The sequence below is a fragment of the Paenibacillus sp. Paensp38 genome (assembly GCF_059491915.1).
Genome location: NZ_CP168516.1, coordinates 2,731,029 through 2,788,699 on the forward strand (window position 1 = coordinate 2,731,029; position 57,671 = coordinate 2,788,699).

General features: G+C 44.5%; 56 protein-coding genes and 1 pseudogene (1 of these 57 only partly in view). 10 read left to right on the forward strand and 47 right to left on the reverse strand.

Features of this window, described 5'->3' with window-relative positions; all coding sequences use genetic code 11:
• Positions 1-195, reverse strand: partial view of an ABC transporter permease gene (locus ACEN8J_RS11660; protein ID WP_495594520.1) — the 5' end (the start) only. It extends 768 nt beyond the left edge of the window; only the first 195 of its 963 coding nucleotides appear in the window; the start codon lies at positions 193-195; its stop codon lies beyond the left edge, outside the window.
• A gap of 253 nt (positions 196-448) precedes the next feature.
• Between ACEN8J_RS11660 and ACEN8J_RS11665 the strand changes: the two genes are divergently transcribed.
• Entirely contained in the window at positions 449-1,339 is an 891-nt protein-coding gene (locus tag ACEN8J_RS11665) for a hypothetical protein (RefSeq protein WP_029519087.1), read from the forward strand.
• 245 nt (positions 1,340-1,584) lie between these two features.
• Here ACEN8J_RS11665 and ACEN8J_RS11670 read toward each other — a convergent pair whose 3' ends face one another.
• The 4 genes from ACEN8J_RS11670 to ACEN8J_RS11685 all read right to left on the reverse strand — a co-directional run bounded on the left by ACEN8J_RS11670 (position 1,585) and on the right by ACEN8J_RS11685 (position 6,206).
• Positions 1,585-2,442, reverse strand: a complete 858-nt coding sequence (locus ACEN8J_RS11670) for a hypothetical protein (protein ID WP_029519086.1) — start codon at positions 2,440-2,442, stop codon at positions 1,585-1,587.
• Positions 2,443-2,623: 181 nt separating this feature from the next.
• On the reverse strand, positions 2,624-3,070 hold the full coding sequence (locus ACEN8J_RS11675) for an acetyltransferase (protein ID WP_029519084.1): 447 nt from the start codon (positions 3,068-3,070) through the stop codon (positions 2,624-2,626).
• A gap of 125 nt (positions 3,071-3,195) precedes the next feature.
• Entirely contained in the window at positions 3,196-4,695 is a 1,500-nt protein-coding gene (locus tag ACEN8J_RS11680) for a UxaA family hydrolase (protein WP_069010226.1), read from the reverse strand.
• Positions 4,696-4,712: 17 nt separating this feature from the next.
• A complete protein-coding gene (locus ACEN8J_RS11685) occupies positions 4,713-6,206 on the reverse strand; it encodes a tagaturonate reductase (protein ID WP_029519081.1) in 1,494 nt (497 codons plus the stop codon).
• A gap of 314 nt (positions 6,207-6,520) precedes the next feature.
• Here ACEN8J_RS11685 and poxB point away from each other — a divergent pair, with 314 nt between their 5' ends.
• Positions 6,521-8,245, forward strand: coding sequence for a ubiquinone-dependent pyruvate dehydrogenase (poxB, locus tag ACEN8J_RS11690; protein ID WP_029519080.1), 1,725 nt, complete (start codon positions 6,521-6,523; stop codon positions 8,243-8,245).
• 99 nt (positions 8,246-8,344) lie between these two features.
• Here the strand turns inward: poxB and ACEN8J_RS11695 are convergent, their stop codons facing one another.
• From ACEN8J_RS11695 to uxaC, 3 genes are all read right to left on the reverse strand, one after another.
• Positions 8,345-9,349 carry a LacI family DNA-binding transcriptional regulator gene (locus ACEN8J_RS11695; protein WP_029519078.1) on the reverse strand — a complete coding sequence of 335 codons (1,005 nt, stop codon included), beginning with the start codon at positions 9,347-9,349 and terminating at the stop codon, positions 8,345-8,347.
• Between the two features lie 87 nt (positions 9,350-9,436).
• A complete protein-coding gene (locus ACEN8J_RS11700) occupies positions 9,437-10,837 on the reverse strand; it encodes an MFS transporter (protein ID WP_029519077.1) in 1,401 nt (466 codons plus the stop codon).
• A 175-nt stretch (positions 10,838-11,012) separates the two neighbouring features.
• The gene (gene uxaC / locus ACEN8J_RS11705) at positions 11,013-12,437 is read right to left on the reverse strand and encodes a glucuronate isomerase (protein ID WP_340885156.1); all 1,425 of its coding nucleotides are present in this window, start codon (positions 12,435-12,437) and stop codon (positions 11,013-11,015) included.
• A 518-nt stretch (positions 12,438-12,955) separates the two neighbouring features.
• On the opposite strand from uxaC, the gene alsS reads away from it, so the two are divergent.
• Both alsS and budA read left to right on the forward strand, forming a co-directional pair.
• Complete coding sequence (gene alsS, locus ACEN8J_RS11710) at positions 12,956-14,665, forward strand: acetolactate synthase AlsS (RefSeq protein ID WP_029519073.1); 1,710 nt, start codon at positions 12,956-12,958, stop codon at positions 14,663-14,665.
• A 163-nt stretch (positions 14,666-14,828) separates the two neighbouring features.
• Positions 14,829-15,575, forward strand: a complete 747-nt coding sequence (gene budA / locus ACEN8J_RS11715; protein ID WP_029519072.1) for an acetolactate decarboxylase — start codon at positions 14,829-14,831, stop codon at positions 15,573-15,575.
• 251 nt (positions 15,576-15,826) lie between these two features.
• Here the strand turns inward: budA and ACEN8J_RS11720 are convergent, their stop codons facing one another.
• The 5 genes and pseudogenes from ACEN8J_RS11720 to ACEN8J_RS11740 form a co-directional block, all read right to left on the reverse strand.
• Positions 15,827-16,060: a tetratricopeptide repeat protein gene (locus ACEN8J_RS11720; RefSeq protein WP_245231564.1), complete on the reverse strand. Its 234-nt coding sequence runs from the start codon at positions 16,058-16,060 to the stop codon at positions 15,827-15,829.
• Between the two features lie 149 nt (positions 16,061-16,209).
• Positions 16,210-17,190: a S8 family peptidase gene (locus tag ACEN8J_RS11725; protein ID WP_029519069.1), complete on the reverse strand. Its 981-nt coding sequence runs from the start codon at positions 17,188-17,190 to the stop codon at positions 16,210-16,212.
• 201 nt (positions 17,191-17,391) lie between these two features.
• The gene (locus ACEN8J_RS11730) at positions 17,392-18,786 is read right to left on the reverse strand and encodes an MATE family efflux transporter (protein WP_340885154.1); all 1,395 of its coding nucleotides are present in this window, start codon (positions 18,784-18,786) and stop codon (positions 17,392-17,394) included.
• Positions 18,787-18,863: 77 nt separating this feature from the next.
• Positions 18,864-19,022: pseudogene (locus ACEN8J_RS11735) on the reverse strand (VOC family protein); the annotation flags it as partial.
• Positions 19,023-19,454: 432 nt separating this feature from the next.
• Positions 19,455-20,843, reverse strand: coding sequence for an MFS transporter (locus tag ACEN8J_RS11740; RefSeq protein ID WP_039273459.1), 1,389 nt, complete (start codon positions 20,841-20,843; stop codon positions 19,455-19,457).
• Positions 20,844-21,149: 306 nt separating this feature from the next.
• On the opposite strand from ACEN8J_RS11740, the gene ACEN8J_RS11745 reads away from it, so the two are divergent.
• Positions 21,150-22,163 carry a LacI family DNA-binding transcriptional regulator gene (locus ACEN8J_RS11745; protein WP_165147398.1) on the forward strand — a complete coding sequence of 338 codons (1,014 nt, stop codon included), beginning with the start codon at positions 21,150-21,152 and terminating at the stop codon, positions 22,161-22,163.
• 427 nt (positions 22,164-22,590) lie between these two features.
• Here the strand turns inward: ACEN8J_RS11745 and ACEN8J_RS11750 are convergent, their stop codons facing one another.
• Both ACEN8J_RS11750 and murI read right to left on the reverse strand, forming a co-directional pair.
• Positions 22,591-23,454, reverse strand: coding sequence for an aminoglycoside phosphotransferase family protein (locus ACEN8J_RS11750; protein WP_165147401.1), 864 nt, complete (start codon positions 23,452-23,454; stop codon positions 22,591-22,593).
• A gap of 98 nt (positions 23,455-23,552) precedes the next feature.
• Entirely contained in the window at positions 23,553-24,356 is an 804-nt protein-coding gene (murI, locus tag ACEN8J_RS11755) for a glutamate racemase (protein ID WP_029519057.1), read from the reverse strand.
• A gap of 291 nt (positions 24,357-24,647) precedes the next feature.
• Between murI and ACEN8J_RS11760 the strand changes: the two genes are divergently transcribed.
• The gene (locus ACEN8J_RS11760) at positions 24,648-25,274 is read left to right on the forward strand and encodes an FMN-dependent NADH-azoreductase (RefSeq protein ID WP_029519056.1); all 627 of its coding nucleotides are present in this window, start codon (positions 24,648-24,650) and stop codon (positions 25,272-25,274) included.
• Positions 25,275-25,421: 147 nt separating this feature from the next.
• Here the strand turns inward: ACEN8J_RS11760 and ACEN8J_RS11765 are convergent, their stop codons facing one another.
• The 8 genes from ACEN8J_RS11765 to zwf form a co-directional block, all read right to left on the reverse strand.
• Positions 25,422-25,931: a hypothetical protein gene (locus tag ACEN8J_RS11765; protein WP_029519055.1), complete on the reverse strand. Its 510-nt coding sequence runs from the start codon at positions 25,929-25,931 to the stop codon at positions 25,422-25,424.
• Between the two features lie 173 nt (positions 25,932-26,104).
• Entirely contained in the window at positions 26,105-26,260 is a 156-nt protein-coding gene (locus ACEN8J_RS11770; protein WP_023988309.1) for a hypothetical protein, read from the reverse strand.
• A gap of 489 nt (positions 26,261-26,749) precedes the next feature.
• The gene (locus ACEN8J_RS11775; protein WP_039273468.1) at positions 26,750-27,835 is read right to left on the reverse strand and encodes a lactonase family protein; all 1,086 of its coding nucleotides are present in this window, start codon (positions 27,833-27,835) and stop codon (positions 26,750-26,752) included.
• 69 nt (positions 27,836-27,904) lie between these two features.
• Positions 27,905-28,351 carry an OsmC family protein gene (locus ACEN8J_RS11780; RefSeq protein ID WP_028542408.1) on the reverse strand — a complete coding sequence of 149 codons (447 nt, stop codon included), beginning with the start codon at positions 28,349-28,351 and terminating at the stop codon, positions 27,905-27,907.
• 55 nt (positions 28,352-28,406) lie between these two features.
• Entirely contained in the window at positions 28,407-29,615 is a 1,209-nt protein-coding gene (locus ACEN8J_RS11785; protein ID WP_039273470.1) for an MFS transporter, read from the reverse strand.
• Between the two features lie 380 nt (positions 29,616-29,995).
• Positions 29,996-30,670, reverse strand: coding sequence for an SOS response-associated peptidase (locus ACEN8J_RS11790; RefSeq protein WP_318626607.1), 675 nt, complete (start codon positions 30,668-30,670; stop codon positions 29,996-29,998).
• A gap of 156 nt (positions 30,671-30,826) precedes the next feature.
• Complete coding sequence (gene gnd / locus ACEN8J_RS11795; protein ID WP_029519049.1) at positions 30,827-31,720, reverse strand: phosphogluconate dehydrogenase (NAD(+)-dependent, decarboxylating); 894 nt, start codon at positions 31,718-31,720, stop codon at positions 30,827-30,829.
• A 54-nt stretch (positions 31,721-31,774) separates the two neighbouring features.
• A complete protein-coding gene (zwf, locus tag ACEN8J_RS11800) occupies positions 31,775-33,277 on the reverse strand; it encodes a glucose-6-phosphate dehydrogenase (RefSeq protein WP_318626609.1) in 1,503 nt (500 codons plus the stop codon).
• Positions 33,278-33,567: 290 nt separating this feature from the next.
• Between zwf and ACEN8J_RS11805 the strand changes: the two genes are divergently transcribed.
• Together ACEN8J_RS11805 and ACEN8J_RS11810 are read left to right on the forward strand one after the other, a co-directional pair.
• Entirely contained in the window at positions 33,568-33,888 is a 321-nt protein-coding gene (locus tag ACEN8J_RS11805) for a winged helix-turn-helix transcriptional regulator (protein WP_007430161.1), read from the forward strand.
• A 142-nt stretch (positions 33,889-34,030) separates the two neighbouring features.
• Positions 34,031-34,360 (forward strand): hypothetical protein, encoded by a 330-nt coding sequence (locus tag ACEN8J_RS11810; protein ID WP_069010239.1) that lies wholly within the window; start codon positions 34,031-34,033, stop codon positions 34,358-34,360.
• Positions 34,361-34,370: 10 nt separating this feature from the next.
• Here the strand turns inward: ACEN8J_RS11810 and ACEN8J_RS11815 are convergent, their stop codons facing one another.
• The 7 genes from ACEN8J_RS11815 to ACEN8J_RS11845 all read right to left on the reverse strand — a co-directional run bounded on the left by ACEN8J_RS11815 (position 34,371) and on the right by ACEN8J_RS11845 (position 38,444).
• Positions 34,371-35,294, reverse strand: a complete 924-nt coding sequence (locus tag ACEN8J_RS11815; protein ID WP_340955279.1) for an NAD(P)/FAD-dependent oxidoreductase — start codon at positions 35,292-35,294, stop codon at positions 34,371-34,373.
• A 235-nt stretch (positions 35,295-35,529) separates the two neighbouring features.
• Positions 35,530-36,132 (reverse strand): nitroreductase family protein, encoded by a 603-nt coding sequence (locus ACEN8J_RS11820; RefSeq protein WP_029519044.1) that lies wholly within the window; start codon positions 36,130-36,132, stop codon positions 35,530-35,532.
• A gap of 106 nt (positions 36,133-36,238) precedes the next feature.
• The gene (locus tag ACEN8J_RS11825; protein ID WP_340932016.1) at positions 36,239-36,517 is read right to left on the reverse strand and encodes a YczO family protein; all 279 of its coding nucleotides are present in this window, start codon (positions 36,515-36,517) and stop codon (positions 36,239-36,241) included.
• Between the two features lie 130 nt (positions 36,518-36,647).
• On the reverse strand, positions 36,648-36,974 hold the full coding sequence (locus tag ACEN8J_RS11830) for a (2Fe-2S) ferredoxin domain-containing protein (protein WP_029519041.1): 327 nt from the start codon (positions 36,972-36,974) through the stop codon (positions 36,648-36,650).
• A 35-nt stretch (positions 36,975-37,009) separates the two neighbouring features.
• Positions 37,010-37,510 (reverse strand): metallophosphoesterase family protein, encoded by a 501-nt coding sequence (locus ACEN8J_RS11835; protein ID WP_495594521.1) that lies wholly within the window; start codon positions 37,508-37,510, stop codon positions 37,010-37,012.
• A 24-nt stretch (positions 37,511-37,534) separates the two neighbouring features.
• Positions 37,535-37,969: an Rrf2 family transcriptional regulator gene (locus tag ACEN8J_RS11840; RefSeq protein WP_029519039.1), complete on the reverse strand. Its 435-nt coding sequence runs from the start codon at positions 37,967-37,969 to the stop codon at positions 37,535-37,537.
• Between the two features lie 97 nt (positions 37,970-38,066).
• Entirely contained in the window at positions 38,067-38,444 is a 378-nt protein-coding gene (locus tag ACEN8J_RS11845; protein WP_023988297.1) for a DivIVA domain-containing protein, read from the reverse strand.
• Between the two features lie 144 nt (positions 38,445-38,588).
• Here ACEN8J_RS11845 and ACEN8J_RS11850 point away from each other — a divergent pair, with 144 nt between their 5' ends.
• Entirely contained in the window at positions 38,589-39,158 is a 570-nt protein-coding gene (locus tag ACEN8J_RS11850; protein WP_029519038.1) for a TraR/DksA C4-type zinc finger protein, read from the forward strand.
• A 114-nt stretch (positions 39,159-39,272) separates the two neighbouring features.
• Here the strand turns inward: ACEN8J_RS11850 and ACEN8J_RS11855 are convergent, their stop codons facing one another.
• From ACEN8J_RS11855 to hrpB, 5 genes are all read right to left on the reverse strand, one after another.
• On the reverse strand, positions 39,273-40,277 hold the full coding sequence (locus ACEN8J_RS11855; protein WP_029519037.1) for a Gfo/Idh/MocA family protein: 1,005 nt from the start codon (positions 40,275-40,277) through the stop codon (positions 39,273-39,275).
• 19 nt (positions 40,278-40,296) lie between these two features.
• Positions 40,297-40,659 (reverse strand): replication termination protein, encoded by a 363-nt coding sequence (locus tag ACEN8J_RS11860; protein ID WP_013310011.1) that lies wholly within the window; start codon positions 40,657-40,659, stop codon positions 40,297-40,299.
• A gap of 315 nt (positions 40,660-40,974) precedes the next feature.
• Entirely contained in the window at positions 40,975-42,147 is a 1,173-nt protein-coding gene (locus ACEN8J_RS11865) for an acyltransferase (RefSeq protein ID WP_029519036.1), read from the reverse strand.
• 270 nt (positions 42,148-42,417) lie between these two features.
• Complete coding sequence (locus tag ACEN8J_RS11870; RefSeq protein ID WP_495594522.1) at positions 42,418-43,005, reverse strand: general stress protein; 588 nt, start codon at positions 43,003-43,005, stop codon at positions 42,418-42,420.
• A 118-nt stretch (positions 43,006-43,123) separates the two neighbouring features.
• Positions 43,124-45,652, reverse strand: a complete 2,529-nt coding sequence (gene hrpB / locus ACEN8J_RS11875; RefSeq protein ID WP_495594523.1) for an ATP-dependent helicase HrpB — start codon at positions 45,650-45,652, stop codon at positions 43,124-43,126.
• Between the two features lie 314 nt (positions 45,653-45,966).
• Here hrpB and gluQRS point away from each other — a divergent pair, with 314 nt between their 5' ends.
• Positions 45,967-46,962: a tRNA glutamyl-Q(34) synthetase GluQRS gene (gene gluQRS, locus ACEN8J_RS11880; RefSeq protein ID WP_495594524.1), complete on the forward strand. Its 996-nt coding sequence runs from the start codon at positions 45,967-45,969 to the stop codon at positions 46,960-46,962.
• A 64-nt stretch (positions 46,963-47,026) separates the two neighbouring features.
• Here the strand turns inward: gluQRS and ACEN8J_RS11885 are convergent, their stop codons facing one another.
• The 12 genes from ACEN8J_RS11885 to ACEN8J_RS11940 all read right to left on the reverse strand — a co-directional run bounded on the left by ACEN8J_RS11885 (position 47,027) and on the right by ACEN8J_RS11940 (position 57,654).
• The gene (locus ACEN8J_RS11885; RefSeq protein ID WP_076264218.1) at positions 47,027-47,401 is read right to left on the reverse strand and encodes a DnaJ family domain-containing protein; all 375 of its coding nucleotides are present in this window, start codon (positions 47,399-47,401) and stop codon (positions 47,027-47,029) included.
• Between the two features lie 124 nt (positions 47,402-47,525).
• On the reverse strand, positions 47,526-47,720 hold the full coding sequence (locus ACEN8J_RS11890; RefSeq protein ID WP_341039274.1) for an XRE family transcriptional regulator: 195 nt from the start codon (positions 47,718-47,720) through the stop codon (positions 47,526-47,528).
• 116 nt (positions 47,721-47,836) lie between these two features.
• A complete protein-coding gene (locus ACEN8J_RS11895; protein WP_340885134.1) occupies positions 47,837-48,004 on the reverse strand; it encodes an aspartyl-phosphate phosphatase Spo0E family protein in 168 nt (55 codons plus the stop codon).
• Positions 48,005-48,307: 303 nt separating this feature from the next.
• The gene (locus ACEN8J_RS11900) at positions 48,308-49,726 is read right to left on the reverse strand and encodes a helix-turn-helix domain-containing protein (RefSeq protein ID WP_208332492.1); all 1,419 of its coding nucleotides are present in this window, start codon (positions 49,724-49,726) and stop codon (positions 48,308-48,310) included.
• 332 nt (positions 49,727-50,058) lie between these two features.
• Positions 50,059-50,241 (reverse strand): hypothetical protein, encoded by a 183-nt coding sequence (locus tag ACEN8J_RS11905; RefSeq protein WP_318626624.1) that lies wholly within the window; start codon positions 50,239-50,241, stop codon positions 50,059-50,061.
• Positions 50,242-50,580: 339 nt separating this feature from the next.
• Complete coding sequence (locus tag ACEN8J_RS11910; RefSeq protein WP_341039273.1) at positions 50,581-51,465, reverse strand: protein tolB; 885 nt, start codon at positions 51,463-51,465, stop codon at positions 50,581-50,583.
• A gap of 46 nt (positions 51,466-51,511) precedes the next feature.
• On the reverse strand, positions 51,512-52,417 hold the full coding sequence (locus ACEN8J_RS11915) for a copper amine oxidase N-terminal domain-containing protein (protein WP_341039272.1): 906 nt from the start codon (positions 52,415-52,417) through the stop codon (positions 51,512-51,514).
• An 86-nt stretch (positions 52,418-52,503) separates the two neighbouring features.
• Complete coding sequence (locus ACEN8J_RS11920) at positions 52,504-53,394, reverse strand: copper amine oxidase N-terminal domain-containing protein (protein ID WP_341039271.1); 891 nt, start codon at positions 53,392-53,394, stop codon at positions 52,504-52,506.
• Between the two features lie 972 nt (positions 53,395-54,366).
• Positions 54,367-55,248 carry a copper amine oxidase N-terminal domain-containing protein gene (locus ACEN8J_RS11925; RefSeq protein ID WP_341039270.1) on the reverse strand — a complete coding sequence of 294 codons (882 nt, stop codon included), beginning with the start codon at positions 55,246-55,248 and terminating at the stop codon, positions 54,367-54,369.
• A 122-nt stretch (positions 55,249-55,370) separates the two neighbouring features.
• Positions 55,371-56,261 (reverse strand): copper amine oxidase N-terminal domain-containing protein, encoded by an 891-nt coding sequence (locus ACEN8J_RS11930; protein ID WP_495594525.1) that lies wholly within the window; start codon positions 56,259-56,261, stop codon positions 55,371-55,373.
• Between the two features lie 474 nt (positions 56,262-56,735).
• Positions 56,736-57,020 (reverse strand): hypothetical protein, encoded by a 285-nt coding sequence (locus ACEN8J_RS11935; RefSeq protein ID WP_029517074.1) that lies wholly within the window; start codon positions 57,018-57,020, stop codon positions 56,736-56,738.
• Between the two features lie 319 nt (positions 57,021-57,339).
• Positions 57,340-57,654, reverse strand: a complete 315-nt coding sequence (locus ACEN8J_RS11940; RefSeq protein WP_495594526.1) for a hypothetical protein — start codon at positions 57,652-57,654, stop codon at positions 57,340-57,342.
• Positions 57,655-57,671: the final 17 nt, after the last annotated feature.

Here is a 57,671-nt window from a genome sequence, read left to right on the forward strand (position 1 = left end):
TCCAATGATGTCAAAATGTTTGAACGCAATTAAAATACCGTACATCGGAATGTAATGGAAAATAATCATCCATACCACCCCAAGCAGCGCCATAGTCTGCAAATGTCTTTGTTGAACCCATTTGCGCGCTAGTGATGCTCCTCTTCCCGATCGAACCGGCGGCTGTGGCTGCGGATTTTTCCCTCCTGTACTCATACGAAGACCTCCTTTCTTTGTAATGTAAGCACTTACATTTATTATTTTAAAGGCTTCTGCTTCGTATGAGTAGTACTGGATTTTTTGATTTTGGTATCTAAAGTTCAGGTGGGGATCTGACTATAGGCGAGAATTTTCTTCCATACTTTGGATTTTCATATCTATTAATTTACGAAAAAGACTATCAGATGGTACGATAAGACTATATGTGATTCCAATCATTACCTATATACCTAGATCAGGAGGATTAAGAATGGAAGAATTGGTTCGTTCGATTCAGAAACAGGTTCGAATTAAAAAGTTTGCTTGCTGGGCGGGGCTCATCATGTTTGGTCTGTGTACTTTAGTTGGCATTGCAGCTCAGGAATGGCTTATGACGCTCCTGTCACTCGGGATGACAGTCTTATCAATCTATGGGTTAACCATGATGCGTGGTATGACGAAGTTTACTAAAGAGTATCAACCGGGAAAGGGCTACGGTTATTATCGCCGTACGGTACAACAAAAGCTGCGCTATCTAACTTGGGGACAGTGGTTAGTAGGCGGCCTTATTGTCCTGATGTTCTTTATATTTAACGTCCGACTTAGTGCTTTTCTCATTGCTATCTTGGGTATCCTGACTATTCAGTTCAGTATCAAAAAACGAATTAAAAATCATCAGGAACCCGATGTCACTGAGCTGGAGGAGTTTGTACGGATGGGGATTGTTTCTCCACATGAGCAGACTATTGGTGTATATAAAGATTTTCTACACCTGAGTCATACATTTCGGGGTAACCAAATTGTTATCGTTACAGACAAACGCCTGATTTCTGTATTTGTGGAGGAACAGGGGCGTGCGGTGAAGACGGAAATGTTACTCTCGGGTATAAACAAAATACGCGCCATCGGTACGGGTTTTCAAGGTCAAGGTATATTGCTGTCCGTAAGCAACCGTGACCATAACGAGCTTCACATTCATATGGTCGGAAAAAGCATTTTCTTTTCTCCAGAGCAATTTATAGGTTCCTTGCTACGGGCACTGGATGCAGCGTTAAAAAGCAGATCATACAGTACGGAAGAACCATTCCCGGTTTACCAACAGACAAGGATTTCATTGCATCCGTCAGAACAGGGTTTGCTGCATAAACCTACGACAGCTTAAATATTGTTGGGACATGTACCGCGTTATATATACGGTATGATCGGTCTTCATCATACGCCAAATAGCAAGTAAGCCCTGACCTAAATGAGCTTACTTGCTATTGGGTGTACTTACACATCATATTTTCCAATCAACTGCCTACCTGCTAAAACAACTAATTTTCTACTGTACTTCTGCCTTCTTAATGATTGGCTCCATGATAAAACACCGTGATGAGATCATGACTTGTAACAAACACTAGCAAACTAAACAGACTGAGCGACAGAGAGCGTGAAATCAATTTTTTCATCCTTTAACACTCCTTTTAAAATAGTTATATATTGGTCTTGCTGTGTTGCTGTAGCTTGGGATCTGAAAATTTCAAATACAGCGGTACATTTCCTAAACTCATGTTCATGTTCCATACCCAGGGTATCGGACAGCATGAGAGATTGCAGGATATAGCCCAACGCAACCGTAAACTGTTGTTGCTTGATATAGTAAAGAGCCAGTTGATAGCAGAAGCGAAAATAATAAGATACATTCACAGGCTCTTCAAAATATTTAAAACCTTCAATTTGTTCGGCAAATGATTCCAGCACAGCCTCTAAAGAATAGTCGTATCTCGACGCTCCCTCAACGATGGAAAGAAGCCCCGGTAACAGCTCTTCCGGATTGTTACGAAGAAATTGGATATATTCCTGCAACACTTCGGCATGGCCTGACAAAATATCAAGGGCATACAAATTAGCTCTGGCAGCATAGCGGTAATATTCCACCTCTGCTTCCCCATATTGATCAAGACCATTAAACCAGCCCAATTCTGCATATTTTTCGATGCAATCGCGAGCGGCCTCATACTTGCCCTGTTTTTGGAAAGCCATGCCTTTCATGAGATGACTGTAGCCGTAGTAGTAGACTAGCGGCCGTTTGGTATGTATGGGTTGTATAGGTTTCTTGCGCGCTTTGTAGAGCTGCAATTCCTGATACTTTTGGTTGACATGGCTATACAGCCGGTCGCATAAAGCAATCATATTGGCACCGTCCGCAAATGAAAAAGAAAGCTTAATCATGTTGACAAGTGTGTCTAGATCTGTGATGTCGGAGTGAACAAGATCATCCACTATTCCCGCCTCCTTGTCTGACTTTTTATATTCACCAAACAAAAGCAAGCTCTAAACCCTAACTAAAAATAACTTAATTACGTATTTATTACGTAATTAAGTTATACCATGAATTCAAACATATGACAAGTGCATTATGATAATATATTCCATTTTTAAAATACCAACGAAAGTAGATCGTTCACTTGTTCAATTCCATGTGAAGCAAAGGAAATGCCCTACCTGATCCATCCAGTGCAGAACGCGCCGTTTGTACAAAGCCGTAATGTCTGTAGAAAGCATACGCTTTCTCGTTCTGCTCATTCACGTCCACTTTGAGGTGTTTCCCTTTTATTTTTTCAGCATGCTGGATGAGTCGGCTGCCTATGCCCTGCCCATGGTGTTCAGGGTCCACAAACAGCATCTCTATTTTTAATCCGTCCAGCCCGATAAAACCTGTTGGTTCTTGACTTGTATTCCATTCCATCCAAACTTCAAGTTCTCTTAAAACACCATTGCGTACGATATGATGATAAAATTGAATGTCCTCTTCCGCCAAAAATGTGTGCGTCCGGCGTACAGCCCGCTGCCAAATATCAACGAGTTGATCATGATTTTCTTCCCGATAAGCAACAATTTCATTTTGCACGGTACTTCCCCCTTATTTAAATATCGATATTGCATGTTTTGCAGTAAGTCTAACATGCCTATTTAGAAGCATACAAACACAAAAAAGGAAGCGGAGTAATTCCGCCTCCCTTAGACTACAGCCTTTTACAACGTAACACCGTTTTTAAAAATAGCGAGCTCCCTGAAATTGTTTTTCTCATTGTTCACCCATGTTCCGCTGGCTACATCGACGATGTAATCGACAAAGTTGCGGAGCGCATCTTCCATACTGACATCCTCCACCAATGAACCGGCGTTATAGTCGATCCAATGAGGTTTAGCCTTATATAACGGCGAGTTGGTTGATACCTTCATCGTCGGAACAAAGGAGCCAAACGGCGTACCGCGTCCAGTTGTGAAAATGACGAGTTGGCAGCCCGCTGCGGCGAGAGCTGAAGATGCCACTAGATCGTTGCCCGGCGCGCTGAGCAGGTTGAGTCCCTTGGTCTTGAGACGTTCCCCGTACTGAATGACATCAGTGACCGTGGAAGACCCGGATTTTTGCGTACAGCCCAGTGATTTATCCTCCAGCGTCGTAATGCCCCCTGCTTTATTGCCCGGTGACGGATTTTCGTATACTGGCTGCTTGTAATCCAGAAAATATTGTTTGAAATCGTTAATCAGATGTACGATCTTACCAAATACTTGCTCATCGGCAGCGCGCTCCATTAAAATCGTTTCCGCGCCGAACATTTCAGGTACTTCTGTCAATACCGTTGTTCCACCTTGCGCTGCCATATAATCCGACAATCGTCCGAGTAGTGGGTTGGCAGTAATACCCGATAAGCCATCAGATCCACCGCATTTCAAGCCGATGTTCAGCTCAGACAATGGTACAGGTTCCCGCCGATCTTCTTGCACGGCCGCAAAAATTTCATGAAGCAACCTTACCCCTTCCTCTACTTCATCCGACACATCTTGGGAAAGCAAAAACTTTACCCGCTCCGAATCATATTCCCCGATGGCTTCCTTAAATTCTTTCATTTCATTGTTTTCACAGCCCAAACCCAGTACAAGTACGCCACCTGCGTTCGCATGTTTCACGGCATCGATCAAAATCGTGCGCGTATGTGCATGATCGTCACCCAACTGAGAACAACCATAGTTATGCTTGAGCACAAGTGCATTTTCAAAAGGTGAAATATCTCCCACTTCCTGCTTGAAACGGTTTAAAATAAGTTCAGCGATCCCGTTCACACAGCCGACCGTCGGCACAATCCACAACTCATTGCGAATCCCCACACGACCGTCCTTTCGCCGAAACCCTTGAAACGTACGACTCTCCTGTTCATATAAATGAGGAGCTGGCTTAGGCTTATAAGTGTACTCTTCTACGCCTGTCAGGTTCGTCTTCGTATTATGCGTATGCACATGCTGACCTGCCTGAATGGGCTGAATGGCATGACCGATGGGATATCCGTATTTCAGAACATGCCCACCTACAGGTATATCCTGCAAGGCGATTTTATGCCCACGTGCTACATCCTCGGCTAGCTCCACCCGTTGTTCTTCTTGTGCTCCCCATGCCAGTGTTTCTCCCTGCTTGTAATCACGCAAGGCGACAGCCACGTTATCTTGATTATGAATTTGAATGAATTCCAGCATTCCGGTTTCCTCCTTGCTTATGCTCTGGGCACGCTGTTCCCGGTTAGAGAATCGAGCGTCTCCTTCATTCCTCTGCTTGTAATTTCATACACGTGCTGTGCCGTTTGTTCAGCCAGCCCTTCGATCTGGTTCAAATCTTGACCCCACCATGTTTGCTTGCCGAGTACCCGCTCAGTCAATTGCTTTGCCCCGGCGAGAGTACCGTCATATTTACTCCACAGTTCACCAAACGTGCTCAACACTTCAGCTTCGTCTGCCAACGCAATCGACTCGCCATTTCTATCACCCCGGTAAAATACGAGTAAGGACGCCAGTGAAAACACGATTTTGGCAGGCAGCTCCTTACGTTGTTCTACATACTGGAGCAAGGATGGCAAGTTCCGTGTCTTGAACTTTGACACCGAATTCAACGCAATACTCATAACATAATGACTTACATATGGATTACGGAACCGCTCAATAACATCGTCGGCATATACATTTAATTCCGCTTCTGGTGAGTCCAGCGTCGGAATAATTTCTTCTCGAATCAGCGACTGGATAAAACTGCCCATAATATCATGCTCAACCGCCTGCCCCACTGTGTCCAGGCCATATAAATAAGCTACAGGTGTAAGCGCCGTATGTGCTCCATTCAAAATACGCACTTTCCGTGTACGATATGGCGCCATATCGTCGACAATCAGGACATTCAATCCGGCCAAATGAGCAGGTAATTCCTCTTTAAGCCACTGTGGCCCTTCAATAACCCATAAATGATACTGTTCGCCCACAACAACCAAATCGTCCTTGTAACCCAATTCCGCTTGGATTTCATGAATTCGGTCTTTGGGATAACCAGGTACAATTCGATCCACCAAACTGTTGCAGAACGTATTTGCTTCCTCTATCCATGCAATAAACTCAGCTCCAAGCTTCCATTGGTCCGCATATTTCAGTACGATTTCCTTGAGAGCGTCTCCATTACGGTCGATGAGCTCGCATGGAATGATGACCAATCCCTTGCTCTGATCGCCCCCAAAAAATTGAAAGCGCTTATACAGAAAGGCAGCCAGTTTGCCCGGGAAGCTCTTTTGCGGACGATCTTCTAGCTGATCGTCTGGGGCATAAGCGATCCCCGCTTCCGTCGTATTCGACACAACAAAACGCAGCTCCGGCTTTTGGGATAGTGCTTCATACTCCAAAAAGTCCGAGCCGTACGGATTAATCCCACGAGAGACGCACTCCACAACGGTATGCTCCTTCATGGCCTTCCCATCCTTAATCCCTTCAAGAATAACCGTATACAGGTCATCCTGCTCGTTAAGCTTCTCCACGAGGCCTCCTGGCTGCGGTTGTACAATCACAACTCCCGTATTCCATTCTGCCAGCTTATTCATTTTGTCAAATTGCCAGTCTACAAAAGCACGCAGAAAGTTCCCTTCCCCGAATTGCATCACCCTCACAGGATGCGGGTCTGTAACGATAAAGCTTTTTCTGTTTAATTGATCTAATGCATCTACTTTTTTCATCCGGAGTATCCTCCCACTATTACCATAATGATTTCAACGTTATTTTAGCATAATGCACACGTTAACAAAATAGTTTTCTCAACATTTTTACTTTATAAAAATAATAATGACAATAATATGAACACGTTAACATAAGAGTTTTGCATAACAACCAGCAAGTATATGGACCTCTTTCTGTTGTTTCGCTGCTGAGCCAAGACGGTTAAGGCTAACTATCACCCTATCCGAGACCTTGTCCTTATATACTTTTCAGGAGAATAGACGCAAGAAAGCACGGGCAGGATAACACTACTTACTAGGCAGGAGGAACATCTATGAAGACAATTGCAGATACTATTGTACAAGTTTTGGTCAATGCAGGGGTCAAGCGGATTTATGGCATTGTTGGAGATTCTCTAAATAATATGGTGGATTCCATTCGCAGCAATGGTCAAATCGAATGGATTCATGTAAGGCACGAAGAAGTGGCTGCCTTTGCAGCCGGAGCGGATGCTGACCTTAGTGGCAGCATTGCTGTATGTGCCGGAAGCAGTGGTCCCGGAAATTTGCATCTGATTAATGGTTTATATGATTGTCACCGCAATCGTGTGCCTGTACTGGCTATTGCCGCTCACATTCCAAGCGACGAAATCGGAAGCGAATATTTTCAAGCGACGCATCCTGAACATCTTTTCGGAGAATGCAGTCACTTCTGTGAAGTTATTACGACACCGCGTCAAATTCCCAGAACGGTGACCATGGCCATTCAACAGGCAGTTTCACGTTCAGGTGTCTCCGTCATTGTTCTTCCCGGTGATGTAGCAGCATTGGGGGCGGAAAAGGTACCCGTCCCTGAACATGTCTACCATCCCACTACACCTGTAGTGCATCCGTCAGCTTCCGAAATTTCCCGACTGGCCGAATATTTGAATCAAGGCAAACGAATTACGCTACTATGCGGCGCCGGCTGTTCACAATCTCATGAATTGCTCATGCAGCTATGTGACAAGTTAAAATCCCCCATGGTATCCGCTCTGCGAGGCAAGGAATATCTGGAGTATGACAACCCTTATTATGCTGGATTAACGGGACTGATCGGGTATTCTTCCGGGTACCATGCGATGATGGATTGTGACGTCCTACTTATGCTCGGAACAGACTTCCCTTACAGACAATTTTACCCTGAAGATGCGATTGTCCTACAGGTAGATATAGAGCCAGCCCATCTTGGCAGACGTACTCCGTTAACGTATGGTTTATGTGGGGATGTAAAAGCCACGTTGGAAATGCTGCTACCGCATTTAACATCAGAGCATGATTCCAAGCATCTAGAGAAAACCGTCTCCCACTATACCAAGGTACGCCAGGAGTTGGATGACCTTGCTGTCGGTAAACCAGGTCATACGCCGATCCATCCGCAATATCTCGCCAAGGTCATCAGTGACGCCGCGCAGGAAAATGCTATTTTCACCTGTGATGTCGGTACTCCCACTGTATGGGCGGCGCGTTATTTGCAGATGAACGGTCAGCGCCGGCTTCTCGGATCGTTCAACCATGGTACGATGGCAAATGCGTTACCACAAGCGATTGGAGCACAGGCCACTGAGCCTGACCGACAAGTGATTGCCCTCTCAGGCGATGGCGGACTCACGATGCTGATGGGCGACCTGCTCACCCTGAAGCAGCATCATCTGCCTATCAAAGTCATTGTTTTCAATAATGGCGCTCTCGGTTTTGTCGAGCTGGAAATGAAAGCGGCCGGATTTCTGGAAAACGGTACTGAACTGGTGAATCCTGATTTTGGTGCTGTAGCGCAAGCCATGGGACTCAAGGGCATCCGGGTTGAAGATCCGACCATGCTGGAAGATGCCATTCAGCAAGCATTGGCTCATGATGGCCCTGTTGTGGTAGACGTGGTGGTGAACCGTCAGGAGCTATCCATGCCACCCAAAATTAATCTTAAACAAGCAGAAGGATTTACACTGTGGATGATGAAAGCGATGCTAAACGGACGTGGTGACGAGATTGTAGAACTGGCTAAAACCAATCTCTTTCGTTAAATATAGACGAAGCAGAACGCATTTCAGCCTAAAAGGGGCAGAAACCATAAGTCTCGCATGGTTTCTGCCCCTTTGGCCTACCTGTTAATCAAACGAAACTTAGTGTGGTCTGCCTGCCGTTGATTTCCGCTTCATGAGCGCGGTCTCCATAAATATAAGCTCGCCCTCATTGGACGGTGACTGAATTCGTTCCAGAATGCAGGCGGCTCCGCGCTCGCTAATCTGCTCAATCGGTCTTTTGACTGTTGTTAACGGTGGAGTCGTATACATTGAGAACCCGATATCGTCAAAACCAATGACAGAGATATCCTCTGGTACCTTCAAGCCGTTTTCGAATACCGCATTCATTGCCCCAATAGCCATATCATCGTTAGAGCAAAATACCGCTGTCGGCGGCTCCTGCAAGGAAAGCAATTGCTTCATTGCCTGGCTACCACTTTCAGTATCATAATGACCTTGCACGATATATTCATGTCGAATGGGCTTACCACTATCAATCAACGCATTCATAAAACCCTCGCGGCGTTGCTGGGTAGACTTGAAGCCTTCTACCCCTTCGATGATCGCAATGCGTTCATGCCCACTTTCAACGAGAAAGGAGACCGCTTCATAGGACCCTTCTTTATCATTAGAAATCACGTTTACAATCCCCGCCCCGGACACCTGCCGATTCAGAACAACAAGCGGAATGCCTTGACCGAGCACATGATAAATAAAAGGGTTGTCCGCCTCGCTCTGGCTCATCAGAATGATACCATCAAAACGCTTGCGGTGTATGGCCGAAAAATCAGCGTAATCGTCAATTCCTCGCACAAACAGATTGTAATCTACCCCAATGACATGATTAACACCGCGGATGGTATCGGCAAAAAAACTGGAGCTTGTGCCTTCTGAAATACTGGTGAAAAACAAGCCAATCGTATGCGAGCGCTGGAGAACTAGGCTTTTGGCATTAAAATTTGGAATGTAATTGAGTTGCTCTGCCAACTCCATAATTTTGCGTTTCGTATCTTCTTTAATCAGCGGGCTGTTATTGAGCGCCCGGGAGACGGTTGTATGGGAAACATTAGCCAATTTGGCAATGTCTTTAATGGTAGCTGCCATATACGTATCCTTTCCTTAGTGAGGCTCTAAAAAAATTATATACCCACCATACCACAGGAGCCGCCCGGAAAAGAAGACTTTCACAAATTATACGCGGTTGTCCGCATGTCGACGCTGTAATTCTTGAACCATTTCTGCATGTCTGCTGTCCGTCAGCTTGTACATTTTACCGATGACCAGCATGGCCAAAGCCAGGGCAACAGCCGGATAGAGACAAAGTAATGCTTTGATCCCAAGCAGGGTTCCAGAGGACTGAACCACATTCGGAACATACCCGATGAGCGCTAGTCCAATACCCGATAGAAAGCCAGACAAGGATTGAGCCAACTTACGTGAAAAGTTAAATAACGAGTAAGTAATCCCTTCCTTACGCTCCCCGGATGACCATTCGCCATAATCAATAATATCGGACACGAATGCCCAGGTCACCCCGTTAGGAATACTAATACCAATGAACGAAATACTGGCCAGGATTGTGAAAATGTATACATTTGAAGGCATAAAAAAGTTAATGGAGTCGGCAATGACACTAACCAGCATCCCCAGTATGGCTGTTTTTCGTTTACCGAAACGCCGTACCAGCTTGGGCAGGAACAATACACCCAGTAGCGACGAACCGATAATAATAAAATTCATATAAGCCATTAACTCTACATGCCCCAAGTTATATTCGGCAAAATAGATCAGCAGAGCGGACTTAATATTGTACGCGGATATAGTGAAAATCGTCATCAAAACGAGCACCAGCAAAGGCTTGTTATTCGTAAAAGTATGCACAATAACGCCTATAGATAGCTTCTCTTTTGGCCCGGACTGGCTAATAATACGTTCTTTCGTTCCTCGGTAACATATGATGAAAGCGATCACACCAATGAGTGACATAATCCCCATCACAACCGGATAGCCAACATGGTGGTTAGGAAATAGTAAAATAAGCGGCATGACAACGACACTGGTGACGAATAATGCGCCCAGCGATCCCGCCTGACGGAAAGATGACAATGAAGCACGCTGATGAGTATCCTGTGTAATAGCGGCACCTAGCGAGCCGTATGGAATGTTTACAATAGAGTAGCCGATCCCCCAGATCATATAGGACGCATAGGCGTAAATGAGTTTTCCTGTGGGTGAAATATTCGGCGATATAAAGGTTAGAACCGTAAGAATTGCAAGGATAACGCTTCCAACAATAAGAAAAGGTCTAAATTTTCCACGTGTACCGATATGTTTGCGATAATCAACAAAGGACCCGACAATGGGATCACAGACGGCGGCAAATAGCTTGCTGACCAAGAAAATGCCTGCGGCGGCTCCTGCAGAAACCCCTGCTACATCTGTAAAAAATTTCAGCAAATACAACTGCCCCAAATCAAACATGAATCCGTTTCCAAAGTCACCCATACCATACGAAATCTTTTCTTTCAGGCTAATATGCTCGCCTGTCTTGTTGTCAGTTTGGACGTTCTCCTGCACGATAGGCACTCCCATACCTACACACTCCTCTTTGTTTGTAATTAATTTCACAAAATTAGTTCTGGATTTTGCAAAATCCTCAGTTGATAACTATTTTATTTATAATTGCTCTTACCGGGAGTTTTGAAACAAGCTCCCGGTAAGAGCCCTTTCTTATGAAGTTAGTGAGTCCTCGCCTTAGGGCGTAGTTTCACTTACTATGAACAACCGTTGGGAAATTAAAATATTGCTCGGCGTTGTTGTAGCAAATGTTTTGTACCATGGCTCCGAGCAGCTCCAGATCCTCAGGCGCCTTACCCTCCTGAACCCACGTTCCAATTAAGTCACAGAGTATACGGCGGAAATATTCATGGCGTGTGTAGGAGAGGAAGCTGCGGGAATCCGTCAGCATACCAATAAAGCGGGACAGCACCCCGTAGTTAGCCAGCAACTTCATCTGCTCCTGCATACCTTCGATATGGTCGTTATACCACCATGCCGTGCCAAACTGGATTTTCCCCACATTTCCACCGGATTGGAAACAACCCGCGAGACTTGCCAGTACTGGATAATCAACCGAATTAAGCGAATACAAAATGGTTCTAGGTAATCCTCCTCCCAGCTCCTGTGCGTCCAGCAATGCCGCCAATGGACGAGCGATAGAGCCATCATTTACGGCATCGTAGCCTGTATCCGGTCCCAATTGACGGAACATAGTAGTGTTGTTATTACGCAGTGCGTGGATATGGTATTGCATAGCCCAGCCATGTTCTGCATACTGTTTGCCAAGGAAAACCAGAACGTACGATTTATATTTCGCCTCCTCTAAAGGAGTCACATGGCCTTCCTCCAGCGCCTTATTGAATATGGCTGCAGCTTCCTCCCGTGTCGTTTCTTCATAGACTACAGTATCCAGCGCATGATCAGATACTCGGCCTCCGGCAGCATGGAAATGGCGCACCCGGCTCGCCAGCGCATTCAAAAATCCTTCCAGGCCAGAAACATCCAGTCCGCTGACTTCACCCAACCGAGCCACCCAAGGCCGGAAAGTTTCGCGATTTATCTCCAAAGCCTTGTCGGGACGAAAGCTTGGCAACACTGCGACTGGGAAATCGGTCAGCTTGCTGATTTGTTTGTGGTATTCGAGATGGTCTGTCGGATCATCCGTGGTGCACACCACAGTTACCTTCGAGTTCACAATCAGATCACGTGCGCCAAAGCCTTTTCCCTGCAGCTTTTGGTTTACCTTTTCCCAGATCACTGGTGCGTTCTGTTCATTCAGCAGCTCAAAGACACCAAAAAAGCGTTGAAGCTCCAAATGCGTCCAATGGTACAGCGGATTGCCGATTAGTGTAGGTACGGTTTTGGCCCAAGCCATAAACTTGTCATAATCTTCGCCATCCCCCGTAATCAGGCGTTCCTCAACCCCATTGGCCCGCATAAGTCTCCACTTGTAATGGTCTCCGTACAACCAAGCTTCCGTAATATTCTTGAACGCTTTATTTTCATAAATTTCTTGTGGACTTAAATGACAATGATAGTCAATAATCGGCATATCCTTGGCGTACTGATGATACAAGATTTCAGCCGTTGGATTGCTCAACAAAAAGTTTTCGTCTAAAAACGCTTTAGTCATTACTTTCTCATCCCTTCTATAATCGTGTTTCTCAACAAATTGTTAACGTTAACAAAAATGCTTGTACTGTACTCGTTTTCAATAATAGCATTCTCCACCACATAGCAGATCTCGTGATTAGGCAAGATGATATAGCTGTAATACGATACCTGCACATCATTTCAAGCCGGATTACTTCACTTTAAATTTAATGTTTACGTTAACAACAATTACATTGTAACCGCTATCCTTTGTAGACGAAAGTGATTTTTATCATGTGAGCGAATAAAAAAAATGGCCTACTGCCATTTGGAGCAGATCTGTTCTATATTTTCCCGATAGCTGATACCAAAAGAAAATTCTACAATTTTTAATTTTCCCCGATAAATCAAACTTTGAAAACGTTTTATGTGTTTTTCTCTTTTTTTCAGAAAATTTCTTTCTTGAAAATACCAGTTATTGCATTATAATTGTAATATACATCCATTGTTTTACATTGAAAGTATTTCATTGGTTTATTTCAAAGATGAAAAGAAGAGGTGGTAGCATTGAGTACTAAAGTTCAAGCTGTTCAAACTAAAACTAAAACCAAATCCGATACAAAAGGAGCCGACCTTGTTGTCGATTGTTTGATCAAGCAAGGGGTTACGCATATTTTTGGCATTCCAGGTGCCAAGATCGATTCTGTTTTTGATGTTCTTCAAGATCGGGGTCCAGAATTGATCATATGCCGTCATGAACAAAATGCCGCCTTTATGGCAGCAGCGGTCGGTCGTTTAACAGGTAAACCGGGCGTATGCATTGTTACTTCCGGTCCAGGCGCGTCTAACTTGGCGACAGGACTTGTCACCGCTAACGCAGAGAGTGATCCTGTCGTCGCCATTGCTGGTGCAGTCCCAAGATCAGAACGCCTGAAACGCACGCATCAATCTATGGATAACGCCGGACTTTTCGAACCCATCACCAAGTACAGTGTAGAAGTAGAACATCCTGATAGTGTACCGGAAGCAATTACTAATGCATTTCGGATTGCGACCTCAGCCCAGCCTGGAGCCACATTTGTCAGTCTGCCGCAGGACGTGTTGACTTCGTCATCCGAAGTAACCGCCATTGAGAAGGTTTCCCTTCCCCAGCTTGGAACCGCACCCGCCGAGCTCATCAAACAAGTTGCAGGCCAAATCAAAAAAGCCAAGCTGCCCGTACTCCTTCTCGGTATGAAAGCCAGCACACCCGAAGCTACAGCAGCCATCCGTGCACTGATTCGAAACACGGATTTGCCTGTGGTTGAAACCTTTCAGGCCGCTGGAGCCATTTCCCGGGAGCTGGAAAGCCACTATTTTGGGAGAGTCGGTCTGTTCCATAATCAGCCGGGTGACATGCTTCTTGGAGCGGCAGATCTGGTACTGACGATTGGCTATGATCCTATTGAATATGATCCAAAAAACTGGAATATTCCTGCGAACCGAACCCTTATTCATCTGGATGATCATCAAGCAGATATTGATCATGATTATCAACCTGATCACGAGCTTATCGGGAATATAGCCCTGATTGTGAGTGGCCTTGCAGAAGAATTGCCTACCTTAAAGCTACCTAAAGCCTCCTGCGACCAATTAAATCGTCTTCGTCATGATCTAAACGAGCAAGAAGCTGTTCCTGTACACAGTCACGATTATCTGATTCATCCATTACAATTTATTCGTACACTGCGCAGCCTGATCGACGATAATGTCACTGTCACCTGTGATGTTGGTTCACACTACATTTGGATGGCACGATATTTCCGTTCGTATGAACCGCGGCGCCTTCTATTCAGCAACGGAATGCAGACGTTGGGCGTAGCACTGCCTTGGGGGATTGCTGCCACACTCGTCAACCCCGGTCAAAAAGTCGTTTCTATTTCTGGAGACGGAGGATTTCTGTTTTCATCCATGGAGCTCGAAACCGCTGTACGTCTTAACTCTCCGCTAGTGCATATCGTATGGAGAGATGGTACCTATGACATGGTCGCATTTCAACAACAGATTAAATATGGCAGAACTTCCGGTGTAAAATTTGGAGATGTTGATGTAGTGAAATATGCTGAAAGCTTCGGGGCCACCGGATTACGCGTGCACTCTCCTGAAGAACTGGAAAGTGTATTGCAGCAGGCACTTCATACGGATGGTCCTGTGGTTGTTGATATCCCGATTAATTATCAAGATAATATCCAGTTGGGACGTAAACTGCTGCCAAATCAATTAAACTAACCTTTACCAAGACTTACTCGTGACGTTTTCGTGACAATTATGGAGCAAAACGTTATTTTTTATGATTTTTTTGAGTTATTCTCGTTATTTACTGAAAATTTACGTTTATTATTGAAAAAGAAAGAAAATAAATGCATACAATTACAAAAGGAAGTGTATTACCATGACCGTTGCAGGACTGGAAACCAAGCAAGAAACTGACCATGATATTTACCAAACGTCCACTATGCTCGCTCTATTAGATGGTCTTTATGACGGAGTTGTTGCCTTTGAGGAGTTGCAAAAGCACGGGGATTTTGGGATTGGTACCTTTGATCAACTGAATGGCGAGATGATCGCGTTCGATGGTGAATTCTATCACTTGCTTCCAGACGGTACGGCCCATCGCGTAAAACCGGAAGAAACCACACCTTTTTCCACCGTCACCTTTTTCCATGAAGATTTCACATATACTATTGACCGCCCCATGCATCGTGAAGAGCTGGAAGCTCTGCTGTTAAAGTTGTTTCCAAGCCGTAATCTGTTCTATGCCTTCCGTATGGATGGCACTTTTCGTGAAGTAAAGACACGTACCGTCCCTCACCAGGTGAAGCCTTACAAACCTTTTATCGAAGCGACCAAATCTCAGCCTACGTTCTCTTTTAACGACGCTTCTGGGGTGATTACAGGTTTTTGGACACCTGCCTATGCTCAAGGTATTGGGGTAGCCGGATTTCATCTGCATTTTATTAACGATGAACGCACTGGGGGTGGGCATGTCTTTGATTTTATCGTCGAAAAGTGCACCATCCGCATTTGTCAAAAATCCAATCTGCACCTGGTCCTGCCCGATACCCCGGATTACTTGAAGGCCAACCTGTCCAGAGAAAACCTGGAGAAGGAAATCGCCGTTACTGAAGGTGCGCAGTAATCGCAGCTATTTAACTCATCAATTTACAGACCCTATAGCCAAACAATAAACAGCAAAAGATCACAGTCAGGAAAGAGAATTACTGCTCTCTGACTGTGATCTTTTTATGTACGAGCGTATATATACGTTACTGCTTATGCTCTCACTCCGGTCCACCTATGTCTCGATCTGATCCAGTTTATCTGCATAATATTGAATGGCACGTGAGTACTCCTGTGTAGATAAATCCGAGGTCGTCTCAGCCACCTCCATTAGCAGCTCCTGCATGGCTTTCCCGAATTCCCCCAGATTATATAATACCATCGCGTAAAATACCCGAAACGGTCTGTAATCCGGAAATTCGTCCATTCCTGTGTCCAAGCGGTCTGATACCACAATTCTGCATCATTTTGCTGCTGTTCTAATGCCTTCAAAAGAAGCTTTCGTGCTTCCTCTGCTTGCCCTGTTCGTCTAAGCTCGCCAGCTTGCGCCATGATATCGTTCATATTAATCCTCCACTTCTGACTCATGCCTATCTTTGAGATATATGTTACCCGACATTTGAATGCAATGTAAATGGAGTTTTTCCTAAGATTTAAAATCCAAAAAAACGACTCTCCTTACAGGAGAGCCGCTATATATCCGAAGTTACGGTTTATTTAACCTTCAATGATCCTGCAGTTAGTATTCCTGCTACACGCTGTGCGTCGAAAATACGCGAGAGCTCCTCTACTGCCGTCAAGTACAATAGACCGTTGCCTTCCAGCTTAGGAGAATTGCCAAGTGGAATCGTGCGTTTGATGAGTTGTGCATATAATTCCGGTTCGGTGAGATCACGCTCAAAGCTCGCACTTACCAGCTGCTTAATCAACGCCAATGCACCTGCTACGTGCGGAGTAGCCATCGAAGTTCCGCTAAAAGTCGCATATTTGCCGCCCGGAACGGTGGACAAAATATCTTCTCCGGGTGCAACCAAATCCACCTCATTATTAGAATTACTGAATTCTGAGGCGTGCCTGTCAAAATTGATAGCGCCTACGCTAATCACTTCATTATAGCAGCCGGGGTAGCCGAGCTCGTCCGTTCTGTCGTCACCGTCTCCCTCATTTCCAGCTGCACAGATGACCAAGATTTGGCTAGCTACAGCCTTTTTTACTGCTTCATGCAGCTCTGGCACATCTTCAGGACCGCCAAGTGACATCGATATGATATCTGCCTTTTGCTCAATCGCATAATAGATGCCTTGAATAATCCAGTCATATTGACCGGAGCCCTGCTTGTTTAGCACTTTGATGATGAGCAGGTCTGCCTCTGGAGCAACACCCACGACACCATCCGCATTTTCTGCTGCCGCAATGGTTCCTGCCACATGCGTGCCATGACCGTTATAATCCTTGAAAATTTCCGGATCACCTTGATCATCATCCGTGAAATTCCGTCCGCCAATAATGCGCGCCTTCAAATCAGGATGGTCCGAATCACAGCCCGTGTCCAGCACCGCCACCTTCACGCCTTGGCCTCGAGTCTGGTTCCATACCGCAGGAGCCTGAATCAGCTCTACACCTCGCGGTATTTCATTCACTTGTTGCTCCTGCTTGATCACTTGGTAAGGAATGATATGCACTTTACGTTCCATCCTATTCCCTCCTTCATGGATTCAATCGGAAACCACCCGTCTTTGAAACTATGAAACTTTGAAAACCTCTACTACATTCGAGGTTACTATATTCTAGCAATTTTTGAAAACTTTGAACATCCCCATTTTGCTTATTTTTGTAAAAAAACAGACATCCCCCAATTCGCTTGGAGAATGTCTGTTGTAGGTTCTCTATCAGCCTTAGACGGATTCCGCCTGAAGTTCAGCCTTGGATAACAGCGATTTGTGCTGCCATTTCCGGCCCTTCCAGCGTAAATAGTGGAAAATGCCTCGTACCCACTCATCGCAGGCATGTGCAATCCACACACCCAGCACTCCATATCCCATATGAATGCCCAGCACATATGCTAACGGGATTTTAATCCCCCACATTGAAATTATGGCCATCATTAACGGGAACTGAACATCTCCCGCTGCTCGCAAGGAGTTAATGACAACATGATTAAACACTCGGCCCGGCTCCAGCAATATACAGAAAAGCAAAATCGCTGCCCCTAATTGAATGATCGCCGGCTCATCTGTAAAGATCGCCATCACTTCATATCGGAAAAAGGATACTACCACGATTACAGCAATCGTAATGATCAAAGACCATTTCAGGCTCCGTAAAAGTTGATGATAGGCCTTTTCCTTGTCTCCTGCTCCAATCAGGCGGGCAACAATAATTTCCGTCCCCTCCCCTACAGCCATTCCAAATACCATAAAAAAGTACACAATTGTATTCGAATAAAAATGGGTTGCGATTGCCGTTGTACCCATAAAGCTGACAAACCGGGTCACCATCATTTGGCTAAGCTGATAAGACAACCATTCCAGCCCGGCAGGAATACCAATCTTCAGAATGGCTACCAGCTTACTCCATTGTAGCTGTACATAATACCGGATGCGAATCGGCGCACTTACACGCTTGTACAGCAGTAGAAAAATCCAGACACATGCTACAACACGGCTAATAACCGTTGAAATCGCTGCTCCCGCCACTCCCATCTGCGGCAGACCAAACCAGCCATAAATGAGCAATGCATTTCCTGCAATATGTAAAATATTCATACCAATGCCCACGATCATCGTATCTTTAGTAAAACCATGCGATCGAATAACCGGACCTGCGGTTAGCATGAGCGCTTCCAGAAACAGCGAACCCCCTGCCAGCATCATATAAATCTCTGCATTTTCCTTAATCGTCGGAGTAATATGGTAAAAGGATAGCAAAAAATCCCGACTGACAATAAACATCAAGCTCAATGCCAGACCAAACACCAGATTAAAGGTTAGTGCCGAAGCCGTAACACGGCTTGCATCCACATGCTTTTGCGCCCCCAATAGCTGAGCAATGATCACACCTACACCAAGACCAAGCAGATTGAAAAGTATAATCGTAAATTCAATCAACTGTCTGGACACACCCACAGCCGATACAACCTCATCAGAAACATGGCTTAGCATGAACGTATCCACGCTACCCATCAAAATGTGAAACAACATCTCTATAAAGATCGGCCAAGTGATTGCAAAAACCGTCATCGTTTTAACGACTTGCGCTTGCTTGGAAGCGTTTTCCTGAGACAGTGACATCCTTTCGTATTCCTCCTAAATGCGAACCCAATCATTACTTACTTATTACTTATATCATTTATATCGATAACAATTACTCATTCAAAAAAAGTCATATGCTTTTTCATTTTATAATATTCCAGGTGGTCCCGCAATTGTCCTGTGTGGACTTCATACTTATGTCCGTCTGGATCTGTAAAATAGACTGGCCTTTTGTCCTGTTCATTCCGTTCTCGTCCGGACAAAATGATGACATTAAAAGTTCTCAGCTTGATAAGCGTGGTATTCAACATGATTCGATTGTCCATTGCAGAACGTCCTTCTTGTGGTTTTCGTTCAGGTAGACCTCGTTAAAATAATAATTTCTTATCAAAAAAAGACTATAACATCATCAAGATTGATGTTATAGTCCTTTTTTTAAAACTGGTCAAGAAAAAAACATCTTGGTTTTCATAGTTAAATTCTAGACTACCGCTCTTTAATTCAGCTAACGTTTCCTAAGCCTAAAGTATGGGCTTCTCAGACAATGAGCTTCATAAACTTAGTTGACCTACCTTGTAGTTCTGATAAATATGAGATTCAAAGAATAGAAACTGAAAAGGAAGCAAAGAATTCAGGAAAAATTTTAGTGGATAATGGTTTGAATACGGCTTCTTTCCACCATTTCTTCTCCATTTGCTTTCCTCTCCTTATTTAGCGTTTTTTAAGAATTCAAGCTCTTTGACAATACCGGGAAATAATTTATCTAGGTTGTAAAATGCCAGCAATACAATTTGCAGGGCAGCCAAGATAATTGGAACGTAGATAAACATGAAATGAATAGACGCTAGCGCTGTGGCACTGATTGTAGCTTGTCCACCAGCATATCCCCCCAATGCCAGTCCCCAACCGATGAGTGCCGCTCCGAAACCGCCTCCCGCTTTTGTGCCGAAACTACCCGCACTGTACACCAGTCCTTCGGTGCGCATCCCTGTCTTCCATTCGCCATACTCAATGGTATCTGACAACATGGCAAAGAAGGTTCCGAGAATAGCGGCATGTCCAAGCGCTTTAATAACGAGTCCCAGGCAGACCGCCATAAGACTTGCGGGACTGACGGCAATAACAAGCGATCCCACAATCAGGAGGATACTTCCGATAATGGATGAATTTCGTTTCCCGATCCGCTTGACGACGGGTGGCAATAACAGATAACCAAGCAGGGAAGGAAGGAGTAAGGATATGCCGAGCACCCCAATCAGATTGGCGTCTTTTAACACATAACGTGCGTAGTAAATATTCATACCTGTGCCCAGTGAGTTATTTATGAAATAGACCACAGCAAACCCAAGAATCAATTTCCAATACTTATTACGCATCAGCGCTCCAAAAGCACGTCCAAACGGAATTGGCTTCTGTACAACAGATGGAGTAACCCTTTCTTTGGTACTGAAAAAGGTAACGAGAAATAAGAAGGTTCCGAGCAAACCAAACAGAATAAAGGTGAAAATCCACCCCTTTTGACCGCCGCCGAACGACTTCACTAACGGAAGGGTGAAATAATTAATTAACAAGGCACCAATATTCGCCAGAGACATACGAAAAATATTAAGAAGAGAGCGCTGGTAAGAATCCTGCGTTATCATGGAATTAAGCACACCATAAGGGACATTAATGCTGGAATAGATAATGTTCATCAGCAGATAGGTAACGTAAATGTATAGAATAGTGATCGTCATATTTCCACTTGGAACCGTGAACAAGAGAATTCCAGACAACGCAAATGGCCCGGACATCCACAGTAACCAAGGACGGGCTTTCCCGTGTCTGCTCTTCGTTTTATCGATCAAAGCCCCAATCGCGACATCAATAAACGCATCCAGTACACGCGCAACTAGCATTAAAGTACCAATGACCCCGGCGCTGATCCCGATTACATCTGTGTAAAAGTAGGACAGAAAAGTCATTGCGGCGGCAAACAGCAACTGGCTGGCAAAATCACCGAATCCATAACCCATCTTTTCTTTCAGCGTAATATTTGAATCGGTTTGCTTTGAAGCCTCATTTCCCATTACAACAATATCGCTCGAACTTCTCATGCTCATGCTCCTTTTCCCTTGTTATTCTCTACAATCCCAAGCCATAAGGAAAACGTTTTCTTGATAATCAAAAAAACAAGCCGAAATACCTTGAATTCAGCTAGTTATTTGGTAAAAACAATCATTTATCTCCAGAAAATACTAGAAAACGTTTTCCGGGGTTGATTATACTCCCCCTATAAACCAAGGTCAAGCGCTTTCTTTGCTCTGGAATCTTTGTTAAACTCAATAAACTGATATAATAAATTCAATTGACTTTGAGAACCTTTTTCTAAATAAATACTTGCTTGAAAGTCGGTGTGTACAATGAAAATGACTATAAAAGATGTGGCTCGAATGGCCAACGTCTCCATTTCAACGGTTTCCAGAGTGATCAATAACAGCCAGACGGTGAACAGTGAAATACGCAAACGAGTTCTAGATGTCCTTGAAGCCACTCAATTCCGTCCAAATGCCATAGCGCGGACACTGGTAAAGAATAATACATCTCTGATTGGAGTACTTCTGCCCGAGATTAAAAACAATGTCTTTGATAACATGGTTGAAGGCATCAATCAAGTAGCGCATCTATACGGCTTCGATGTCATAATCGCCTTGTCAGGGGGGGACGCGGACTCTGAAATACACTATTACAATATGTTCCGTGAAATGCAGGCGAGCGGAATTATCATATCGGTAGACGGAATCCGGGATGCGCTATACGCGCTCATTGAAGCGGCGGGAATTCCCTGCATCCTTGTCGGACGGGATTTTCGAGACAAATCCATTCCTTCCGTACATGTTGACAACATAACGGCTGCTTTTGAAGCGGTAACTTATCTAATTCAGCAGGGACATCAGGATATCGCGATGCTGCGGGGAGCTGCGGGAGATATTTCAGTGGGCAGTCAGCGTTTTTTGGGCTATGAACAGGCATTGAAGGCCGCTCACCTGCCAGTACGTCCTGAACGTGTGTTGGAAAGCGGCTTTTCAGTTGAAGACGGCGTAACCTCTATGAGAAAACTTTATCATTCAGGCCCATTGCCCAGTGCGGTGTTCTGCGCGACGGACCGAATTGCCATAGGCGCTATGAACTTTCTGACCGAGAATGGGGTGAAAATACCTGAACAGGTCTCTTTCTTGGGATTTGACGACATTGATATGGCTACAATAATCCGGCCTAAATTGTCAACTGTCCGATATTCAGCATCCGAACTGGGCATGGTCGCCGCCCGCAATCTCATTAAGCTTATTAAAGGAGAGGAATTGGCGGCTGTCCACTGGTCCATATCGCATCAGTTAGAAATTCGGGACAGCAGTGTAAAACATGGGGTATCCTAATCTTTGCATGTTCCTACGCGGTTGCTGGAAGTGCTTCACCGGCTAGGATGGATTTTGTCAGCTCCGACGCTGAATAATGGAAACGTTCTCTTGCAAAGTTTTTCCCAAAAGAGCTTACTACATTCCCATGATTATAATAATAATTATATGGGGGGCTTTTTTTACCGGCGGCCTGATTGTAAGTCAAACTTGGTTAACTTCGGAGGCCTCAGAAGCACCTGAATTTGCTAATAGCTTGTTTGTCTCCTTTGCAAATTTAGGTGTCACGATTGGCACCACCTTAGGCACATGGTTTCTATCACAGATGGGAACACACCTGATTACCTGGAGTGGAGTATTATTTCTGTGCTTGCATCTATCTGCATTGGGTTAAAAATCAAGTTTTTTGATGTACCGAAAAGAAAATATGATCCTTCCTTGTATGCTTTTATCCCTCTTCCTTACAGCGAATCCTGTTCAGCCAATAGGCCCACGCTTCTGTATATTGATCGAGATCTTCCGGATGATGACGAATGCAGGTGGCTATACGAAAATATAGTCCCAGTAACACTTCCCTGTTTAGCTCGTATTCCCCTGTCATCTCCGGCTCAAGCTTCTCTAAGGAAGGCAAAATGGTATCGATGGTCAGCCTATCCGGTGAAGAACAAAAGGCGTATATCAGATCATATAGGGGTTCTCCCACCACGGGATCAGGATCAATAATACCCGTCAATGTGCCATTTTCGTTAAACACAAAATTATGTACTCCACAGTCGCCATGAAGCAAATATTTAATATTCCGTTGCGGCGATCCAGCCACAAGGGTATGAACGAAACGATGATCCTCACGGGGTAAAATGTCTTGTATGATCTTTCCAGATTCCTTCGTTCTGTGCAGCAGAAAATCTTTCCATTCCACAAACGGGTGGTCCGGATAACCATAATGACGTTCCTCACCAAAAGGCTTATAGTGCGAGATCACCTCCGTCGCCAGATGAAGCAACAAATTGCTTTTGTTTCGTCCATGATACTGTGTGAGCCCTGACCTGAACGTGTATACCAAATAACGGTGCAACGGATCTACATAAACCAAACGCGATAGTTTCTCAATCTGTACATAGGTATGTAAAAACTCCGCCTCGGCTTTTACAATCGCATGATCATTTTGCTTAATCACATATCGAGGCCTGGTACCATCCATGACAACAACCACTTCGCTCGAAGTACCGCCGGTCAGCGGTTTGAGATTTTGCATATGGCCTTCAAGCACGCCTGCTGCATAAAGCTCATTCAGGATTAGTTGAACGTCCATTTCACGCCTCCCTCCGTGCGTCTGATCCACAATGCGGCTGGCGATTTTTTGGATAATTTCATTAAGATAATCCCACACGTTCGCCAGCCGCTCTTCTTTTAAAAATAAATCTTTTCATGCTCCGTATAGATTTCAAGCGCCCGCTCCATCTTACGCACATAGGCCTCATCCTGACTAGAACATAGAAATGTAATGTGTCCCGCCTGCGATGGACTGGATTTTGGCGAAGGTTCCAGCAAATTACGCTCAGACAACACCTGTTTCAACCGTCTAACTGTTCCCTGGCTCCCGTCAATTAACTGAATATGAGAAGGCAGTAGTTCCCTTAGAATTTCCTTATAAAAAGGATAATGAGTACATCCCAATACCACCGTACCATATATGTCGAGATTGAACGAAGACAACTCACGGTTAAAATATGCGGACATTTCTGCCCGGTCAAAATTCAACTGTTCGCAATAATGTACTAGCTCCGGCAGAGGTAGTGAGTCCACGCTCCCATGATCGTCAACTCTGGATACGAGTGCTGCATAACAAGATTGTTTCAACGTCAATGGTGTGGCTAACACCAGAACTCTTTTACCATTAGCCCGGTTCATCTCGACCGCTGGCTTCACAGCTGGCTCCATACCAATAATCGGAATAGGATATTCCTTCCTTAGCTCCGCAACCGCGATACTTGTAGCCGTATTGCAGGCAATCACCAGTGCCTTAACATCTTCTTTTAGAATCGTTTGCACTGAAGCCTTGACATAACCAAGCACCTCTTGGGGAGTTTTCGTCCCGTAAGGCACATGAAGGGTATCCGCCATGTATACAAAATTTTCGTTTGGCAAACGTCTTAGTGCCTCGGACAATACTGTAATTCCACCCAATCCTGAATCAAAAAAACCTATCTTCAAGCTACTCACCTTTTTTCATTCAACTATGGTGCCAAATCTTGCTGGCACCATGTTCATTTCCTTCTTCGCCTACTTAAACTATTCTCTTCATTAGACTTTACATTTAAATTTTACCGCAAAACTGATATTTTGCAAAAGAAACACTTGAATTTTACAGTGTAAAAAATAAAGTAGCTTTTCAAAGTAAATTTAATATAAAAGCGTTGACAGATATTATCTTTATATTGTAATATTACATGGTAACTTACTAACTTAACTTACTTATTCAACTTACTTAGGGGGAAATAAATTATGTCTAAAGTATTATTTGTCAAAGCTAATGATCGTACAGCTGAAGAATCTGCAACAGTTAAATTGTATAACGCATTCGTGGAAAGCTACAAATCTTCCCACCCATCTGATGAAATCACTGAGCTGGACCTGTTCTCCGTCGAGCTTCCTTATTTGAACGCTAACATGATCAACGGCACGTTCAAATCCGCTAGAGGCATGGAGCTGAACGCAGAAGAAGCTCGCCTGGCAAACATCGCTAATGGCTACCTGGATCAATTCCTGGCAGCAGACAAAGTCGTATTTGCTTTCCCGCTCTGGAACATGACGATTCCAGCTGTACTGCATACGTACATTGACTACCTGAACCAAGCTGGTAAAACATTCAAATACACTGCTGAGGGTCCTGTGGGTCTTGTAACTGAAACTAAAGTAGCCCTGTTGAATGCAAGAGGCGGCGTTTATTCCGAAGGACCAGCTGCTGCAGCTGAAATGTCCTTGAACTTCATGAGTAACATTTTAACCTTCTTCGGCGTGAAAGACATCGTGAAGGTTGTACTGGAAGGACATAACCAAGCTCCAGATCAAGCACAAGAAATCGTTGCTTCTGCTGTACAACGTGCAGTAGACACAGCAAAATCGTTCTAATCATATATTATGAAGGGAAGAGGATATCCGCGCCCTATATGGGCTGGATATCCTCTTTTTTGTTATAAAATATAAAAACACGTGCTCCCCTGATCTGTAATCAAGTGAAGCACGTGTTTGTGATATGAGATTACGATTACTTCTATTTTAAGGAATGAATTGCTGCACGATTTTTACAACTTTACCGTCACGAAGCGTAACATGGTATGGAAATTGACTGAGGTCCAGAACGTCCTTTTTTGCAAAATCCTTCTCAAACTGTGTCAGCGGAATCGATTCGTTCCATTGTACGTCTGTATCTTCTATGTTACCCGTGTGATCATAAATCTGCACCTCTACCGAAGCATCTGGTGCAACCTGATACACGTCATTTTGCACGGAATTGTTTACGATGTAGTAGCCATCCGGCGCTCCATCCAATCCTGTATTTCCTTCATGCTCCACAAATGCTTTGTCTGCCGCCGCGCCTTCATACCATTCAATCGGGTCTGCCGACAAATAAATTTGTCCGTCACGAATCTCCATTTGGTTTATATATACGGTCTCCTGATTTTCAGCAGCTGCGACAGGCGTGTAGCCTTGCGCTGTTGCTCCTGCCGTCGTAATCAGCATCATCATTAAAGCCAATACGGTCCATTTCGAAGCTAGTTTCATCATGTCTGATCTCTCCTTGCCGTTTGGGTATGTACACGGTGTCTGTAAGCTTCATTACCCTTGTGTACTTATCATAAACGTTGCACGGTTAAAAAGTGTATCAGATACATAAAAAAGAAGTTACGATTTTTTAAGACTTGGTCTTAAAACTTGATAACATGTCCTATTTATCTTTGCTATCTTAATAACCCGACCTGACGTGCCTGTTCTTCGGTGAGAATAAACTCCTCATTTTGCCATACTTCGTCCTCTTTGGTTACAGCAAACATCCCCATGATCTCTGTCCATATTCCTTTGTCGACGGCTTCCTTTTGTGTAATGATAATTTTCATGAGAATTCCTCCTCCTGTAGAAATACATGCAATCCAACGCTGTCGATTTGTGTGGCCCACTACGCGAACAGATGGTAGGTCAAATATAATACTTTTATTTAAAGCCTCTACCTCTTATATGGAACTCACAATGCTTGTCCTAGATTTACATTATCGGAGTGCTTGAGGGCTTCTTGTCCCGCTTATAACATATGTACCCTTTTCCTACCGATATTATTCGTATCTTATTTGTAACCTTAAAATTTTAGTTTATTTTCGTAGTTAGTGACTTCTTTAGAAATGACTAAGCCCTAAAATAAAAACGGCTGTAGGTTATCCTACGAGCCGTTTTCACTAACAATTTTTCTATGCTTGGTTAATCTATTAGTACCATCAACATATACATATTCAATGGCTGTCAAAGCATTAAAGCAGCGGAGCGTTCGCCTTTGCCCCTGGATTTCTACCCTTGAACATACAAACAAGAAATCTGGGGGCATTTCCTAATTTTTATACAGAAAAGTAAAAAGGCTGTACGCATACTGGCTTGGACACGGTTACTTGTTGCCCGGTGTAGGTCAAGCGTCCACTTGCCTTGTCCACTTTGAACGTAACGATGTTATTGGTGTCGCGGTTGGCCACGAGCATATGGTTACCATTTGGAGTCAATGCAAAATGGCGTGGATGCTCTCCTTCGGCAGATACATGCTCCACCAAGCTCAGCTTGCCAGTTGCTCCGTCTACAGCGTATACCACAATGCTGTCATGCCCACGGTTGGAACCGTACAGATAAGCTCCATCCTCCGAAATTGCAACTTCAGCAGTTGTGTTTTCACCTGTAAAGTCAGACGGCAATGTCGGTACGCTCTCAAGCTCAGTGAGCTTACCAGCCTCTGCATCATATGCAAAAGAAGTAATGGAAGAATCCACTTCGTTAATGACAAAAGCAAATTTACCATTTGGGTGGAACGTCAAATGACGTGGACCTGCACCTGCATGGGTTTTCGTTTCACCATGAAGCACCAGTTGTCCTTTGCTGTCATCAATGGTATAAACACGGATCAGATCCAGACCGAGATCTTGTACGAACAGGAAGCGACCATCTGGACTAAAGAAACTGGAATGTGGATGTGGACGATCCTGACGTTCAGGGTGCGCTCCTTTGCCCTCGTGCTGTTTAACATCCAGCAACTCACCAATACGTCCGTCCTCAGTCAGAGACACCAGTCCCACCATACCTCCGTGGTAGCTGACTACAATAAGGTAACGATCAGATGGATCACGCTGAATGTGGCAAGTTGTTGCACCCACGTTTTCCGCACGATTCAGCAATGTAAATGTTCCTTTAACTGGATCAATTTCGAAAGCAGAAGCTTCGCCTACTTTTGCTCCTGCAGCAGAAGTCGTCTCCCCAATGGAATACAGCTTCCGATTTTTGACGTCCACATTCAGGAATGTAGGATTTTTCAAGCCGGAGAACTCATCCTGTAGTGTAAGTGCTCCTGTCTGTTCATTAAAAGTATACGAATAAACTCCGTTACCTTCCAATTCGGCGTAAGAGCCTGCGAATACGAGCAATTTTTGTTGCGCTGTCATGGTTGTGTCCTCCTTGGATTAAAAAAATGATGGGCAATTAGAATGATTGCTCCTGTTACAGATATCGCTTTAAGAGGCGCGCTCCACCACGGGCTCTGTGGACAACGTCACATTTCCCGCTACAGCACGCGAGATCATGCATGAGGTTTCTGCCTGCTCTGCCAGTCGCAATGCTTGTTCGATCTGCGATTCTGTCGCATCGGCGGCCAATTGAACCTGCGGACGATGCACAATTCGGCGATATGTAAAAATATTGTTCGTTACATCGACAATCCCTTCGGATTCCAGCGCCAGTGACGCCACCGGGAGACTCGCGCGCTCCATCATCGCCGCCAAAGTAATCAAATAGCAGGTAGCGGCGGCACCGAGCAGCATTTCATCTGGATTGGTGCCCACACCAGGGCCTCCCATCTCGGCCGGGATCGAAATTGCAGTCCGCAACTGTCCAGCCTCAATACGACCGTCACTGTTGCGCCCCCCGTTCCAGTCTGCCTTGAGCAGAAAGGTATGCTCCATTTCAGGTCACTCCTCTCTCTTATATTATGAATCTTCACACAGGTGAATGTAAAGGTTAGTCAATCTCTTGATTTTTGGTTTCCGTACCCAGCAACCATACAGCCGCTGCTCCGATCAAGATAGCTACGAAGAAAATCACAAAGATAGATGGTAACGCTACGCCCTGTCCTACGAGTATACCGACTGCAAAAGGCCCGATAACGCCTCCAATACGACCAAACGCAGCCGCCATACCCACACCGGTTGAACGGACGGATGTCGGGTACAATTCTGGTGTATAGGCGTACATGGCTCCCCATGCACCGAGATTAAAAAAGGACAAGCAGATACCAGCAGCTAGCAGCATTCCCGCCGTTTCCGAGGTGCCAAACCAAATGGCAGACACGGCTGTGAGCAGCAAGTAGATGATCAGTACGAATTTGCGGCCCAGCTTTTCAATTAGATAGGCGGCGGTAAAGTAACCTGGGAGTTGGGCAAGCGTCATGATCAGCACATACTCAAAGCTTTTAACCAGTTCGAAGCCTTTCATAAACATAATGCTAGGCAGCCACAGGAACATGCCGTAGTATGAAAATACAACTGTGAACCATAAAATCCACAGCATCAGCGTAGACTTGCGATTAGGTCCCGACCAAATCGAAGCCAATCGTGCACGCAGCGGAAGTTTAACGCTTTGCAGCTTGTAACGCGGTGAATCATCAATAGCTCTACGCAGATAAAGAGCGTACAGCGCAGGTACTGCGCCGAGAATAAATGCCATTTGCCAACCATACTTTGGAATAACAAAATAAGCAATAAGAGCCGAAAGGATCCAGCCTGCCGCCCAGAAGCTTTCCAGCAGCACAACCGCTCTCCCTCGTTCTTTCACAGGCACTGATTCTGACACCAGCGTCGAAGCAACCGGCAATTCCCCGCCCAAGCCTGCACCAGCAATAAAACGCAGCACCAGCAGCATTCCGAGGCCTGTCGCCAAAGCTGATAAGCCGCTGGCAATAGAAAAGATCAACAATGTCCACACTAAAATGGCGCGTCTGCCGTAACGATCAGCCAAAATCCCCGCCATAGCGGCTCCGAACACCATTCCTATCGAATTCATTGCAGTCAGCAGTCCAATTTGCTCAGATCCCAGATGCCACTCCTTTGCCAACGCTGCGACTATAAATGAAAGCAGCCCTACATCCATAGCATCAAACAGCCAGCTAAGCCCTGCACTGAACAGCAATTTTCTTTTTTTGGCTGGTGGTAATGAAGTTAAGTCACTCATGATTCGCTCTCCCTTAAAAATATATCGTATGTAGACGTATATTCAGGTGTCTTGTCACCTGTATCCTAGCATCTATTGTACCGTAAGCTTCCTTAATCTGCGAGCTTTTTAACACAGAAAAAAACGGAAGATTGCCTACGGCAATTCTCCCGCCTTCTGGAACCTGCCACTTACCGGTTTTGGACCAGACCGATGATCGTCACCATGAGCACCAGCAGCTGGATGAGTGTATCGTTACTCATTCCAATCGCCTCCATCCCATATGAGATACTCCTTCGGCCGTTTCCCCTCTCCCCGGATCATGACGCTTGTTCCCCAATACATACCTATGCAGGTGGCGGGAAGCTTATGATCAATAATGGATGAAAATCTCCATACGTTTAAGGTTTAATCCAGGACCACTGCAAATCCATTTCCTGAATACATTCACGGTTATCATGTTCATCATTGGCCACCAGCGGGGTCACTGGATAGATGTTCATGTCGCCTTGCTCATACGTGCGCAATAGAGGCAGCAGCTCATCTATGTTCTGGACAGACGGATCCAGCCATGAATTTATATGATCAGCTTCCAAAATAGCTGGCATGCGGGTATCGAATTCACGTATATCCGTATTAGCATGAACTGTCATCATCGTACAGGTGCGTAAAGGCTCCTTACGACTATCATGCCATACTTCATATAGCCCCGCGACCGCAAACATCTTCTGTTCCGGCAGTACCACCCTTACAGCACACATGCGTTTGCCTACTTTTCGCCAATAATAAAATCCATTGCATGGAATGATACAGCGTCGGGTTTCCGCCATCTTGCGATAACTCGGATTTACCCGAACCGTATTTAAGTCTGCATTGACACAATCCTTGCCCCAGTAGGGAATAAATCCCCAACGAAATTCATCAAGTACCCGCTCTCCATCCTGATGCAGCACAATTGGAACATGCTGAGTAGGACTCATGTTATAGCGTGTTTTGTAATAATACATCACCCGTTGTATACCAAAGTGATCCCTCACCTCATCTACATCAGCCGATAACGAAAACCTTTTGCACATTTGCTATTCATCCTTCCGCCTTTTTCACCTATTGTGCGGATATACAAGGAAAAATATGCATATGCAGGTTATGCAAAAATCCAATAAACGCCAAAACATATAGCAATATCCCCGCAGTTGTAAAGCTACGGGGATAGATACTAGCTTATATTGTTATTACTTCTTTTCTACCGCGTGACCGCCAAATTCATTGCGCAGTGCAGCAACCACTTTCCCGTTGAACGTGTCCGCATCAAGAGACCGGTAGCGCATCAGCAGGGACAAGGCAATAACTGGTGTAGCAGCCTGAATGTCCAGTGCTTCTTCAACCGTCCATTTTCCTTCACCAGAAGAGTGCATAACCCCACGGATTTCATCCAGGTTTGCATCTTTGGAGAATGCACGTTCAGTTAAGCCCATCAACCAAGAGCGGATAACAGAACCGTTGTTCCACACACGCGCTACTTGTTCATAATCAAAGTCAAAGTTGCTTTTTTCCAGCACTTCAAATCCTTCACCGATGGAAGCCATCATGCCGTATTCCACACCGTTATGAACCATTTTCAGAAAATGTCCGCTTCCGGATTTACCTGCGTACAAATATCCATTTTCCACTGCTGTGTCGCGGAAAACAGGCTCAACAACCGCCCAAGCTTCCGGATCGCCACCGATCATATAACAAGCGCCATTGCGTGCGCCTTCCATCCCGCCTGAAGTTCCAGCATCCATGAAGCTGATACCATGTTCTTTTAGACGGGCATGACGAGCAATAGACTCTTTGTAATGAGAATTACCACCTTCAATAATGATGTCCCCTTTGGACAACATCGGTTGAAGCTGATCCAGCACAGAATCAACAATTTGGTGAGGAACCATGATCCATAATACTCTAGGGGATTGAGTTGCCTGTACAAGCTCTTCCAATGTAGAAGCCCCTTTAGCTCCATAATCCTTCATTTCTTGGATTGCGGCTGCATTGACGTCGTAAGCGACAAGTTCATGCTTATGATCAATCAAATTTTTCCCGAGATTCAAACCCATTTTTCCCAAACCAATTAATCCTACTTGCATAGTAAAGGCCTCCTGCCGTAGCAAACATATTTTGTATATACTTTCTTGTTACTGTTAAGAACGAACGACTGCTTTCTCAGAGCTTTCGGTTTTTTCATCCAGCCACCATGTAAAGCCTTGCTCCTCTAACAATTGATCTGAAGCTTCTGGACCGTAAGAGCCTGCTGCATACGTGTGTAGTGGAACCTCACCACGAGCAAAAGCTTCCAGTACAGGTTGAACCCACACCCATGAAAGCTCAACTTCGTTCCAATGAGCAAAAAAGGTGGAATCTCCGCGCAGCGCATCAAAGATGAGGCGCTCATAAGCTTCTGGTACATCCTTGGCCTCGGAATGATAATTCATCAGAACCGTTTCCAGTTGACCATTGTTCAGCGGATCTCTGCTGTTCAGACGCAGCGTTACCTTTTCATCCGGGTTAACATGGATGATCAGCAGGTTCGGGTCAGTCGGTTGCCCTTGAGCGGCATAAGGATCTGTGCTGTCCTTTTTGAATTCCACGACGATACGAGTAGATTTTTCTTTCATGCGTTTGCCGGTACGAATATAGAACGGCACACCCGACCATTGTTCGTTGTCAATCCATAGGCGAGCTGAAATGAAAGTATCATTTTGCGAATCAGGTCCGATATCCGGCTCTTCTTTATAGGAAGGAACTGCTTTTCCGTTGATCTCACCGTTGGTATATTGGCCTCTAACCACGCTGGAAGCAATATCAGAAGGATCAAGTGCACGAAGCGCGTCCATAACCTTGCTTTTTTCGTCACGCACCTGGTCAGCCGTGACATGTCCCGGCTTGTTCATAGCCGCCATCATCAATACCTGCAGCATGTGATTTTGTACCATATCACGAATAGCGCCGGAGTGATCATAGTATCCTGCTCGCTCCTCTACTCCTACAGTCTCAGAAGCGGTAATTTGCACATTGGCGATGTACTGATTGTTCCATATTCCTTGAAGCAACGGATTAGCGAATTTTAAGGCTTCAAGGTTTTGAACCATGGGCTTGCCTAAGTAATGGTCAATACGATAAATCTCATCCTCAGCAAATGTTCTGCTCAGGCGATCATTCAACTCACGTGCGGATTCCAGATCGTGACCAAATGGTTTTTCGATAATGAGCCGTTTCCAACCCTTTGTTTCAGCTAAACCACTCTCCCGAATATTGAGGGCAATCACATCAAAAAATTCCGGTGCCACCGATAAGTAAAACATGCGGTTCCCCGGAATTCCCAAGTCATTTTCACGTTGCTCAGCAAGCTGTAGCAGCTTTTTATAATCTTCCGGGTGGTTGACGTTCAATGCGCTGTAACGGAAAGCACTTAAGAACTGATCCATCTGTGCACGGTCTTCATTCACGTGTCTGGAAAAATCCTTAATGGATTGCTCTACATTACTTTGAAATTGCTCGTCTGCCACTTCACGACGCCCCATCCCAATTACAGAAAAGGAAGCCGGAATTTTACCTTCTACAAACAAATTATACAAGGCAGGGTAAATTTTACGTTTAGCCAAATCCCCTGTCGCTCCAAATAAGACAAATGTCATTGAATCCATGAATTATTCCTTCTTCCCATTATAAAGATGAGGTTATTAAAAGTTACCTGAGGAATTAACGTAACCCATAATACACCCAAAATAAGGGGCAAGTCAATCAAATTTTAGCGAAATCGTGAACATTCGATATATCCTGTAATGATAACGTTTTCTGTGGTATGATTGACGAAAGGAAAGAGAAAAAAATGTTAAATATGTCACAGTTGACACAAAGCGTTATAGTTACTATTGGTATACAGAGTTACTTTTAGTATACTGTTTAAAACAACAATGAAATTGAGGGGATTCAGATGAGCGACGACAGGCAGCCTAAGCTTTTGTGCGGTAAGGTGGAACAGTCCTTTCAGATCATCAGCAAAAAATGGACCGCTCTCATCATTCATACTTTGATGGAACATCCCAAACGATTTAGTGAAATTCACGTCTCCATACCCGATCTTAGCAAACGCATGCTGAACGAACGCATCAAGGAACTAGAGCTTTCCGGCCTGATCCTTCGCAATGTCATCACAGAGCGGCCTGTGCGTACCGAGTATTCGCTGACACGCAAGGGTAAAGAGCTAGGTGATGCATTGAATGGTGTGGAGAGCTGGGCCGAGAGATGGCTTTAACTTCTAACAGGAGATCGTCACACATGGTCTCCTGTTATTGTGTTACCCCATGTGGATCATAATACAGACTACAGTACGAAAATAATGGAACAACCACGCAGCAGCTCATGATTTCAGTCTGAGCCAAGGAAGGAAGAGAACGATGGCTTTTGGCATTACCCGGCAGGAGCTTATGGCCTGGAAAAGAGAGGTCAGTCGTGGTGAAATTGCTTTTCTGACACATTACTGGCTGGATGATCGCTTTCCAGGCATTACAACCGTCACCAAGGTGGGATGTTCTGATTTGGACAAGCTGCGCTTATGGTGCAACCATAACGGATTGGACCCCCAATATATTCATCAACGTCAGGCCTATCCGCATTTTGATCTTATCGGCAACAAACAGACAGAAATTTTACGTAAGTACGGCATGAGCGATCAATTAAAACGCTTTGAACTTCATCTCCCAACGAGTACACGCCCATCGTTCTAAACCGCAGCTCTCAGAGCTGCGGTACTTTTGTTTTCATACCCGTTAATACCTTGTGTATCCAAATCGCTGACATAGCTCCTTCTCCCATCGCCACAGTCGCTTGCTCGGCATGAACTCCTAAGTCCCCGGCTACCCACACATTTTCCACATTTGTCATTTTGCTGCGAGGATGAGTTTCAATGTGCTTATTATGCAGCAGATGTACACCCAGTTGCTCTGCCAGCTCTGAATGAACATGATTGCTGCCAAAAGCTAAAAAGCCCCGCTCTGCTCGAACTACTTGTCCATCAGCCAGTCGCACTCCTTCAAAACAGCCCGGTTCTCCGGTTATAATCTCAGAAATAGCGGCTTCCTTATAGCCAATCCCTTTTTCCCACAGCTTTTCGCCCAGCTCGTCCGGCACCTCTGAACGCTCATGATTGACATATACAAGTTGATCGGTGCGCTCTGATAAAATCAGAGCCATGGAAGCTCCTGCTTTGCCAGCCCCCATGACGACCGTACTGCGATCCTGAACCTCATAACCGTCACAATCCGGGCACACATATACACTGTTGCCCAAGCAAGCTTGTAACCCATCCAGTTTTGGAAAACGATCCGTTAGCCCTGTCGCCAACAGCAGCGTCTTTGACGAATACATGGAGCCTTCCTCCACTTGAATGTCAAAAAGCTCATCCCTTTTGACGGCTTTGACCGCCTTTTCTTCAACAAACTCAGTTCCTAGTTTCGTAGCCTCGCTACGTCCACGCCGTCGCAGCTCTTCACCAGAAATTCCCTCAGGAAATCCCAAAATATTATGATATTGATGACACAGCGTAGACCGACCATAGCCGGAATCTATTACCAGCACCCGATGACTGCTGTATCTTCCCAATTGAATGGCTGCTTGCAAACCGGCAATTCCCCCGCCAACAATAATGCAATCATAGTTCATCACTTTTCCTCCTTTGAATGCGCGTTATCCTAGACAGCTGCATAAAACCGCAATCACATCTATGTAAACTTCTCATCCAATTTTAAACATAATATCACCCACTAACGGATGAATTAACCGCTGTGTCTGTATATATCAAAGCTTACATATCTTAAAAATGGAATGGCAAAGAGCACTGTAGATACCCACAGTGCTCTAATCAGGCTGAACCTGAAACGTCATTTTATCGTGAAAATTATTTAAATGTTTTTACACGTTCTTCAATAGGCTGGAATTCTTTTTCACCTGGTTGGAATGTCGGTTTACCAAATGGCATTTCAGCAATCAGTTTCCAATGCTCAGGAATGTTCCATTCGTTTTTCACTTTTTCATCAATCAAAGGGTTGTAATGCTGAAGGGATGCGCCCAATCCTTCTTGTTCCAGAGCTGTCCATACAACCAATTGCAACATACCATTAGATTGGTTAGCCCAGATTGGAAAATTGTCCGCATAGGCTTCGAATTGTTGTTGCAGACCAGCTATCACGTTATTGTCTTCAAAGAACAAGACCGTTCCGTAACCGCTGCGGAAACCGTTCATTTTCTCAGCAGTAGATTTGAATTGTTCTTCATTGCCTACCACTTCCCGCAAAATATCTTCTGTAATATTCCACAGTTTGTCATGATGTTCTCCAAGCAACACTACGGCGCGTGAAGTTTGGGAGTTGAACGAGGTAGGTGTGTACTTTACAGCTTCCTCTACAATCTCTTGAATTCGTTGGTCAGAAATGACCTGTTCTTTGCTAATACCATAATAGGAGCGTCTGTCTTTCAGAGCTGTGAAGAAATCTTTAGTCATTTTGTTACCTCCTGAGAAAAATCAATTACTTTTCGTAACTTAATATACATTGCATATATCTTAAAGTCAAGAGTTTTCTTTTTGAATATTACCAGTTAGTTGATGATTATACGCCACCATTGTATTTTTTCTCACTGGAAGAGGTATGCTTGGTTGCATCCTTGTCTTTCTCCTCCTGTCTTTCCATCTTCAAATCCTCTACAGGAATGGCATCTACCGTCTGCTCGATCTCAAAACGGTCAAACAAGCTTTCCTGCTCTGTTGGATACTGCTCTGCATGATCTCGATTGATCGACTGTTCCTGGTGTTTAGATTCCGTTGTTCCTTCCCCCGTCTGTCCTTTCTGCTCATTCTGATCGTGCAGGTTATCTTCAAATGGGGCCATTTTACTTCCCTCCCTATCGGATTGGTGTCCACAGTATACTTTTACCTTTCACATCGGGGATTAAACGCAAAAAAGAGAAAATCTCCGCAAAGATTTTCTCTACTCGTGTACTTATAGATGGTTGATTGGATTATTCCGAGCTGGATTGACCTGTACACTCATAAAAAAGATGAGGTTCCAGCTTCTCTCCCGTTACGAGCTTCCGCACCAGTTGAGTCCCCGAGTCGGGGGTCATTTGACCATACCAGTCCCCTTGAGGATAGACGATCACAACCGCAGCATCATGACAACGCCCATTACAGCGAGTTCTGGTCGTGTGAATATATGCCTCTGCATTTTGTTTACGAATTTCATCCCGAATTGCCTGTGTAACTTCTTCACCCTCATGTCGCATACATGTGCCTCCATTGCAAATCAATACATGATGCTTCATTGGTTCTAATTCAAAAATAGCCATAGCTTCCCCTTTAATCAACAGTTGTTGGTTTTAAATCAATGTTTACCTGGATAAAGAACAAGCTGTGCTTCCATCTGACCAGCTTCAATCGTCAGCACGATAAATGAATATTCGTCTTGACCGCGTTTGTCCGTCGGAGACCCCGGATTAAGGACAAGCTGACCGTCAATCGTTTTGAGCACCGGAATATGAGAATGTCCATAAATCAGGCAATCCAGCGTTTCTCCCTTAAACGTATTCAATGCGATATTTTCTGTCGTGCCTCGCCAGCCGTGACCGTGAACCATGCCGATTCGCTTGCCTTGGGCTTCAACGATTCGCTGATAGCCTAGACGCTCCACGATGTCCACTCCATCATTGTTTCCGGCAATGCCTTGCACAGGCGCAAATTCAGCTAGACGTTCATATACGAACCAATCCGTCCAGTCTCCGGCATGGAGAATGAGGTCACTGCCTTTTAACTCCTGTACCAGTCGACTAGGCAGTGTTTTGCCTCTGTGCGGCATATGAGTGTCTGAAAGTACGATGATTTTCATATTAATTGCTCCTTACCAGCGTCTTTACACAGATGAACTTTGTTGCCCCACGCGCTGCTGAAGTGCCTGCTCCAAATCTCGCAGCGTAACGGTCTCGAAAAACGTCTGTATTTTCTGCTCTGCCACGGTATATAAACCATCCAACAATGCGTCTATGTTCCTGCCTACCTCACAATTAAGATTGCTATCGGTGTGGATGGCGAACAACGGACCTTCATCCTTAGTCGCTTCATAGATCATTTTCAGATTGATGTTTGAACTGGACATGCTTAGACGAAAGCCGCGTGCTCCAGGCGATGAATCAACCAAACCCGCTTGCTTGAGGCGGCTCATAATCCTTCTCACAACTACCGGGTTTGTATTGATGCTGGAAGCTATAAGTGACGATGTCATTCGCTCCGGTGCCCCTTCAGCCAGAAGAAGCAGACAATGGATACTAACGGAAAAATGGGTACTCATGTTAACCACCTTTATGTGTGTGCCTCATTAAATGTTTGATAAAATACTTGTTTCCATCATACCACAATAGAGGCACCAACACAGTGCTAACTGCACCTTACTCCGGAAAATAGTCATTTTCAGGACGTACTCGCACCTTTAATTGGCGCACACTATATTCCAACTGTTTTACGATATCCTCCAGTTGACGACGGTCAAGTCCATTAAGGTCGGCCGCTGGCTTGGGTGCATTTTTCAAATCACGTATGGTTGCCTGCTGCTCCTGCCACTTGTCCATCAGGTCGGCTATATTCGCATAAAAGCGTTCATAATCCTTGATCACTTCATCCAGAAAGGCATCTACCTCGTCCGGATCATAGCCCCGCATTTTATTCTTAAACTGTTTCTCATGAATGGAGAGCGCGTCCAGCTGAATGCCCAGTTGTTTAAACAACTGCTTTTGCTTATCCAGACGACGCTTCATATGTTCATCCATCGGTTATTCCCTCCTTAACACACTATTCTTTTTATATCACATTCTAGGCTGGGAATAAAAGTCTCTGCTGATTGCCCGGCCCTATGAACGGGTATAAAAGAGCATACGTGTCACTTATACAGACCACGAAGGGGAGAGATGATCATGAATCATTTGAACGATTCGCAGCTTGCAGAGCTGAAACATATGTTGTTGGAGCAGAAAAAGGATTTAGAAAAGCATTTTGAACAAAACGGTCAGGCAAACGCTCAATTGGGAGAAACACTGACAGATTCCACAGGTGAGCTCTCGTCCTATGACAATCACCCCGCTGATATAGGGACAGAAACCTTTGAACGGTCCCGTGATATGGCGATTAATGATTCGCTGCAAGACGAGCTGGAGCAAGTCAATGCAGCCCTTCAGCGGATAAAGGATGGGACATACGGAATTTGTGTGGAGAGCGGGGAAGAAATTCCTTTTGAACGGTTACAAGCCATTCCATATACAGCCTATACCGTCGAGCACACGCCAACTCGAGAATTATCGAATGACCGTCCGGTAGAGGAACAGGTCATGACTCCGCCGCCCAAGGGTGCAGGTGAGGTTCGCCAACGGAATGCAGGACGATTTGATGATGCGGGCGCATGGGACGCCGTGGAAAAATACGGTACATCGAACTCACCTGCAACTGCCGCCAAGCGTGATGTCACAGATTATGATGAAAATATGTGATGCTCGAATGCCCAAAGACTTATTGAAAATACCTATGTATTTGTCATCTAAAAAAGCAGCTTGTCCTTTTGACAAGGCTGCTTTTTTAGATCTTCTATAAATACGGTACACCGCTTATCCAATTTCTATCCGTTTCCGACTGCGAGCTGACTCAATACAAGCATCGATCACCTTCATATTGCTCACCGCATCTTCTGGCTCATACGGCAACGGGACACCGTCAAGCACTGCTTTAGCAAAAGCATCCGCTTGCAGTTCAAAAGAATTAAAACCTTTCAGACGTTCCTCACGCGTAACCGAACCGACGTGGACGAAAATTTGCGGTACCACAGACGTTCTTTCCCAGCCGAACATTTTGGGCATCGCAATCGTACCCTTGCTACCGAGAATTTCCATGTTGGAACGATTGGCTGCCCACATGCCACAATCGAAAGTAAGATTGATTCCACCCGGAAATTCCAGCAAGCCGGAAGCCATCATATCGACGTTGTCATGCTCCGGGGAAAATAAGGCATGTACCGTCACTGCCTCCGGCTCCCGATCCAAATACATACGAGCGGCTGATATCGGATAGACACCCACATCATATAGCGAGCCGCCGCCCATGTTTTTATTAAAGCGCACATTATCTGCCTGATCGGTATTGTTAAACGTAAACGTGCAATGGATGCCGCGAATGTCACCAATTTCCCCACTATTGATAATTTCCTTAATTCTTCGATGTTTGGGATGATAACGATACATAAAAGCCTCTGCAAAGATCACTCCTGCACGTTGACATGCTTCAATCATGCGGCTTGTACCGGCCGAGCTAAGAGAAGATGGTTTTTCACACAAAACGTGCTTCCCAGCCTCCGCCGCCCGAATGGTCCACTCTTCATGCAGATGGTTTGGCAACGGAATGTACACCGCTCCGATTTCGGGATCAGCCAACAGTTCATCATAGCTTCCATAACTTTTTGGAATATCGAACTCCCGGGCGGCCTCAGCGGCTTTATCCGCATTACGACTAGCAATCCCAAGCACTTCTCCGCGTTCGGATTGCTGAATCGCAGGAATTACAGCGATTTGGGCGATCTCCGCAGTGCCTAAAATTCCCCATTTCAGCTTTCTACCCATCATTCTCATCCTTTCGTGGTTAGGAATAGTTGTCTTGTTCCGCTTTGTGCAGCATACCTAAGCAACGGTCCAAATCAGCTTTGACCTGCTTCTTGTACAGTCGGGCTTTCTCCTCCCCATCATCTGTAAAGTGATAGAGTACAATCTCCTGAAAATCCACGCGCGGGTCTGTTCCTTTCAATCGCTTGGTACGGTAAAAAACGCCTTCCTGTACCAGCTCATGCAGCGCCCGGTAAACCTCGCTCTGAGGCGGAACATATCCAAAGCCACTAAACTCATCCTTCATCGATTCGAGCATCTGATATCCATAACCGCGATGCCTCTCCACCATTGTGATCAGATAAATTTTGATAAAAGCCCGCTGGGATATCATAAACGCCATTTCACAGCCTCCTCCACACCTTATTCGTGCACCTTATCTTCCATTATAAACCACTCTGCGTCCATAGACTATTTCCTTTGATGAGATAAGAGTTTATGAGAACTCTCCATCCCTTGTGACCTGTTTTAAGATGATGAGAGATATAGAATGAGGCGATATAGAGTAGTGTGCGAAGCGCTGAGAAATGAGTTTATGGTTTACTATTATGAATTTTTCATATGTTGAAATAATATAATATTAGTTAAAAAAGTATCCCTTGGCCTTATTTCTTGGCTTTGGGATACTCTTGTGAACATATGTGATTGGATTATCAAATCAAGCCTGCTTTTGTACGGCTGGCGGACTCCCAGTCGGACGAGGACGAACCCGAAGCCCCACGATCCATTTGCCCAGAGGCAAACGTGCCAGCAGCCATGTTCCGGCAACGGAAAAGATCATACAGAGAACGAATGAAGCCAGCATACGAAGAACGTGGCTCCAGTCTGCAAACAACGTCTCGTCAAAATAATAGGTCACACGCAGCATAAAGGCATGCATGAGATACGCTCCATAGGACAACGTTCCGATGGCCGTCAGCATACTCGCCGCACGTCCCCCCTTATGAGCAATCCACGTCGCTACCCGATAAGCTACAAAAATAGACGCGACGCAATATACAGCCATGACCGGACGCAGCAGAGACAAATAGTTAAAGGAAAGAACTGTACCTTGCGGTGTCTGGAACTGACCGATCATCTCATACAGCAAGTAGCCAGTAATTACGATAAACAACGGCCAGTATATCATTTGTGCTTTGGTTACCCATGCATTCCAACGCTTGACGTTCATCCCGGCTGCCGCTCCCAGCACAAAATAAAAGAAAAAGTAGATCACATTCCGGTCAGCGTACAGGGTAAACCAAGAGGTAATGACCGGAAGCTGGAGCTTATCCATCGCTTGGTATACGGGTCCAACGGCGAACATGAGCAAAATATATAGCACGCCGAATACAGCCAATGCAGCGGGTCGCCATGTTGATGGCAGTAGCGCAGACAAACGACGGACAGCATAACGAAACACAGGAAATAACACATAACATTGAATAATCATTACGATGTACCACAGATGATAGCTACTTTTCCCGTTCAACAGCTTCTGGAAAAAATCCAGCGGGTGAATATATCCTCCACTTTGAGCAAGCTGATTTCCCAATTCGTATAAAAGTGACCATATGATATAAGGAACGATGATGTCCAGGAATCTTTTACGTAAAAACGTTCCGTACTTTAAGGCTCCATCATAATTGTAAAATAGCACCATTCCAGTGATAAATACAAACACAGGAACTGCAAATTTGGAACACAGCAGTAAAAGTGTCATCAATACCCCGTCCTGGACGCGCGCCCCCTGCGCAACCGCATAGTGTGCGACGGAATGCTGAAGAACAACGGCCGCAAAAGCCAGCCCTCTCAGCAAAGCGACTTCGGAAATTCTCTCTTTTTGACTCATGCCACTCTCCTGTTACATCTAGCAATTTATAAATCCAGGATTTTTTCAAAATCCTCAATCTATTATAACGACAATTCTGTAAAAATATATAGAAGGTTAAACGTGCCAACGGCAAGCTTAGCATCATTTATCTCAGATTTATTCTATGATCCACAAATATGTAAAAGCAGCAGTCCTCCCTCTCGGGGAGACTGCTGCTGTAGAAACAACTCATATACAAAGGAGATAGGAAAGCCTGTTAAATCACGTTCTCAACTAGCCGTTAGGTTTTTACAGGTTCCTTCTCGTATCTGTGTATGCATCTGTACGCGGCGTGTCCGCCACCGTATCATCATACGTTCTGTAACGATCCGCATTCAGCGAACGGTTGGTGCGGAAAATATCATAAACATCCCTGTGATGGTCAGCTGAATCTACCAGCACTAAAATCTTGCCCTGATCGACGTATGTCTCGTATTGACGTGCATCATCCTCTGGAATGCCCAGCCCGACCAGTCCACCGACCAAGCCACCTGCTCCCGCTCCGACAGCTGCTCCGGTAAGAGTAGCCGCGATAGGTCCAGCGGCAAGGATAGGTCCGATACCCGGAATAGCCAAGGCCCCGATGCCTGCCAGCAAGCCAGCGACACCGCCTACAACTCCACCTGTAGCCGCACCTGTTGCTACACCCTCCGGTGCCTTGGTGCCTGTCTCTTCATTAATCGCCCTTAGATCGTCACGGTCACGTGTGATCACAGAAATCTCACTGCTTGGAATTCCTTTGCTCTGCAATTGTCCAATCGCACGAGACGCTTCCTGTTCTGTATCAAAAACACCAACAATCTTCTTTTCATTATAATCGTTTAAGTTATTAGCCATGATAGTTACCTCCCAATATTTTAGTGTCGAGTGGTTCGTTTTTCATTACCCCGCTATTATGACGTTTAAACGATTTTACAAAAATTCAAAAAATCGATTAGCATAAAACAGCTTCTATTTAACGCTTTGGCTTTGCTCTGTTGGTCGCCACAGCTTCCAGTGGATCATCCGGCCAATAATGCTTGGGATATCTGCCTTTCAGGTCCTTTTTGACTTCAAAATAAGCTTCTCTCCAGAAGCTGGACAAGTCGGATGTCACTTGGACAGGTCGCTGGGCAGGTGACAGTAAATGCAATACAATGGGCACACGTCCGCGTCCAATACGAGGCGTATCCCTCATACCGAACAATTCTTGTAGTCGTACGGCCAGCGCTGGTACCTCAGGATTCGAATAATCGACAGGAATGCGGGAACCGCTGGGTACGCGGATATGCGTCGGCGCTTCCTGATCAAGCTGCTGCCGCTGTTCCCAATCCAGCCTGCCAAGCAGCAATGCAGCACTGTCCAGCCGTTGCAGATCGGATACATTTTTGGCTCCTAGAGCAAAAGGCAACAGCCACGATTCCAGTGAATCCAGCAATGCCGATTCCGTGCAGTCGGGCCAGTCCTCAGGCGCCGAGAAGTGCATAAAAATCAAACGAGCCTGCAACTGGAAGGTTTGCCGATTCCATGACAACAGCTTCAGACCGCGTTCACGGACACCCTGCATCAAGGCGGCAGCAACTTCCTCTGCCGGAGGTCGCTCATAGGACGTTTCCTTTAAGACGAGTGAGCCCAGTCGCAGTACCTTGCGGGCTCTCACTGCTGAGGCGGAGCTATCCCAGTATACGCTGGCTTGTTCCAGCAACAAATCGCTGCAATGCTGGGTCAGCTCTTGCAGTTCAACCGGTGCCGCCAACTGAATGGCACCATCTGCTCCCTCGTCGTCCACTTCGGCGGCGACGAGATAGGATGAACGCGACATCCACTCCACTTGTCGGAGTCGCGCGCCCCGGCCGCCGCTAAGCAAAAAGCGGCCGTCCCCTCGGCCCTGCGCGATCCGATCCGGATACGCAAAGGCCAATAGCAGCCCGCAAGCCGCGGAGCCGTCAGGCTCGTCCTGCGCTGCGACTACTGTCGGCAGCGAGGCTAGCAACTGCCGGCTCTCTTGCACGATACGGCGAATCACCGTATCGTCTGCCGTCCGCAGCAGGCTGTGCGTGCTGCGGGCATGGGTCGCCTCGCGCAGGGCATCCAGCCGCGGGCGCAAATCCGTTCCGCCATGGGCGCGGAACGGGTCCCGCTCTTGCAGCAGCGCAGCCAGACGGCTGGCGGTTGGTGCCAGGCCGAGTGCCGCAGCACGCAACAGCATGTGCCCGAGGCGCGGGTGCGTGCCCAGGGCGGACACCTCGCGCCCATGCGCGGTAATGCCGCCTGTAGTGCCATCGGCTGCTGCATCCAGACAGCCGAGCTGGTGCAGCAGACCTGTGGCCTGGCCGTACGCGGCCTCAGGCGGGGCATCCAGCCAGGCCAGCTCGGCGGGCTCGCGCACGCCCCAGGCCGCCAGCTCCAGCGCGAGCGGGGCCAGATCCGCCGCCGCGATCTCCGGGCGGCTGGCTTCGGGGAGCGCTGCATGCTCCTGCGCGCTCCACATCCGGTAGCATACGCCCGGCTGGAGACGCCCCGCCCGTCCGCGCCGCTGGTCGGCGGAGGCCTTGGACACCTTGACGGTAGTCAAACGGCTCATGCCAGTTCGCGCGGAAAACAACGATTCCCGCGACAGTCCGCTATCGATCACCACCGTGATCCCGGCGATGGTCAAGCTGGACTCGGCAATCGAGGTGGCCAATACCACTTTTCGACTGCCCGAAGCCGATGGTCGTATTGCCTCATCCTGCTGCTCCAGCTTCATGCTGCCGTACAGCGGAATTACTTTGACGTGTGCTGGTAAATGCTTTGAAGCCAATTCTCGTTCCGTTCTATGAATTTCTCTGGCCCCTGGTAAAAACACCAGCAGATCGCCTTCATGAGCATGAAGCGCCTTTTCTACTGTCTCAGCCGTAAAGGACTCTAATGAGGTTGACGAAGGCTTGGACATATGGAAGGTTTCTACCGGAAATACGGTGCCTGGACATTTCAGTAATGGCGCATCCCCTAATAGTCTACATACAGGCTCTGCCTCCAAGGTGGCAGACATGATCAATATCTTCAAATCCGGTCGCAGCAGCGCCTGGCTTTGCAGGGCAAGTGCCAATCCCAAGTCTGCATGCAGGCTGCGCTCATGAAACTCATCAAACATAATCAGCCCGACTCCCTCCAACGCCTGATCATGTTGCAACATCCGGGTGAGTACGCCTTCCGTAACCACCTCAATCCGCGTGTTTGGCCCTACTTTTGTATCCATGCGAACCCGGTAGCCCACCGTCTTTCCGGTGGGCTCTCCCAGCGTTTTTGCCATTTGTGCTGCTGCTGCACGTGCTGCCAAACGCCTCGGCTCCAGCATAATTATCTTTTGCCCTACCAGCCACGGCTCATGCAGTAGCTCCAGCGGTGTTACCGTCGTTTTCCCCGCTCCCGGCTGTGCAATCAGTACCGCCGCCGAATGAGATTGCAGTGTATGTTTAAGCTCGGGGATCACTTGCATAATAGGCAGTTGTTTATCTGTCAATGAAATCTCTCCAATGATACGCTTGATGCGTAGAATCTAAGTTTTAGTTCTTTTATTATTGTGAATTTTTCATTACCTGTAATTATTGAATAGAAAAGGTTAAGCTGCCCTCTGGAACTTCTCCTCGGTCTGTCATACATAATTCTTCTAAATCTATTATACAGATATTTAAATTTCCCGTCTGATCATCGCGGCTATGTATGCTTCGTCTTTAGCTTCTATACCTATCGGGATGCACTCACGGCAAGATCGTTTTATAATATAGTTGATATGGATTGCTGAAGGACGGAACACAGAATCGAGGTCACTTTCGTATGGAATTACAGGCCCAACCCATCAGAGGGCGATTTGCCCCAACACCATCGGGATGGATACACTTAGGAAATGCTCGTACCGCCTTATTATCCTGGCTGCACGTTCGTTCCCTGGGCGGAACCTATATTTTGCGCATGGAAGATATTGATATGACGCGAGCTCGCAGCCAGTTGGCGCAAGGGATAATGGAAGATTTGCGCTGGATCGGTCTGAACTGGGACGAAGGACCCGACGTAGGCGGTGCCTACGGTCCCTACACCCAAAGCCAGCGGCTGGATAGCTTCCAATCTGCATTGGAGAAGCTACAGGGGCATGATTTGCTATATCCTTGTTTTTGCAGTCGGGCTGACATTCTGGCTGCCTCTCATGCTCCACATGGACTGTCTGGTGAAGGACCCGCATATTCAGGGGCATGTCGTAATCTTAGCTCTCAAGATGCCGTAGCCAAAGCACAGCATAAACTCCCTTCACTTCGCTTTAAAGTACCGCAAAGTCCAGATGCCGTTATTTCGTTTCATGATCAGGTAGCAGGTCATGTGACCTTCGGTGCGGCAGAAGGCGGCGATTTTATCGTCAAACGAGCGGACGGCATGTTTTCCTATCAGCTGGCTGTCGTTGTCGATGATGCGGATATGCATATGACCGACGTACTCCGCGGGTATGATCTTCTCGATTCAACGCCCCGTCAGCTATTGCTGTACCAAGCTTTGGGCTTGCAGCCGCCACGTTTCGCACACGTTCCCCTTGTCCTAGGCCCTGATGGACGAAGGCTGGCCAAACGACATGGTGGCGTAGCACTCCGAGCCATGCGTCGACAAGGGGTCTCACCGGAAGCAGTCATTGGCTGGCTCGCCTATTTTTCAGGGCTGCTGGATTCACCCGAGCCTGTGAAGGCAGTAGATTTAATCGATGACTTTCATTTAGACAAACTGCCCAAAGAATCCGTCATCCTGACGAAGCAATGCCTCACGAGATTATCTGCACTGCAACGGTAATGAGGTAAAGCACGGAAATCAAAGTGTACGGGCAAGGGCATTCCGTCCTTTGCTCCGCTCGTCTCTATTCCTCCAGTCGCTTACGCATAGCGGACTCATATTCATAAAATACAGATGACGTATTCAGCCCTCTTTCCTCCAGCAGCATACGGAGACGAAGTGATTTTTCAGTCAGCCTGCGACTGATCCGCTGTTGCTCTCCTGCCTCATGGCAAGCGTGAAGCAAATCACGTAGCTGGACACATTCCTTTTGTAACTGAAGCTCTTCCGGTAAAATGCCTGCATTCTTCAACAGCTTGTACGACATCCGCAGCTCCTCTGGAACATGTGACAAATCCTCGATCACCAGTGGCTTGCCCTCTCCCGGTAAATGATCAAACTCACCTTTGGCCATCGCCTCGGCAATCTTCTGCTCTGCCATTCTGGAGAACATCCCCATCGCCCCTTTCCACTCCTTGTATTAAACATCCTATGTACAATCTATATTAAAGAAACCTGGAGTCCTTTGCCACTGTAGCTTACATATCATTAGGATGTCCTGTATCCATAAAGGAGAAAGAGGGTTATTCTTCGATCCCAAGCAATTGACATACTTGTACTCTATATTTTTTGGCCTTACGTGTTCCATGAATGAGATTAGACAAGCGACTAGCAGGAATATGGTAGGTATCACAAAATGTTCTCTGATCCATTTGAATTTCAACTAGCTTTTGTTTGATTCTCCAGCCGAAAGGAGTTACAGGATTTCGTTTGTTCAACAACGCTACCACCTCTTCATAGTATAGGATTTAGGATTTAGAATTTTGATTGGGGTTTGGAGATTGGAGATTGGATTTCACGCTCTTCCTTCAGCAACATGTCATGAACTCATTTGTTAAGATTTCATTTTGTATATTTGGTATTGATTCAATAGTTCATCCAGTTTCATGGATTGTTCAATCACTTTGGGATGCGTTAAAAATCCGTATTTCTTCTGGACTTGGTACAGTTTTTTTCTGGCCCGTTCGACACGAAGTAAAGTCACACCTGGATTCATCAGCATGATTCCCCCTTCTGTGTCATATCTTAATGCAAAACGTAAATTTTTGGTTTTTTTTAAAATACGCTTAACAAAAAAAGTGCTTCTGGAATATTCCAGAGGCACTTTTTGTCGGTATATGTTTATTTTTAGTTGGTTTCAAGTTGTTCACAGGGTAGTTTCAATCAACAACACCACCCATTAACAAAAAAGTTTAGTGAATGTTAATTCTTATTTTACCTTTAAGCACCTCCAATAGTATCGTTAAGCTGAATAATATGGTGTTGGTTATAATCATGATTAGGTACAGCCACGATAAATAAAAAGCTAGCTGCGACGATCAGAAGAACCATTTTTCTTAACATTGTCTAACCACACCTTTTCAATGAAATTTAAAAACTGCGTCTTTGTTTCATGTGCTGCATTCATTCTGAAATGTAAGAATAATCCCATGCAGTTTATAAAATAAGTTTCATTATTTATTATATGTGACTTTAGCATTGCATACATCAAGTGTTTAAAACCATCGTTATACCTCCCTTGATGCAAATAGTAATAAGCTAACTCGTATCCAAGACGTGCAAACTGTTCTGGTATCACTTGTTGGGTATACATATCAGATGACGGATTGTGTTGGGCAAATAAGTCAATTTTCTTTTTAAACCTTCGAAGTATATGATCTACATCTATACTATACTGGTTTGCCGCCGACATAACATTCAACACTTTTGTAACCATTTCTTTTTCAGAAGCATCTGGCGATGCAGCAATATATTCAACATAATTGTTTAGTACACTTATATCTCCAGATAATAGTTTATAGGTGTAGATATTACCTTCTGCCCAATCTTGAAACTGTTTAATCCAATGCAGAGTATCCTCGTCAGTCTCTTTGACCCAATCTAAATTAGCATAGGCGTATGTATATTCTAATGCCTGCTCATAATCGCCTTTGGCCTCATATACACTGGCACACAGTAAATCAGAATATGTAATGTACACAAACAATGGACGGCTCAGCCTCTTTTCAATTTCCGCAGGCTTTCGTTTTTTCTGCTGATGCTCTAATGTATATTGGATTTCCGCTTTATCTCTCATTTTTCGAGCAGTCACATCAAGCCGATCCCATAAACGCAAAGAACGATACACATTCGCCAAATCTTTTAGCGCATCAAGTTGGTCTATTTCATCCAGGCGTTCCACGAAGGGTTCAAATAGCGTTGCTGCCTTGAGATTACGGCTTTGGTCGTCTCCAACTTGAATCGAGAATATACGATATTGGCAGGTGGCCAAGCGTTCAGAATGCTGATATTTCTCCACTTCTGCGACATTCTCATAGAGAGGCAGCGCAGCAGCATGTCGTCCCTGTTCAAATAATGCTTCTGCAACATCAAATAGCCTGGACGCATACAGCGGATTATCCATGATATGCCCTACCATTCGACGGATTGCATCCAGCTTGTCCAGTTCTGCACAACGATACAATAATGGCTCGATTCGCCTAAAATTCGGGGAAAGATCAATGATGTAATTTTCTATGTATAGGTCATAAAAATAGCCTTCTGGCAAATCCATAGCCACAGTAATTCGGTCCAGCTGCTGTACGGAAACAGGACGATGCTGAGTAATCCAATTACTAAGCGTTCTTTGATGTACCCCTGAATATTCGGCAAATTGACTCAACGTCATATCATTTTGTTTTAGATAATACTCAAACTCCGCTGAAATCGTAGGTGTATGCTTCAAGTCATAACCACCCTTCACATAAAAATTCCATTATTTTAAAAATCACCCTCTATTCTTCTCTATAATTAACCATCTGTCAATATATTATGCAACTAATGTTTATAACGAAAATTCAGCATAACTTACACATATTGGGACATGTAGGACGAGTGGCATCCTGAAATGATTGGGTTGATCCAAGTAAAAGGTTTCACAGAGTTGACATGACTAATTCATTTCCCCATGTGGATTCTCACCAGTAATGATATAGAGGTCCCATGCAGAAACTCTGTTGGACCTTTTAATTACATGAAAAATCCCCTGATGTAGATGCAATCAGGGGATACCTAGGTTCATTTCTCTCGCTTTGATAATACGAAGTTGATTATTTCTCCAGTCACAATTCCTGTCAAAATTGCATAGATTCCCATAGCGCTCATCTTATATCCCAAAGCGTAAAATAACCCTATAACTATTGCGTAGCCCAACAAAATCGCTGCATAGCGTTTTAGTAACTTACTCATGGAAATTCTCATAAGCAACTCCCACCTAAATTTATACTTCAACCATTGTAAAAGTCTGGTATCAATTATCAACACAAACTGAACAACATAAGATTTTGTTCGGTTTGTACAAGAGCGACGCCGTCTTCCTTGGATCGCTTTAAAACGATCATTTCTTGGTTGAAGAGGTCGCATATAAGCATAACGTAGCAACATTCTCTTTAAGCCCTTTGTTGGCCACAAGCAATCATTAAATATTCAAAAGTAAATCTATAATGTTGATAGAGTGCATTAAAGTCGAAAAAAAGTGGAGTTTAAAATTATGACTATATAGATGATACGGTTTCAAAATACTCTCTCTGTATATGTCAATCAAGATTTCGGTGTTAATTGAGATATCTTCTGCTCATCATTCTTAGTTAAAGAACCCTTCTTTAAAATTGATTTTTTTGTTTCTGAGTAAGTATAGAGTACTGCTAGTGGAGAATCGTCACCTTTACTCACAAAGTCAAAACTTTTCCCATCTTTATGCCAAACTATAGATGAGATCAATGTAAAGTCCTTATCGGACACATGCATATAGCTGTTACGCTCAACATTGTATAGTCCGATATAACTTGAACCTAGATCACCGATTCCAAACGCAATCTTTTTTCCATCAGGCGACCAGTTATAGGCATCAATCTTTTCGCTCCCGGCTCCGTCACTATTCATCTCAAACATGTTTACAATAGTTTGAGTCCCATCGGATAAATTAATTAAAATAAGTCTACTCCCCTCGTGATCGCTTACATGAAGAGCTACCTGGTTGCTTTTAGATAAGGAAAGTGAGTTAACTCTCAAAGGTCGTGGGTTGAGCTTAACGAGTTGCTCTCCACGCTTACCTTTTATTTTCATAGAATTCACAACTTCATTGGCTTCGGCGGCTTCTTCCCCTTTAGCGTTAGTTAATTTTGCTGTAAAAGTAACGTCTTTATTTTTCCATACAATCTGTTTCCCCGAAACTACAACCTTAGATTTGTCTTGGTTATTATCATACTGAGAATAATCTAAGGTATTCACCTTTTTAACAGTTGCTCTAGATGTTTCTACAGTTGCTTTTTCGTCTACTTTTTTTACACCTTCCTTTGTGCTGTTTACCCCGGTATTATTCACTTCGGTCTGAGGTAGTTGATGATTTGAGCTTGCCTTACCACTACACCCTGAAATCACTAACATCACTATCGCACCTACAGACATAATCTGCACGAATTTCATAGTTTCCTCCTTACAATACAATGTGTCGTTATCCCTGCGTTCCCTTTTATAGTTGTTCTTCTTCTGGAATAGAGAAAAACATTTGCTTCGCCTGATCTTCAGTCGCTTCCCCCAGACGAGTTTTTTTGCCAGCTTTATCAATAGTCCCGAACGTGGTGCCACCCGGAACGCTATAATTATAATAAACTACGCCCTTTTGGATCGTTGGCATTTTGCCGCTTTGTTCAACAATTTTGTTGGTGAGGAACGGCAGGCTTGCATTTTTAGCTTCCTGTTGCAGGTTCAGCCTTGCAGACCAGAGCAGTTCTACATGTGTGTCAATGATACGATAGTAATTCACACTGTCCATGTGTTGTTCAAAAAATTCACTGGATTGGTTTTTTTGGAAGTAGCGAATATAAGCCATACTATCCCCTTCTTTACCTGACAGTACATTAACTTTGGCAATACGTGGAAGACTGTATGCACCATGACGAGCTACAGAAATATCGCTAGATTGGATTTCTTTCTGCATCTCTTCTGTCGGCTTAGCTACGTAAACTGTACGATCTGGGGCATCCCAGTACACTTGAGAACCGGACGCATCTGCAATGAAACGCAGCGGTACCATAACACGACCATTTTTCATTGCAGAAGAGGTAGACAGCGTTACTTTTTTATCACCTACCATTGTCTCTTTTTTACCAGCCACCAGTGTTGATTTTGTTCCGTTATTATCTACAGTTACCGTTTTAGAAGTATTGTTCCAGTTGATCGTTACACCAGGAATCGATCTTATCATATTCAATGCTACTAATGTGGAACCATTCTGAACATAGGGGTCTACATCCCCTGGCATGGGTACGTTATTCACTTGCACAATAATGGACTTGGAGGCTGCTCCAGAAACACCGCTAGCAAGCATACTAAAAGATATTGTTGATGCAAAAGCCGCTTTGAAAAATGTATTCATAATTATATTCACCTCAATAGTGTCTTCTTGTCATCATTTCAAACTAAATTGAGCTTAGTAGTATTAATACATCGATTCAGTATTAGCTAGTGTTTTCTCGTCTCATTAGGAATAGGTTGGATAATATCTGTATAGGATTTCGCCTTTGCAGTGAGATCTTTTTGTTGACCTTTATCATCTTTGTATACAGCTTTGATATTCCCATGCTCATCATTAAACATCAAGATATCAGTCACCCATCCGACGTAATTATAACTTGGTTTTTGGCCAGCACTAGACACAATATCAGACATACCATTTCCTTGCGTAAATTGCCAAACTGCTTTGGCTACTCCATTTTTAACTTCGACTACCGTATTACCAACTCTGTTTAAATACATATATCTGGATGAATCTCCTCTCGGGAAAACGTAAGTATAGCTTAGATTAGCCCCCGGTTTTTCTAGAGAAGAAAGCGATTTGTAAGAGAATTGAATCGGCAACGATATAGCAGCCTGACGGGCTGCTTGTAAATCTTCTGCCTGTAAGCTCTCTTGGTCTACCTTATAATTACCGTCTTGAATAAATAAAATAGACCGAATCTTCTCATAGTTTGCCTTGTAGCCAAAGTTCTCCGACACAAAACGAATAGGTACCAATATCCTTCCTTGAGTCATTTGGACAGGAACGTCTACCTGAACTGCTTGGTTATTTTTAAATGCTTCTTTTTTGTTGGCCGTCAGCTTAATTTGATCTTTGCCTTTTGTGATGAGAGCATACTGACTTTTACTATCCCATTTATAGGTTACCCCAAGTGAAGCAAGCGTGCGTATAGGGACCAAAACACGCCCGTCCTTAATAATAGGTGAAACATCAGTTGCTATAAACTTTCCATTCACATTCACCGCGTTAACGGATATCGGATTGGCAGCATCAGCAATCGCCCAGGATTGAAACATAAGTACGAAGAAAAACACAAACACAATAACCTTTTTCAAGATAAATTACCTCCTTTTTCAATAAGTTCTCTTACATAAGACGTATGTAATAATTCGAAAGTTTCTAATCTATATCACAAAATTCATATGTTTTGAGATGATGAGCGAAATGTAGCGTTCATGGTGTTTTTTGCCCTCCCTAATCCCTTTTCAAGGTCCTTCATTCGCTCCGTGGGTCTTGCCACCTTAGAGCCAGTAGCAATGAGCCTGCTTCCCTGTCTTATCCTGCCTACTCTCCTGCTCACCGATCTGGAAGCCAGCCGCTTGCTACAGTATCCAGGCTGGTTCAAACCAGCCTTTAGGGTTACAACCGGCCATTAAAAAAGAACGCTCTTGGATTCCTCCAAAAACACCTTTTCTAAACAATGACCTTTTCCGAAATTACTTTCCTTTACGAATTATGCTCATTTTTGTAAACTTGCACGCAAAAACTGTATAATAATTGTATAACTGTAAACTAGGTGAGGGGAGAGAACGATGCTAAAAAATCCTTATTATTTAACTTTTGTTCTTTTGGTATGGCTCATAGCTAGTCTAGTTTTGCGAATTTCATATAATTATCCGAACACTCTTTATAACTGGTTGTTAGCATCATTAATAATCCGTTTAATTGTACGCGCTATTCATGCAACATATCAGAAAAATGGGAAGACCAGTAGGATAACTGATTGGGTTGTAGAATTATTTATGCTTCTCATTTCATTCGGAGTTATCATATCCATATTTTCAACTAAAGACTTTTTATGGTCAGATCAATTAATTTTTCTGCTTGCAGAGCTATATTTACTTATTGGTGTGTGCGTTAATCTTATCAAAATCAGAAAAAAGGGGTGCTCCTAGATTTCTCTAGCCCCCTACTAATTGTTTTTTTTAGCCTATCGACTTCCTGAAGCTCGGATCAGAAAACTTAAAAGGAAAGCATAGATAAGGACGTCCCTTATTGCTCAGAACGTCCAAAATGAAGTGAAAAATCTATTTTATTTGATCTTTCCTTACTTCGCCGGAAATAGGTACAATAATATCTGCTAATCCTGTAGTATTTTTAGGCAAAGCTTGCGTTACTGGCTTCTCGGTCCCCACTTTACCATATGTGACACTATGATCCACACGTTCTTGTAAAAAATAATATTGTGTTTTGTCTTCCGATGGACGCTTTCCTTTTTCTTTCATTTTCTTCCTCGAATCTTCTTCTACACCTTCCCAAACTATATGTTTAACATCATCCTTAATTTCATAGTAAGTATATAAATTCCCAACAACATAATAATATCTCAATGCTTCTCCTTCAGGAAAGATATACTGATAATAAACACCCTCCTCGGTATTATGAAGCGCATTTTCATCCTTAGAAGGAAGATTTACAGCGATTTTACGTGCCGCCACCAAATCCGTACCTTGATACAGCTTCTTATATGTTTCTACTTGGTCAGCACTCCGGATAATGACAGTATTTTTGTCCGCTTTCCACTCCACCTCTGCTTTAAAGGCTTCGCTGATGAAGCGCAAAGGCACAACAACGCGATTCTTGTTTAATTGAGCAGGCACGTCCAAAGTAAGTGTTTTTTCTCGATAAGAAGCTTCTTTTTGGCCGATCGTAAGTACAAGTTTTTCTTTTACCCCAGGAGCATTGACAGTCACCGTCTTCTTGTCCGCGTTCCAGACTAGATTAAGCTTTAGCGGCTTTAAGGAAGCTAAAGAAACCATAGTCCTTCCTGCAACGGAAACAGGTGGAGCATCTGAATTAGCGACCTCACTATTGATCACCAATTGAATGGATGGTGCAGCAGAAAGCGGAATAGCAAATGTTAAAAGCATACCTAAAGTAAGCATAGATGAAAGAAAGATTTTTTTCATACCCAACTAACCTCCAATAATTTGTAATTCACTAAAAATCCATTGCTGCTTATAATTTGAATTCATAAGCAAAATAAAGAACATCCCTTGCTAAGGACGTCCTTAATAAACTGGTTCAGTTACTATTGTTTTCTCGTCTCATTAGGAATAGGTTGGATAACATCTTTATAGGATTCAGCTTTTACAGTGAAATCTTTCTGTTGACCTTTATCATCTTTGTATATAATCTTGAAATTTCCATCTCTATCATTACCCATTGTAATGTCTGTTACCCATCCGACGTAATTATAACTTGGTCTTTGGCCAGCACTAGATACAATATCATCCAGACCATTTCCTTCTGTAAATTGCCAAACTGCCTTGGCTATTCCATTTTTTATTTCGACTACCGTGTGTCCAACATTGTTTGAATACATGTATCTGGACGAATCCCCTCTCGGGAAGGCGTAACCATAGTCTTTATTAGCACTGGGTTTTTCTAATGAAGAAAGCGATTTGAAGGAGGATTGAACTGGTAACGATATAGCAGACTGACGGGCTGCTTGTAAATCTTCTGCCTGTAAGCTCTCTTGGTCTACCTTATAATTACCGTCTTGAATAAATAAAATAGACCGAAGCTTCTCATAGTTTGCCTTGTAACCAAAGTTCTCCGACACAAAACGAATAGGTACCAATATCCTTCCTTGAGTCATTTGGACAGGAACGTCTACCTGAACTGCTTGGTTATTTTTAAATGCTTCTTTTTTGTTGGCCGTCAGCTTAATTTGATCTTTGCCTTTTGTGATGAGGGCAGATTGACTTTTACTATCCCATTGATAGGTTACCCCCAGTGAAGCAAGCGTGCGTATAGGGACCAAAACACGCCCTTCCTTAATAATAGGTGAAACATCGGTTGCTATAAACTTCCCATTCACATTCACCGCGTTAACGGATATCGGATTGGCAGCATCAGCAATCGCCCAGGATTGAAACATAAGTACGAAGAAAAACACAAACACAATAACCTTTTTCAAGATAAATTACCTCCTTTTTCAATAAGCACCCTTACATAAGACGTATGAAATAATTCGAAAGTTTCTAATCTATACCACAAAATTCATATGTTTTGAGATGATGAGCGAAATGTAGCGTTCATGGTGTTTTTTGCCCTCCCTAATCCCTTTTCAAGGTCCTTCATTCGCTCCGTGGGTTGCGTTAAGCGAGCGCCAGGAAAGTAGAGCGCCTTGGCCGGACGCTTTCTCCCGGCGTAGGCGCTCTAGTTATCGGCGTGAGTAGCGGCCCAGCGGTGCGTACTGGCTCTTAGGTGGCCGCTCTTGCCCCCTTAGAGCCAGTAGCATGAGCCTGTTTCCCCCACTCTTGTCCTGCTCGCTCCCTTACTTGCCGATCAGCGAGTCTATTTTTTACAGATATCCCGGCTGGTTAAAACCAGCATTTAGGGTTTCAACAGGCTCATAAAAAAAGACTCTTCCGGTTTCACAGAAACGTCCTTAATAATCTTCAACCCACAAAGATACATATATAAATAATACGTAAGCTAAAAGGAAGAACCCAATCACACTAAAAAGGATAATCCAGATAAAACGTTTTTTTAATGGAGACAGGATTTCCCCGCATCGTCTTAGGATTCTCTGACGGGTAGGCAACAACTCATATTCTAATTTCTTTATAACATGTTCTGCTTCTTCCTCATCTCTAACTAAAAGTTCACTCCATAATTGCTCATAGCGTTCTTGAATTTCTTCTTTTTTAGAACTATCTTCTAGAAAAGCCATTTAGCACCTCCATAATAATTCATTTATGTAGAAAAGATTTGGAAAATGTACAGCACCATTTTCCGAAGTTTTCTATTATCCAACCTTACACATTGCCTGCGTAACATAAAGAAAAACACAGGTTCCTTTTTGTTGGACCCGTGTTTTATCGTTTATACAATTAGCTGTGGTCGATGGATAAGGCCCCGCTTATGGTATTAGCACTGTTATATGAACACCAAAGAAATAATTTTTATTTTTATTTAAATTGTAAATGCGTACAAAAATGCGCTCACCTGTTTTAAAAGTGGAACTGGACACAGCGTTATTACTGCCTAATTCATATGCAGTAATGGTATAGCTTCCCGAATGTGGGTAATCCTCCATTCACAGCTCCTCTAATTTTTATTTCTCCTGAGCTGTTTGTAGGGAAATAGTAGTGAGTATAAATAGTGTCTCTTACACCTGAAAATTCAGCAATATAAGTACCTTGGCTGTTAATGTTCCAGAGCGAGGTTGGGTACGTAATGCTGAATAACCCTAAGCTGCTTGAAGTGCTTATTTTCTTAGGATCAAGAGCAGACGTCTTATCTGTTGCTGGATCTAATATTTCGACTTTAGCATCACTCGTTGTTTCTATAACTGGTTTATTCATATTATCTACAATACCAA

What these genes read in the sequence shown, in the direction of transcription:
- ACEN8J_RS11665 (WP_029519087.1), top strand. Translation starts at nt 449, where the DNA reads ATGGAAGAATTGGTTCGTTCGATTCAGAAACAGGTTCGAATTAAAAAG.
- ACEN8J_RS11680 (WP_069010226.1), bottom strand. Translation starts at nt 4,695, where the DNA reads ATGCTGGAATTCATTCAAATTCATAATCAAGATAACGTGGCTGTCGCC.
- ACEN8J_RS11685 (WP_029519081.1), bottom strand. Translation starts at nt 6,206, where the DNA reads ATGAAAAAAGTAGATGCATTAGATCAATTAAACAGAAAAAGCTTTATC.
- poxB (WP_029519080.1), top strand. Translation starts at nt 6,521, where the DNA reads ATGAAGACAATTGCAGATACTATTGTACAAGTTTTGGTCAATGCAGGG.
- ACEN8J_RS11695 (WP_029519078.1), bottom strand. Translation starts at nt 9,349, where the DNA reads ATGGCAGCTACCATTAAAGACATTGCCAAATTGGCTAATGTTTCCCAT.
- ACEN8J_RS11700 (WP_029519077.1), bottom strand. Translation starts at nt 10,837, where the DNA reads ATGGGAGTGCCTATCGTGCAGGAGAACGTCCAAACTGACAACAAGACA.
- uxaC (WP_340885156.1), bottom strand. Translation starts at nt 12,437, where the DNA reads ATGACTAAAGCGTTTTTAGACGAAAACTTTTTGTTGAGCAATCCAACG.
- budA (WP_029519072.1), top strand. Translation starts at nt 14,829, where the DNA reads ATGACCGTTGCAGGACTGGAAACCAAGCAAGAAACTGACCATGATATT.
- ACEN8J_RS11720 (WP_245231564.1), bottom strand. Translation starts at nt 16,060, where the DNA reads ATGAACGATATCATGGCGCAAGCTGGCGAGCTTAGACGAACAGGGCAA.
- ACEN8J_RS11725 (WP_029519069.1), bottom strand. Translation starts at nt 17,190, where the DNA reads ATGGAACGTAAAGTGCATATCATTCCTTACCAAGTGATCAAGCAGGAG.
- ACEN8J_RS11730 (WP_340885154.1), bottom strand. Translation starts at nt 18,786, where the DNA reads ATGTCACTGTCTCAGGAAAACGCTTCCAAGCAAGCGCAAGTCGTTAAA.
- ACEN8J_RS11740 (WP_039273459.1), bottom strand. Translation starts at nt 20,843, where the DNA reads ATGAGAAGTTCGAGCGATATTGTTGTAATGGGAAATGAGGCTTCAAAG.
- ACEN8J_RS11745 (WP_165147398.1), top strand. Translation starts at nt 21,150, where the DNA reads ATGAAAATGACTATAAAAGATGTGGCTCGAATGGCCAACGTCTCCATT.
- ACEN8J_RS11750 (WP_165147401.1), bottom strand. Translation starts at nt 23,454, where the DNA reads ATGGACGTTCAACTAATCCTGAATGAGCTTTATGCAGCAGGCGTGCTT.
- ACEN8J_RS11760 (WP_029519056.1), top strand. Translation starts at nt 24,648, where the DNA reads ATGTCTAAAGTATTATTTGTCAAAGCTAATGATCGTACAGCTGAAGAA.
- ACEN8J_RS11765 (WP_029519055.1), bottom strand. Translation starts at nt 25,931, where the DNA reads ATGATGAAACTAGCTTCGAAATGGACCGTATTGGCTTTAATGATGATG.
- ACEN8J_RS11770 (WP_023988309.1), bottom strand. Translation starts at nt 26,260, where the DNA reads ATGAAAATTATCATTACACAAAAGGAAGCCGTCGACAAAGGAATATGG.
- ACEN8J_RS11775 (WP_039273468.1), bottom strand. Translation starts at nt 27,835, where the DNA reads ATGACAGCGCAACAAAAATTGCTCGTATTCGCAGGCTCTTACGCCGAA.
- ACEN8J_RS11780 (WP_028542408.1), bottom strand. Translation starts at nt 28,351, where the DNA reads ATGGAGCATACCTTTCTGCTCAAGGCAGACTGGAACGGGGGGCGCAAC.
- ACEN8J_RS11785 (WP_039273470.1), bottom strand. Translation starts at nt 29,615, where the DNA reads ATGAGTGACTTAACTTCATTACCACCAGCCAAAAAAAGAAAATTGCTG.
- ACEN8J_RS11790 (WP_318626607.1), bottom strand. Translation starts at nt 30,670, where the DNA reads ATGTGCAAAAGGTTTTCGTTATCGGCTGATGTAGATGAGGTGAGGGAT.
- gnd (WP_029519049.1), bottom strand. Translation starts at nt 31,720, where the DNA reads ATGCAAGTAGGATTAATTGGTTTGGGAAAAATGGGTTTGAATCTCGGG.
- zwf (WP_318626609.1), bottom strand. Translation starts at nt 33,277, where the DNA reads ATGGATTCAATGACATTTGTCTTATTTGGAGCGACAGGGGATTTGGCT.
- ACEN8J_RS11805 (WP_007430161.1), top strand. Translation starts at nt 33,568, where the DNA reads ATGAGCGACGACAGGCAGCCTAAGCTTTTGTGCGGTAAGGTGGAACAG.
- ACEN8J_RS11810 (WP_069010239.1), top strand. Translation starts at nt 34,031, where the DNA reads ATGGCTTTTGGCATTACCCGGCAGGAGCTTATGGCCTGGAAAAGAGAG.
- ACEN8J_RS11815 (WP_340955279.1), bottom strand. Translation starts at nt 35,294, where the DNA reads ATGAACTATGATTGCATTATTGTTGGCGGGGGAATTGCCGGTTTGCAA.
- ACEN8J_RS11820 (WP_029519044.1), bottom strand. Translation starts at nt 36,132, where the DNA reads ATGACTAAAGATTTCTTCACAGCTCTGAAAGACAGACGCTCCTATTAT.
- ACEN8J_RS11825 (WP_340932016.1), bottom strand. Translation starts at nt 36,517, where the DNA reads ATGGCCCCATTTGAAGATAACCTGCACGATCAGAATGAGCAGAAAGGA.
- ACEN8J_RS11830 (WP_029519041.1), bottom strand. Translation starts at nt 36,974, where the DNA reads ATGGCTATTTTTGAATTAGAACCAATGAAGCATCATGTATTGATTTGC.
- ACEN8J_RS11835 (WP_495594521.1), bottom strand. Translation starts at nt 37,510, where the DNA reads ATGAAAATCATCGTACTTTCAGACACTCATATGCCGCACAGAGGCAAA.
- ACEN8J_RS11840 (WP_029519039.1), bottom strand. Translation starts at nt 37,969, where the DNA reads ATGAGTACCCATTTTTCCGTTAGTATCCATTGTCTGCTTCTTCTGGCT.
- ACEN8J_RS11845 (WP_023988297.1), bottom strand. Translation starts at nt 38,444, where the DNA reads ATGGATGAACATATGAAGCGTCGTCTGGATAAGCAAAAGCAGTTGTTT.
- ACEN8J_RS11850 (WP_029519038.1), top strand. Translation starts at nt 38,589, where the DNA reads ATGAATCATTTGAACGATTCGCAGCTTGCAGAGCTGAAACATATGTTG.
- ACEN8J_RS11855 (WP_029519037.1), bottom strand. Translation starts at nt 40,277, where the DNA reads ATGGGTAGAAAGCTGAAATGGGGAATTTTAGGCACTGCGGAGATCGCC.
- ACEN8J_RS11860 (WP_013310011.1), bottom strand. Translation starts at nt 40,659, where the DNA reads ATGGCGTTTATGATATCCCAGCGGGCTTTTATCAAAATTTATCTGATC.
- ACEN8J_RS11865 (WP_029519036.1), bottom strand. Translation starts at nt 42,147, where the DNA reads ATGAGTCAAAAAGAGAGAATTTCCGAAGTCGCTTTGCTGAGAGGGCTG.
- ACEN8J_RS11870 (WP_495594522.1), bottom strand. Translation starts at nt 43,005, where the DNA reads ATGGCTAATAACTTAAACGATTATAATGAAAAGAAGATTGTTGGTGTT.
- gluQRS (WP_495594524.1), top strand. Translation starts at nt 45,967, where the DNA reads ATGGAATTACAGGCCCAACCCATCAGAGGGCGATTTGCCCCAACACCA.
- ACEN8J_RS11885 (WP_076264218.1), bottom strand. Translation starts at nt 47,401, where the DNA reads ATGGGGATGTTCTCCAGAATGGCAGAGCAGAAGATTGCCGAGGCGATG.
- ACEN8J_RS11895 (WP_340885134.1), bottom strand. Translation starts at nt 48,004, where the DNA reads ATGCTGATGAATCCAGGTGTGACTTTACTTCGTGTCGAACGGGCCAGA.
- ACEN8J_RS11905 (WP_318626624.1), bottom strand. Translation starts at nt 50,241, where the DNA reads ATGAGAATTTCCATGAGTAAGTTACTAAAACGCTATGCAGCGATTTTG.
- ACEN8J_RS11910 (WP_341039273.1), bottom strand. Translation starts at nt 51,465, where the DNA reads ATGAAATTCGTGCAGATTATGTCTGTAGGTGCGATAGTGATGTTAGTG.
- ACEN8J_RS11915 (WP_341039272.1), bottom strand. Translation starts at nt 52,417, where the DNA reads ATGAATACATTTTTCAAAGCGGCTTTTGCATCAACAATATCTTTTAGT.
- ACEN8J_RS11925 (WP_341039270.1), bottom strand. Translation starts at nt 55,248, where the DNA reads ATGAAAAAAATCTTTCTTTCATCTATGCTTACTTTAGGTATGCTTTTA.
- ACEN8J_RS11935 (WP_029517074.1), bottom strand. Translation starts at nt 57,020, where the DNA reads ATGGCTTTTCTAGAAGATAGTTCTAAAAAAGAAGAAATTCAAGAACGC.
- ACEN8J_RS11940 (WP_495594526.1), bottom strand. Translation starts at nt 57,654, where the DNA reads ATGAATAAACCAGTTATAGAAACAACGAGTGATGCTAAAGTCGAAATA.